Genomic DNA, 57671 nt, shown 5'->3' with positions numbered 1-57671 from the left:
TGCCATGAACTTTTGCACCGTAGCCGGAAACTGCATTGTCTGCGTTCTGAATGATCAGCTTGCCGCCGCTCTCGACCGTGGCACCCTCTCCGCTGACGCCATAGTTTACATCACGAATGGTCAGGATGCCCGAAACATCCACGCCGTAGGCGTATGTTCCGCAATTGAATCTTTCCAGTGTGATATCCGCCCCGGCGGCGATCTCTGCCTTGTCCGCTTGAGGGAAAATACCATACCCGGTCTTTTCTGTGCCGGTCAGAGTTCCCGTTCCGTCAATTGTGATTGAGCGAATCGGCATGATGCCAGCTTTGTTTTGCGGCACCGTGATCTCTCCGCTCAGGGTCAGCACAGACCCTTCATACTTCGCGGTTCCATCTCCCAGAATGTCTGTCGCATTGTCTGCAGTCACCGACGTTCCGGCAACGCTCAGATCACTGGTTATCCCGTCCGCCGCGAATGCAGCCGCAGGCAGCGTGGTCAGGGCCATGGCCGCTGCCAGAAAGGCACTGAGCAGCCGCAGCTTGGGGGTGTGCCGGAGTTCATTTGTCATAAAAACATCCTCCTTCCGCCGTTCCGCTGCCCTGTGCGCTGCTTTTTTCAGTCTGCATCCGGGCGCAGAAAAACCGGCCTGTTATTCCTCTAATAAAAGAGTACAACGGGCCGGTGAAAAAAGCTATTAACCTGAGGTTAGTATTTTTTGGCGAACAACTCTGCCAGCTGGGCACGCTTCGTGCGCACCCCGCCGCCAATACCCAGCTTGGAATAAAGCTGGTTTGTGTACTGCTTCACCGTTCCTTCCGAAAGGAACATCTTGGCGGCGATCTCTTTGTTGGTGCAGCGGTCTGCAATGAGCCTTGCCAGTGTAAGCTCCCGCTCTGTCAGCCGGGCGGCAGCTTCGGGCAGGGCCTCGCTGTGGTTCAATGCCCGGCAGCGTTCCTCCTGCGCCGCACCCAGAGCAAGGATGCGCCGGACAGCATCGGAATGGGACCCTTCCTGCGCTGCTTCCAGCAGAGGTTTCAGATCCCGGAAATTTTCTGCAAAGGGCATGATAAAGCCGTCCGGGGCGGCCTGCGCCAGAGCCTGCTGGAGCAGGCTGAGGCCTTCGTCCTGTCGGCCCAGCCGGGCACAGGCTGCCGCCATCTGGATCCGCAGATGCAGGGCCACAAGGTCATAGTGAAGGGCTTCGCACAGGGCCAGCAGCCCCGGGCTGCGGCCCAGCACCCGGGCCCATTCTCCCTGTGCCAGATACACCTGATTTTCGATCAGCCCGATCATGGGTTTGCCGGGAGCGAGGGTGTTTACGGTATTCATGCGGTGGGCGGCGTACACCTCCGGGATGCTGTCTGTCTGCCCCCGCAGGGCGTAGTAATAGGCGCAGATGGCGTTGAACAGATTGCGCCATGACATATTGTGCTGCCGGAGCATTTCTTCCCGCCGTACTTCCAGCGGGACCCGGGGCGTGTAGGGCCCGCAGAGGGACAGCCGCCACGCCAGAAAATCACAGCAGAGGGCCATGTTGGTCTGACCGTTGCCCTCGATCTGTGCATAGGCACGCTCCAACAGGATCTGCGCGTCGTCGAACCGCCCCTGCTGCAGATCTGCTTCTGCCCGCATGATGGTCTCCGCTCCCATGCCGTGCCCATTGGTGATCTTATAATAGTGGGGCATACATTCATCCATCTCCGCCAGCTCCCGGTCCAGCTGACCGGGCTGACGGTGGAACATCATCAGCACCGAGGGAGAGCCGAAGGTCCACCCACCGCTGTTCTGGATGCTGATAGCCGGGTGGGACATCTGCGCACTGGCGCTGCGGTGCAGGCGGCTCATGGCAGAGATATCGTTGTACATGAGAAAGCTCAGGATCAGGTCGCACTCTCCAAGAAGGCTGCCTTTTTCTTCCTGAGACCACTCCGGATGCTCTGCCACCGTGGTCAGCAGAAGCTGCTTCAGCTCCATCATTTTGGGGATCTGCCGCCAGTTGAACATACAGCGCATCAGTACCAGAATGGCAAAGGGGTGCCGCTTGAGCGTTTCCACCGGACAGCGCCCCAGCCGTTCCAGCAGCTCTGCCGGGTCAAGGGAGGACAGCAGGATCCCGGCATCCCGTTCAATGACCTGCAGCGCTGCATCGTAGTCTTTGCAAGCCTCGTAGGCGGTCAGGGCATGGAGATACTGCTGCTTTGCCTCATACCACGCCCCGTACCGTTCCCGGCAGGCATCCTGCTTTTCCGGAGCCAGGCGGGCAAACAGCCGCACGGCACACTCCTTGAGCATGTGATGGAATCGGAAGGTCTTTCCGTCCGGCAGGCGGGTCACAAAGGCGTTCTGCTCGGTCAGGGTCAGCAGGATCTCCTCTGCGTCCGGCATTTCGGTCACGACCCGTGCCATTTCCACCGTGAACTCATCCGCAAGCCCCATTATGGCAAGGAACTCCCGCTTTTGGGACGGCAGGTTTTCCAGCATCGCCGCCGTGAACATGGAGTAGATATCGGCATCCTCGCTCAGCAGGATTCCCCGCTCGGCTAAGGAGTGCAGATTCAGGTATATGGCAGAAAACCACCCCTCACAGGAGCGCAGAAGGCTTTCCACCTGTGCCTCGGTCAGGTCCATACCGCAGCGGTGGGCGTAGTGGGCAAGCTCGGTATGGTTGAGCCGCAGCTGCTCCCTGCCAATACGGTGCAGACGGTGCCCCAGCCGGAGGATCTCTTCCTTGGGCAGAAAGTTGTTCCGGCTTGCCACGATCAGGTGGATGTTCGCCGGCAGGCGGTTTGCCAGCCCGCACAGGAACTTTGCCGCTTTTTCGTCCTTTAACAGGTGGAAATCATCCAGAAACAGGTAGCAGGGCGTGTCTCCTGCCAGCACAGCGCACAGGTCATCCATCAACTGGGCGGCGCTGCTGGCATCTTCGGGGTATTCGCAGCCCGCCAGTGCTGTCAGCCCTGCTGCCGCAAAGGCGTTCTGAACACTTTTCCAGAAGATGAAGCGATTGTCGGAATAGATATTCACCCGCAGGATGACGGCCGCTTCTGTCTGCCTGCGCTGGTTCAAAAACCAGTTGACCGCCGTGGTCTTGCCGTAGCCCATAGGAGCCACCACCGCCGTCAGTGCGCTGACCGAAACAGGGCGCAGGGTCTTGCTGGGTATCCGTAAAACAGTTTTCGAAAAATGACACGGCAACTGCCTGTCAGGATTGGTTACGGAGTACCCGGCTAGGCCGAGGAAGCATCAAGTCCCATGTCCGCACCGTTAAGGTGTTGGGTATGGGGCTTTTTGCATTTCAGGAACGTATACACCTCTGGAAAGGTGTAACACACTAGACTTTGTACCAAAGTCGTGTGCCAAGGGTGCTGCGCCCCTTTGGAATCCCTGCTTACATCGCCTGTGGGCGATGTAGATTCGCCGCACAGAAAGCTCTCACAAAAGGCACACCCGGCTGTCTGCGGCGAGGAGAAGGCACTTCTGCGGAAGTGTAATAACCCACTATGACACTTTCATCCCTGTGGTCTGCAAAGTGTAGTGGGCTCTCCGAGGGGGAACGGCTGTATAGAGTGCGTTTCGGGCAAATCGCCGCATACGTGTATACGGAAGATGGGTACGCACGTACGCAGTAAATCGGCCAAGTTCTCCCATGTAGAGGGTGTAATTTCGATAAAGAACGTGGTATAATTGACTCAACAAATCGATTTGTGGAGGCGATTATTTATGAAAAAAGAAACCAAGAAATCTATCTTATTCTATGCAGCTTCTGCTCTGTTATATATGGCTTCACTTATTAGCTTCATAAGTGGAAATGATAATTCTATGGCTGTTGTATGGTTGTGTCTTGGTTCATCATTTCTTTGCCTTGGCTCGACGCATCTTTGTTTAGGTTTGTCTCGTAAGAAAAAGGGAAACGACAAAACCGATGCAAGCAATAAATAAATTCCTAGTATATCGCACTCACTCCTAAGCAGGGTTTGGGGCAGGCACGCCCCAACAAGAAGCTGTCCCAAAAGGGCAAGAATTTTCAAGAATTGAAAATTTGTGGCCACGGGACGATTCTTGCTCTCACGAAAACCCATACTTTTTGAAAATCCGCTTTTCGCAGCCAAAGGAGGATGCACCATGAAAAAAGAGATCGAAGCCTTCGTCAACGCAGCCAACGAGCAGGAGTTGGAAGCCGCATGGAATAACCTCTCGGCAGAGGAACAGCGAGTTTTCGAGCAGCTCATGGAGGAAGAACCACCCGAAGATGCACTGGCATTTTTCGCACAGCTGTATGATGATGCCCCGAAAGAGCAGACCAGCGAGACTGTGAACATCTCCGAAAATGAAATCTATTTCAAGCGAAAGCCCTTGACCGAAGAGCAGAAGAAACACAGCTCTTATGTGGACGAGAACGGCAACCTCCATGTCAAGAACCTGTCCGCTTTCTGGATTCCAGAACTGACCACCACGGAGAAAGTCGGTCACACCACCTACACCGTGACCGGCAGCTATGAGGGCAAGGAGTCCTTTTTGAAGAAGCTGGAGCGCATTGTTGCCAAGAACGCCCAGCAAAAATTTGAAGATGAGGGTGCAGACGAATGACAACTGCGTCCAATTCTGCTATACTTGACCCGGTAACCAATCCTGTACCGACAGTTGCTCCACAGAGTAAGGAGGACACAACAATGTCTGGAGCAACGAATAAAATCACCGCACTTTACTGCCGACTGTCGCAAGAGGACGCACGGCTCGGCGAAAGCCTGTCCATTGAGAACCAGAAGGTCATCCTTCTGGAATACGCCAAAAAGAACCACTTCCCGAACCCGGTGTTCTTTGTGGATGATGGCTACTCCGGCACGAACTATGACCGTCCCGGCTTTCAGAGTATGCTGGTCGAGATCGAAGCAGGGCGTGTAGGAATCGTTATCACGAAGGATTTGTCCCGACTGGGGCGCAATTCTGCCTTGACTGGTCTGTACACCAACTTCACCTTTCCCCAGTATGGCGTTCGCTACATCGCCATTAACGACAACTACGACACCATTGACCCGAACAGCGTAAACAACGATTTTGCGGGCATTAAGAACTGGTTCAACGAGTTTTACGCCCGCGATACCAGCCGCAAGATTCGGGCCGTTCAGAAGGCCAAGGGAGAGCGTGGAGTACCGCTGACGGTTAATGTTCCGTACGGCTATGTAAAAGACCCGGAGAACCCGAAGCATTGGCTTGTTGACCCGGAAGCGGCTGCGATTGTGAAGCGCATCTTCTCCATGTGCATGGAGGGACGTGGGCCGACCCAAATTGCGAACCAACTGTGGGCAGATAAAGTTCTGACTCCTACCGCCTACAAGTTGAGCCATGGCCGGAGCACAAACGCACCTGCCCCGGAAGACCCTTATCGCTGGGATAAAAGAGCAGTAAGTTTGATTCTGGAACGCCGGGAGTACACTGGCTGCACAGTCAACTTCAAGACCTATACTAACTCTATCTGGGATAAAAAGAGACATCTGAATCCTGTGGAAAATCAGGCTATCTTCCCGGATACACATGAGCGCATTATTGACGATGATGTGTTTGAAAAGGTTCAGGAGATTCGCAGCCAGCGTCACCGTATGACCCGAACAGGCAAGAGCAGCATTTTCTCCGGTATGGTCTACTGCGCTGACTGCGGTTCCAAGATGCAATATGGTTCGTCCAATAACAGGGACTTCAGTCAAGACTTCTTTGATTGCTCTCTGCACAAGAAGAACGGGAGCAAGTGCAAGGGACATTTCATCCGGGTAAAGGTTCTGGAAGGACGTGTGCTGAGTCATGTTCAGCGGGTGACGGACTACATTCTCCGTCATGAAAACTACTTCCGCAAGGTCATGGAGGAGCAGCTTCGTGTGGAAAGCAGCGAAAAGCTGACCGTCCTGAAGAAGCAGCTTGCCCGGAATGAGAAGCGGATTGTAGACCTCAAACGGCTGTTCATGAAAATCTACGAGGACAACGCCAATGGAAAGCTGAGCGATGACCGCTTCGACATGATGAGCCAGAGCTACGATGCCGAACAGAAGCAGCTGGAAGAGGAATCCCTCTCTATCCAACAGGAAATCGAAGTACAGGAACAGCAAATCGAGAATATTGAAAAATTCGTCCAGAAAGCGCACAAGTACGTTCATATTGAAGAACTCACTCCCTATGCTCTCCGTGAACTGGTGTCGGCTATCTATGTAGATGCCCCGGATAAGTCCAGCGGAAAGCGGGTGCAGCACATCCATATCAAGTACGACGGGCTGGGGTACATCCCTCTGGATGAACTGGAAGCAAAAGAAAAGGCGTGACCGAAGTCACGCCAAATCTTCCCCATTTAGGGAACTTTTGCAAATACTGTTTTATGGGAACTCTGCTCTCCTGCACCCGCTCCGAAATATAGATCGCGTTCAAGTCTGTTTTCCGCATCGTTTTTGCTCCTTCTCACCATCCGGAGGAACTGTGATTCACTGCATCAAGTATAACATAACTGCAGAAAAGCTGCATCCTGTTTTTCTTTGACGGATCATGCCGCATCCAGCAGCTCTTCGGGGTCTTCGATCGCTTCCTCGATCACCTCTTCCTCCGGCGTGGGCTCGTCCCCAGCGTCGAACCATCCGAGCAGGCTGCGGATCGTGTCACGGATAAAGAGCAGATCGTTGTCCAGATCGGCATCGGCATTCATCAGCTGCTGGACCATTTCGGGTTTATCTGTGATAATGTCGTCTACGCCAAGGCTCAGCAGATCGCTGGCGTCTTCCTGACGGTTGACCGTCCATGCAGAGATGGTTTTGCCGCGCAGGTGGATCTGCTGGACCATGCCGGGGGTGATGAAGGTGGACTCCACGCTGAAAAAGTCTGCGGCGGGCAGGTCATAATAGCTGCCCACGCCCAAAGCAAGGATATAGCCGGTCTGGATCTCCGGGGCAAGCTCCTTGACCTTGCAAAGGGTATCGTAGCTTTGCGAGGTGATCACGCAGTCATGCTCAAAGCCTTTTTCATAGATGATCCGGACGGTCTCTGCCTCCAGATCAGGTGTGGCCGCATTGGGCTTTATCTCGATGTTCAGCTGGATCCTGCCTTTGCACTGGTCCAGAACTTCTTCCAGCGTGGGGACCCGGGTGCCGGTGTACTTCTGGCCGAACCAGCGCCCGGCGTCCAGTCTCCGCACTTCATCATAAGTCAGGTCATAAATGTTTTCGTTCCGGCCGGCACAGCGGCGCAGGTTGGCGTCGTGCGTCACCATCACAATACCGTCCTTTGTCATCTGAACGTCCAGCTCGGCGCGCTCACAGCCGTGGTCAATGGCAAGCTGGAAGGCGGGCAGGGTGTTTTCCGGTGCGGCGGCGGAATAGCCGCGGTGTGCCGTAACGATCGGCACAGTGCCGCCCAGCATGGAGCGCAGCGCATCGTCCTCCGGCAGAACAAAGTAGCAGGCGGCAAGCACGAAGGTGAGCAAAGTGGCACCGGCAATGGCGGCGGTCAGAAGCAATCTGCCATTGGAGCGGCAGGGTCTGCGGTCCGGGTCTGTCTCCGCTTCAAACGATAAGCTGCCCCGCAGGCGGTCATAGAGCGCGGCAATAACGGTGCACTGTGCAAGGGTGATGGTGCAGTCGATGAGAAACTGGAAGAAGGGAAGCTCAATGGTCAGCGCAGCACGGGACAGTGCAAACATGGCCTGCGTGCTCTGCATCCCGATGCCGATGATAATGCCGTACAGCGGCAGCGCGATGGCGGCAGTCAGCAGCAGAGAACGCAGTAGGGCCGAAACATTCCACCGCAGCAGCAGAAGAAATGTGCGGAGAATGCGCGTGCGGACATAGCCGACGCTTTCACGAACCGATTGCCACAGGCTTTTGTGCTCCAGAAGGAACAGCGGCAGCACCAGGACCCAGCTGATCAGGAGAACCAGAAGTGCGGCGCAGAGGGCCAGATAAAGCAGGTGATACCGGCTGTTGGCACGAATGACGCCCATGATATATTCCGGCACTGCAAGCTGAGTGATATAATTCACGGCAAGGAAAAAATTGGTGAAAGGGATCAGCGTGGCGCTGTAGACCAGAATGAGCCAGTTCTGCGGTAGAAAGGCATGACAGGCGTCCAGCAGGGAGGCGCACAGCAGTGCAGGCAGGTGGATGCTTTCGCCCTTGCGGGCAAGGTTCAGTCCATGCAGCAGGACGGAACATTCAAACAGCGACCAGAAAGCTGTCAGAACGGCGATGAGAACGATGCAGCCGATAATAGCAGGGGAGGTAAAAATATCCGAAGCATTGCTGTTGCTCAAATAGTGCATGGGAGCGAACCGCAGCGTCAGGGACCAGACCTGCTGCATCAGGGAAACAAACAACAGGTTCGTGGCAAGCTTGCAGAGGATGAGAATGGAGAAAAGTGCAGCTTCGGCGCGGTGCATCAGGGAAAAGACAGAGCGCCGCAGGACAGAATAGGTCTGATTTGCAGTGCGGAACGAAATGAACAGATCTTTCAATTTGGCAGAACCTTCTTCTTATAATTTGCTGGACAGCCGGTCGCAGAGCGTTGGAACGGGCTGTCCTGTGAAAATTTTTTACATGATCGGCAGAAGCAGACCGGAAAACAGCAGACATCCTGCGCCGTGCAGCCGGGGGCTGCCGCCTGAGAAAACAAAGCATCCGGCTGAGCCAGCCGGAAAAACTCTGCAAATATAATATAAATATAGTGTAACATATCTTTCTTTAAAATAAAATGCGGCAAAGACAAACGAAATCAACAAAAATGCAGGAAAAAATTTGGTAGGCACCGTACATGGCCCGGAACTGTAGAAAAAGGGGACTCCGGCAGAGGAACGCAGAATCGTTAAAAAATTATAGAACGGAGTGTGACGGATGTTGAATTGCATGGACTTTTATAGAAGCTCTTGCATTTTTATGGAAAATTCAGTATAATAAAACCAATTTTGAAAGCTCACACAGACAACCAGGAGGTCTTACCATGGCTTCAAAGATCAATAAGGGAGAAATCCTCGCCAAGTTTTTCGATGACGGGGAATACACTGCGCTGTTTGCTGATGGTGCAGTGAGCGCTGCCTGCGGCTATGCTGCAGGTCAGCAGGCTTACGCTGTTTATCAGAATGGCGAAGCTGTTACCGTAAAGGATGTTGAAAAGAACATCAAGGTTCTGGAAATGGCAGCACAGACTGGCTGCCCGGTCGTCACCTTCTACAACTCCGTTGGCGCAAAGCTGGCTGAGGGTCTGGACGTGCTGACCGCCAGTGCAAAGCTGAATGCGCAGATCGCAAAGGTTTCCGGCGTGATCCCGCAGGTGGCTGTTGTTCTGGGTGTCTGCGGCGGCACCAGCGCACTGAGCGCAGCCAATGCAGATGTCTGCATCATGGCTGAGGGCGCAGAGCTGTTCTTCACCGCTCCGTTCACCTCTGCCGCCAAGGGCGACAAGGTGGCCGATGCCGGTACCGCAGCCGCCGCTGCAAAGGCTGGCGTGGCTGCTATCGTGGAGTCCACTGCTGCGGAAGCTGCCGAGAAGGCCGCTCACATCGTGGGCCTGCTGCCGGCCAACAACCTGACCGGCCCTGCGATCTTTGAGTTCGAGCAGCCCACTGCTGCTCTGGCTGCTGGTGCAGAGCCTGCAAAGGCTGCTGCCGCTGTGGTCGATAAGGACAGCGCTGTGGAGCTGTATGCAGGCTTTGGCAAGTCTGTCTACACCGCATTTGCAACCGTGGGCGGCAACGCTGTGGGCGTTGTGGCCACCGGCAAGAACCTGTGCCACAACTGCGTAGCCAAGGCTTCCCGCTTTGTGCGCCTGTGCGATGCTTTCAGCGTGCCGGTGATCACCATTGTGGATACCGAGGGCTTCGTGCCCAGCGCTACCGACGACATTGCAGGCGGCATCCGTGAGGCTGCCCGTCTGGCTGCCACCTATGCCGACGCTACCACTGCAAAGGTGGCTGTGCTGGCAGGCAAGGCTGTGGGCCCTGTCTACACCGCACTGGCCGCTGCTGATCTGCGCATTGCCGTGACCGGCTGCACTGTCAGCGCGCTGGAGCCCAGTGCTGCTGTCAGCGTACTGTATAAGGAAGAAATCGATGCTTCCGACAACATCATTGCAGCCACCAACGCAAAGGCTGCTGCCTACACCGCTGAGGTGTGCAGCGCAGCAAATGCGGTTGCCTGCGGTGCTGCTGACCTGACCTGCGATGCAGCGAATGTCCGTGCAAGCGTGGTTGCTGCACTGGAGCTGCTGAGCACCAAGCGTGCTGCCCGCCTGCCCAAGAAGCACGGCAACATGGCCCTGTAATCGTCTGTATAAATCTTTAGATACGATTTTGATTTGGAGGATCCTTCCATGAAGTACTACAATATTACCGTCAATGGCGTTGCTTACAGCGTCTCCGTGGAGGAGACTGCCGCTGGTGCTGCTCCCGTTGCTGCTGCAGCTCCTGCCGCACCCGCTGCTCCTAAGGCTGCTCCGGCTCCTGCCGCTGCACCCAAGGCTGCCGCAGGCGCTGCCGGTGCTGTTGCCGTCAAGGCTCCCATGCCCGGCAACATTCTGGATGTCAAGGTCAAGGCCGGTGCATCCGTCAAGGCCGGCGATGTGCTGGTGATCCTGGAGGCTATGAAGATGGAGAACGAGATCGTTGCTCCGCAGGACGGCACTGTGGCTTCCATCAACGTCAACAAGGGCGACACCGTCAACTCCGGTGACGTTCTGGTTTCCATGAACTAAGGGAGAGGTGACAATCATGGCCAAAAAGCCGATCAAGGTTACCGAGGTCGTCCTGCGCGATGCCCACCAGTCTCTGCTGGCAACCCGCATGACCATGGATGAGATGCGTCCCATCCTGCCGGAAATGGATAAGATCAACTACTTCTCCGTGGAGTGCTGGGGCGGCGCTACGTTCGACAGCTGCATCCGCTTCCTGGACGAAGATCCCTGGGACCGCCTGCGCATCCTGCGCAAGGAACTGCCTCACCAGAAGCTGCAGATGCTGTTCCGCGGCCAGAACATGCTGGGCTATCGTCCCTACGCAGATGACGCCGTTGAGTACTTTGTGCAGAAGTCTGTTGCAAACGGCATCGATGTCATCCGCATCTTTGATGCACTGAACGATCCGCGCAACCTGCAGACTGCTATCAAGGCAGCCAACAAGGAAGGCGCTCATGTGCAGGGCTGCATCAGCTACACCCTGAGCCCCGTGCACAACAACGAGTACTTTGCAGCCTACGCCAAGACTCTGGAGGAGATGGGTGCAAACTCCATCTGCATCAAGGATATGGCCGGTCTGCTGACTCCCTATACCTGCTACGATCTGGTCAAGAAGCTGAAGGAGACCGTCAGCATCCCTGTTGACATCCACAGCCACTACACCGCAGGTCTGGCTTCCATGTCCATCCTGAAGGGCATCGAGGCAGGTGCCGACATCATCGATACTGCCATGAGCCCCTTGAGTCTGGGCACCAGCCACATGCCCACCGAGAGTCTGGTCGCTGCCCTGCAGGGTACCGATTATGACACCGGTCTGGATCTGAAGCAGTTGAACGTTGTCCGCGCATACTTTGCAAAGCTGCGCGAAAAGTACATCGCCAACGGCCAGATCAGCCCCAAGAGTCTGGGCGTTGATGCCAACACCCTGCTGTATCAGGTGCCGGGCGGCATGTTCTCCAACATGCTCAAGCAGCTGAAGGATGCCGGCAAGGAAGACAAGCTGGATGAAGTGCTGGCTGAGATCCCCCGTGTCCGCGAGGATGCAGGCTATCCGCCGCTGGTCACTCCCACCAGCCAGATCGTTGGTACGCAGGCTGTGTTCAATGTTATCCTTGGTGAGCGCTACAAGATGGTCACCAAGGAGTTCAAGGGTCTGGTCCATGGCGACTACGGCAAGACTCCCGCTCCCATCAAGCCGGAGTTCACCAAGAAGATTTTGGGCGACGAGCAGCCCATCACCTGCCGCTTTGCCGATACGCTTGCTCCCGAGATGGACAAGCTGAAGGCGGAAGCTGCCAAGTGGGCAACGCAGGAAGAGGATGTGCTGACCTACGCAATGTTCCCGCAGGTGGCACCCAAGTTCTTCGACAAGCGCAATGCCAAGAAGCAGGGCGTTGATGGCGATCATGTGGACTACGCCAATCAGTCTCACCCCGTCTAAGTAACGGTACTTTAAGGGCTTCCCGCTGTGAGCGGGAGGCCCTTTTTGCATAGCAGGGTGGTGGGCAGGAGATGACATGGGTCGTATAAACCGGCAGAGAATGTTTTTGCAAAAATCTGCCCCAAAAGGCAATGAATGCATTGACTTGAAAACATCCCCACTCTATAATGGATAAAAATGGATGTGCGCGGCATTCGGGTATTGCCACAAAAGAAGGAGGGGACCCCTATGAGAAAAGTTACTGCCCAGCGCCTTGCGGAATTTACGGAGCGGGACTATGTGCTGACCTTTGGCGTTGGAAAAAGGGAGTTTGACCGGATGCTGGCAGCACTGGAAGACGCTTATCGTAGGGAGCATAAGCGTAAGCCGCGCTTTACCAAGATCACCATGCTGGATAAGCTGGTGCTGACCCTGATCTACCGTCATGAATACCGCAGCATGGACAGCATTGCTGCAGAATACGAGGTCTCCCGCGATACCATTGAAGTGAATGTTCATTGGGTGGAGCAGACCCTGCTGAACGCAGATCTGATCCAGAAAAGCGTTACCTGTGTGTACAAAACCAACTGAAACAGGCTCCGGCACAAAATCTTTGGATTCTGTGCCGGAGCTTTTTTACTTATTGGCGTTCATTGCGGGCATTTTGGCCGGAATGCACAACAGTGCACCTTGAATTTTGAGCCGAAGAATAGTAAAATGAAGCTATATGTATCGTAACATGGGCTTGTGCACCCAAAGGCGGATACATATACCGGAATCTGTATGCAAAAACATTGAAAAACAGAAAATAGGAGAACGTTATGATCTTAAGCATGACCGGCTTTGGCCGTGGGACTGCTGTGCGCAATGGCCGTGAGATCACGGTGGAACTGCGCAGCGTCAATTCTCGCTACTTTGAGTATTCTTCGCGCATCCCGCGCACCTGCAGCTATCTGGACAGCCGACTGAAAAAGCAGCTCAACGAACGCATCACCCGCGGCAAGGTGGAGCTGAGCATGACGGTACAGAATGTAGATGCCGCAGATACCGTGGTTGCGGTCAACATGGAACTGGCCCGCAGCTATCAGCAGGCCATGCGGGATATCTCCGAGCAGCTGGGCGTCAAAAATGATATCTCTGCCGGGGTGATCACCCGTTTCCCGGATGTGCTCACCACCCGCCATGCGGATGTGGACGAGGAACAGCTGTGGGAGGATGTGTCTGCCGTTACGGCACAGGCGCTGGATCGCTTTGTGGAAATGCGCGCCGCCGAGGGTGCCAAGATGAAGGCCGATGTGGAGAACCGCCTGAATTTTCTGGAGGAATGTGTCGGCAAAGTGGAGACTCTGAGCGCGGGCCGTGTGGAGGCTTACACCACCCGCCTGTATGAAAAGCTCAAGGTCATTCTGGAAGACCGCGATATCGATGATGCCCGCGTGCTGACCGAAGCCGCCATCTTTGGCGACAAGACTGCTGTGGACGAGGAGACCGTCCGCCTGCGCAGTCATATCGCACAGTACCGGGACATTCTGGCCCTGAACGAGCCGGTGGGCCGCAAGCTGGACTTCCTGACGCAGGAGCTGAACCGTGAGACCAATACCATTGGTTCCAAGTGTCAGGATCTGGACATCACCCGCATCGTGGTGGACATGAAGGCCGAGATCGAAAAGATCCGTGAACAGATCCAGAATCTGGAATGATGAAGTAAGATCCGGAGGAATTTATGAAGCTGATCAACATCGGGTTTGGCAATATGGTCAGTGCGGGCCGCGTGGTGGCTGTCGTCAGCCCGGACTCGGCCCCGGTCAAGCGTCTGATCAAGGAAGCGCGGGAGCGCGGGATGCTGATCGATGCATCCTATGGCCGCAGCACCCGTGCGGTGCTGATCATGGATTCCGATCACGTGGTGCTCTCGGCGCTCCAGCCGGAAACGGTGGCCAACCGCGCGGCAGGGCAGGAGAGCAGAGTGACAGCAGAGGAGGAACCGTCCCATGGCGAATGATAAATATCTGTTTGTAGTTTCCGGTGCAGCAGGCACCGGCAAGGACAGCGTGGTGAAGGCACTGCGCGAAGCACACCCGGAGATCGAAAAGACCATCTCCGCCACCACCCGCGCACCGCGTCCCGGTGAGCAGGAGGGCGTGGACTATTATTACCGCACCCGGGAGCAGTTCCAGCAGCTGATTGAAAACGATCAGGTGGTGGAGCACAACTTCTACAACGGCAACTACTACGGCACCCTGCGCGAAGAGGTGGACAAGCGTCTGGCAGCCCGGAAGGTGGTCGTTCTGGTCATCGATGTGCACGGCGCAGCGAATATCCGCCGCATGTTCCCCGGCGCGACCACCGTGTTCCTGCTGCCGCCCTCGGTGGAGGAGCTGGAACGCCGTCTGCGCGGCCGCGGCACCGAGACCGAGGACAGCATTCAGGAACGTCTTGCTACGGCCCGGCAGGAGCTGGCCCAGCAGGATAAATTTACCCTGAAGCTGGTCAACGACCGGGTCGATACCTGCGCCGATGCACTGTATGAGGCAATCTGCCGCCGCATCGAAAGCGCAGAATAACATTTGAAGGAGCTGGACGAATGCCCAAAACGGTAGGCGTTGCCGTCAGCAATGCGACCTTCCACTTTGATAAGCTGTATACCTACGCGGTCATGCCGGACCAGCAGGACACCGTAAAGCTGGGCAGCATGGTGCTGGTGCCCTTTGGCCGGGGCAGCCGCGCCCGCATGGGTGTGGTGCTGGCCTGTGATGCCGAGCCGGAAAGTGCAAAGCTGAAATATCTTTTCGACGTGGCCCCGGCTTCGGCCTGCCTGACGCCGGAGCTGCTGCGTCTGGTGCACTTTCTGAAGGAACGCACCTTCTGCACCTATTATGAAGCGGTCAAGGCGGTCATTCCCTATGGTGCGCAGTACAAGCCCGCTGTGGCGGCAGACGGTGTGACGCCGGTGCTGCAAAAGCAGCTCACCCGCCACACAGAGAACAGCTATAAGCTGGTGGGGGCTTTGCAGCAAAAGCCCAAGCCCACGGCCAAGCAGCTGGCGGCAGTGGCATTGCTGGGCGGCGGGCCCCGCACCCTGAACGAGCTGGAGGACAAGGGCATCAGCCGTGCTGTGCTGGATAATCTGTGCGCCAAAGGCGTGTTGGAATGCAGCAAGGTGAACAAGTCCATCGACCTGTATTCGTCCATTCCGCTCAAAAACGAGCCCATCTGCCTGACGGCAGAACAGCAGGCGGCTTACGATGCCCTGCTGCCAAAGCTGGAGGATGATGCGCCCCACTCGGCATTGCTGTACGGTGTGACCGGCAGCGGCAAAACGCTTGTATTTTTAAAGCTGATCGCACACTGTCTGGAACAGGGCCGGAAAGCGCTGGTGCTGGTGCCGGAGATCAGCCTGACGCCGCAGATGATCCTGCGGCTCAAGAGCCAGTTTGGCCGCCGGGTGGCGGTGCAGCACTCTGCCCTCAACCACACGGAACGTCTGCTGCAGTGGCAGATGATCCAGGACGGCGGTGCCGATATTGTGGTGGGCACCCGCAGTGCCATCTTTTCGCCGCTGGAAAACATCGGGCTCATCATCATCGATGAAGAGCAGGAGCACACCTACCGCTCGGAATCCGCGCCCCGCTATTCTGCCCACGAGGTGGCCCGGCAGCGCGCGGCGGAGAACGGTGCATTGCTGCTGCTGGCCAGCGCCACCCCCAGCACCGAGAGCTTTTATGCGGCCCAGCACGGCCGCACCCAGCTGGTGCGGCTCACTCAGCGCTACGGCGGTAACCCGCTGCCGAAGGTGCAGATCGTGGACATGCGCGCCGAGCTGGCATCGGGCAACCCCCGGGAGATCAGCCTTGCCATGGAGGACGCTATCCGCCGCAATCTGGACGCAGGCAAGCAGACTATTTTGCTGCTGAACCGCCGGGGCTACCAGACCATGGCCCAGTGCGAGGACTGCCGCGAGGTGCTCAAGTGCCAAAAGTGCAGCGTGCCCATGGTGTACCATAAATCGGCGCATAAGGTATTGTGCCACTACTGCGGCAGCCAGATGGAACCGCCCACCGTCTGCCCCACCTGCGGCGGCAAGCTGCAGTATCGGGGGTTCGGCACCCAGAAAGCGGAGGAAGAGCTTGCAAAGCTCTTCCCGGATGCACGGGTGCTGCGGATGGATCAGGATTCTACCGCGGCCAAGGACGCCCACGAAAAGCTGCTGGCAAAATTTGCAGATCACGAATACGACATCATGGTGGGCACCCAGATGGTGGCCAAGGGACTGGATTTTGAGGATGTGACTCTTGTGGGTGTGCTGGGCATCGATTCACTGCTGTTTGCGCAGGGCTTCCGTGCCTACGAAAACGTGTTCAGCCTCATCACGCAGGTGGTGGGGCGCAGCGGCCGGGCCAAAGACCCGGGCTTCGCCATCATCCAGACCACCGACCCCGACAACCCCGTCCTCAACCTCGCCGCCGCGCAGGACTACGACGCCTTCTTCGAGCAGGAAATTGCATATCGCAAGCTGGGCCTCTACCCGCCCTTCTGCGGGCTGTGCGTCATCGGCTTTGCAGGTGCAAAGGAGATCGAGACGGCAAGGGCCGCAGCGCGCTTTGCGGCTCTTCTGGGCCAGCAGGCAGCAAAACAGCCGGACCTGCCCCTGCGGGTGCTGGGGCCGACCCCTAGCAGCATCGAGAAGATCAACGACACCTATCGCTATAAGCTCACCATCAAGTGCCGCAACGACCGCCGCTTCCGCGACCTCGTGCGCAGCGCACTGGAATTGTATGAACAGGAAAAACTTCCGTCCAAGGCCACCGTTGCGGTGGATCTGCATTCGGACGGAGATATCTGATTAGGAGGTACCATAAATGGCAATCCGTAACATTGTAAAAGAGGGCGACCCCATCCTGAATAAGGTCTGCCGCCCGGTGACCAACTTTGACGACCGTCTGGCTACTCTGCTGGACGATATGCGCGAGACGATGATCGCCGCCGACGGCGTGGGTCTGGCCGGCCCGCAGGTGGGCATGCTGCGCCGCCTGTTCGTGGTGTGGGACACCACCGATGCCCCGGAGGAGATCCCGGAGGATTACGAGTATAAGTTTATCGACTTTGTGAACCCGGAGATCCTGGCCGTATCCGAGGAAGAGGAGACCGCCTATGAGGGCTGTCTGTCCTTCCCGGGCCATAACGGCGCCGTGACCCGCCCCGTCGCTGTCAAGGTGCGCGCACAGGACCGCCACGGTGAGTGGTTTGAGCTGGAAGCCGAGGATCTGCTGGGCCGCTGCATCCAGCATGAGAACGACCATCTGGACGGCATCACCATCATGCAGTCCAGCGAGTATTTCTATGAGGATACCGAAGAGGGCAAAAAAGCTGCCCGCGAAGCGAAAGGAAACAACTGATGCGCATTCTGTTCATGGGCACGCCGGATATTGCCGCCGAGTGCCTGAAAGCCCTGTATGCTGCCGGGCATGACATCTGTGCAGTGTATACCCGGCGGGATAAGCCGGTTGGCCGCAAGCAGGTGCTGACCGCACCGCCGGTGAAGGAAGTGGCGCTTGCCCACGGCACGCCGGTGTTCCAGCCCCGTACCCTGCGGGACGGCAGCGAAGATGAAAATATCCGCGCACTGGCCCCGGAGCTGATCGTGGTGGTGGCTTATGGCTGCATCCTGCCGAAGTCGGTGCTGGAAACGCCGAAATATGGCTGCATCAACCTGCACGTCTCCCTGCTGCCCAAGTATCGCGGCAGCGCTCCGGTGCAGTGGGCCGTGCTGAACGGCGACGCCGAGACCGGCGTTTCCATCATGCAGATGGACGAGGGGCTGGATACCGGCGACGTGCTCTGCTGTGAAAAGCTCGCCATTGACCCGGAGGAGACCAGCGGCGAGCTGTTTGACCGCGTGACCGCCGTGGGTGCCCGGGTGCTGTGCGAGGTGGTGCCCGCCATCGCTGCCGGCACGCTGATTGCACAGCCGCAGGACCATGAAAACGCCTGCCTTGCTCCCATGCTCAATAAAGAGATGGCGGAGTTCCGCCTTACCGAATCTGCCGCCCACATCCATAACTGGGTGCGCGGCATGAACCCGTGGCCCGGCGCATGGTTCATCACCTCCGGCGGTAAGAAGCTCAAGGTGATGGAGTGCCGTGCGGTGGAAGCTTCCGGCAAAGCGCCCGGCACGGTGCTGGCGACAAAGCCGCTGACCGTGGCCTGCGGAGAAGGTGCTGTCCAGCTTTTGAACGTGGTGCCGGAGGGCAAAAAGCCTATGGACGGCACCGCATTTGCCGCCGGTCAGCGCCTCAAGGCGGGGGATATCCTCTGATGGCGGCAAATCCGCGCGCGGCAGCTGTGGCGGCGCTGGTACGGCAGGAGCAGGCCGGTTTTTCCAATCTTGTTCTGGATGCCGAGCTTAAACGCCAGCAGCTGGAAGGCCGCGATAAAGCTTTTGCCAGCGCCATCTTTTACACGGTGCTGGAACACCGGGGCACGCTGGACTACATCCTGTGCCAGTTCCTGCCCAAAGGCCTTGCCAAGCTGGATGCACCGGTGCGCGAAATATTGCGCGCGGCGCTGGCGCAGGCCCGCTATATGCAGGTGCCGGTGTCCGCTGCGGTGAACGAAGCGGTCAAGCTGACCCGCACCTTCAAAAAATCCAGCGCATCCGGTCTGGTCAACGCGGTGCTGCGCAAGGCGTGCAGCTACGACCTGAGCACCGCAAGCTTCAAAAACGAAGTGGAGCGGCTCATGGTGCTGGGCTCTGCCGGGCGGGATGTGGCGGAATTTCTGCACAAAAACTACCCGGATGAAGCACTGGATATCCTCACCTACAAAGCCGATGGAGGCATGACCAGCCTGCGGGCAAACCCGCTGAAGACAAGCGCAGAAGAACTCTGCACAAAGCTGCTGGATTCCGGAGCAAAGGAAGCAAGGCCCGGCATTGTACCCGGCAGTGTGCTGGCCCGGTTCGAGGGAAGCCCGGCGGAAAACGAGCTGTTCCGGCAGGGATATTTCCATGTGGAAGGGCAGGCCAGCCAGCTGGCAGCGCTCTGCGTGGAAGCAAAGCCCGGTGAAACGGTCATCGATCTGTGTGCGGCCCCCGGCGGCAAGACCGTCCTGCTGGCCGAGCAGATGCACAGCACCGGCAGGCTCTACAGCTGCGATGCCGCCGAGAACCGCGTGGGCCTGATCCGCACGACGGTGCAGCGCATGGGACTGACCAATGTGGAGGTCCTGTGCAGTGATGCCACAAAAGTGAATCCAATTCTGCCGCAGGCCGACCGCATCCTTGCAGATGTGCCCTGCAGTGGTCTGGGCATTCTGGCTAAAAAGCCGGATCTGCGCTACAAAAAGCTGGAACCGGCCCGCGAAGCTGAATTATTGGCCACGCAGTCGGCCATCCTCGATACGGCGGCACAGCTGCTCAAACCGGGCGGCAGGCTGGTGTACTCCACCTGCACCATCGACCCGGCAGAGAACCAGCAGCAGATCGCGGCATTTCTGGGCCGTCACCCGGAGTTTACGGTGGTAAAGCCCGCCGTGGCGCTGCCCGCCGGGATGACGGCAGGGGAGCACGGTGCGCTTTCGGTGCCCACCCGTACCGGCATGGACGGATTTTTCCTGTGTGCCATGCAGAAAAACGGGTGAGAGCTGCAATGAAACAGGCAGCTTATTCGTAAAAACCAATAGGAGAACACAATGGAACAAAAACGCTGTATCTCTTCCCTGACGCTGGCAGAGCTGACCGCTGAACTGAAAGCGATGGGCCAGCCGGGCTTCCGGGCAAAGCAGATCTTCCACTGGGTGCACCAGAAGCTGGTCACCGAGTTTTCTGCTATGACCGACCAGCCCAAGACCCTGCTGGCAAAGCTGGAAGAAAGCTTCTATATCGCAGCACCCCAGATCGAGCGCCGGCAGGAAGCAAAGGACGGCACCGTAAAATATCTGCTGCGCATGGCAGACGGCAACTGCATCGAGACCGTTGTCATGCGCTACCACTACGGCAATACCGTGTGTGTGTCCACTCAGGTGGGCTGCCGCATGGGCTGCCGCTTCTGTGCCTCTACGCAGGCAGGCCGGGTGCGCAATCTGGAAGCCGGCGAGATCTGCTCCGAAATTTACACCGCACAGAAGGATATTGGCGAGCGCATTTCCCACATCGTGCTCATGGGCATCGGGGAACCGCTGGATAACTTTGACGAAGTGATGAAGTTTCTGGAAAATATCACTTCGCCCGAGGGCGTCAACATCGGGATGCGCAACATCAGTCTTTCCACCTGCGGCCTTGTGCCAAAGATCGATCTGCTGGCCGAGAAAAAATTGCAGCTCACCCTTTCGGTGTCCCTGCACGCGCCCAACAACGAGATCCGCAGCGGCATGATGCCGGTGAACGACGCCTACCCCGTGGAAGTGCTGATGCAGGCCGTGCGCCGCTATCAGGATACCACCGGACGCCGGGTGAGCTTTGAGTATTCCATGGTGCGCGGCGTCAACGATTCGGATGCCTGTGCAAAGCAGCTGGCAAACCTCATCCGGGGCATGGGGGCTCATGTGAACCTGATCCCCATCAACCCTGTGGACGGCAGTCCGTATTCGGCTACCGATGCCGCCAATGTGCGCCGCTTTCAGCAGAAGCTGGAAAGCCTTGGCGTCAATGCTACGGTGCGCCGACGTCTTGGCAGCGAGATCAGCGCCGCCTGCGGCCAGCTGCGCCGGGACGAAATGAACGGGAAAGCGTAAAATAGAGGGAGTATCCTATGAAACTTGCAGGAAAAACGGATGTCGGCCGGGTCCGGCAGGATAATCAGGACGATTATCGCGCAGGAGAACTGCCCGGCGATGCCGCATGGCTGCTGGTGTGTGACGGCATGGGCGGTGCACGCGGCGGCAGGGAAGCCAGTCAGAGCGCATGTGATGTCATTGAGCGCTGCTTTCAGGAGCAGTATGCTTCCAAGTGCCTGCCCGGCGAGGAAGAGACCTTCCTGAAAAAAACACTGCTCAGCGCCAACCGCTTTGTGTTCCAGAAGGCTCTGCGGGAGGAAGCACTGGCAGGCATGGGCACTACGGCGGTATGCGCACTGGTGCGCTCCGGCAGGGTGTATCTGTGCCATGCAGGTGACTCGCGGGCGTACCTGTACCGGGATGGGCAGCTTGCCCAGCTCACCCACGACCACTCCTACGTGCAGGAGCTGGTGGACTGCGGCACCATTACCGTGGAGGAAGCCGAGCATCACCCCCAGAAGAACATCATCACCCGTGCTCTGGGTGTGGACTACCGGCTGGAACCGGAGTTTGCCACCGCACAGCTGCACAGCGGAGATATTCTGCTGCTGTGCTCGGACGGCCTGACCAATGCGGTGCCCAAAGAACAGCTGGAACAGCTGCTGCGCACGGGAAAGTTCTATGATCTGCCGGATCTGCTGATCCGCACTGCCAACGAAAACGGCGGCCCGGATAACATCACCGCGCTGCTTCTGTGTGTGGAGGAGGTGCGCTGATGGACAACCTGATCGGCAAAAAGCTGGATGGTCTGTATGAGGTGAAGGAGCTGATCGGCTCCGGCGGCATGGCGAACGTCTACAAGGCGGTCATGCTTGGCCAGAACGGCCCTGTTCCCGCCGGGACAGTGGTGGCGGTCAAGGTGCTGCGGCAGGAGTATATGCATGACCCGGATCTTGTGCGCCGTTTTAAAAATGAATCCAAGGCCATCTCGCTGCTGAATCACCCGAACATCGTCAAGGTATATGATGTTTCGGTGAACGATGATCTGCAGTATATCGTGATGGAATATGTGGACGGCATGACCCTGCGCGAGTACCTCAACCAGCGCGGCGGCAGGCTGACCAACCGGGAGACTGTGCATTTCATCTCTCAGATCTTAAAGGCGCTGGAACATGCCCATGCCAACGGTGTGGTGCACCGGGACATCAAGCCCCAGAATATCATGCTTCTGGACAATGGTCAGCTGCGCATGATGGATTTTGGTATCGCACGCATCTCCCGGGCCGAGAATCAGCTGCTCAGCGGCAAGGCCATGGGCAGCGTGCATTATATCAGCCCGGAGCAGGCCAAAGGTGATGAGACTGACTGCACCAGCGATATCTACTCGGTGGGCGTGATGATGTACGAGATGCTCAGCGGTCATCTGCCCTTTGACGCAGACGACATGGTGGAGGTCGCCATCAAGCAGATCTCGGATAAGCCGAAGTCTCTGCACGAGATCGCGCCGGAGGTACCGAACGCCCTGGTGGAGATCACCGAAAAAGCCATGGCAAAGCTGCCGCAGAACCGCTATGCTTCTGCCCGCGAGATGATGGATGCACTGGACGCCTACGTGCAGAATCCCTCCGTGATGTTCGAGTACAAATATATTACAGAAGATGCACCCGAAAAGGTGGTGAAACGTACCATGAGCCAGAACCGCACAAATCGACCTGCCGAAAAACCTGCGCCCCGCAGCAAAAAGACTGCATCCCGCAAAAAGAAGCGCCGTACCATTTATCTTCCGGCGCTGCTGGGCATCACCATTGCATTTGCCCTTGCCTGCCTTGCACTGTGCTGGATGATCCTGAACGATTCCTCCAACCTGATGAACAACAAAGCAGATATCACGCTGGGCGATTATATCGGCATGACGCAGGACGAGGCTGCCGCCACCGAGCAGGTTGTCTCCGGTCAGATCAGTGTTACCTGGGAGCAGGAGTACAACAGTGACTATGCGGCGGGCTATATCTACAAGCAGTCGCCGGTCTCCGGCCGCACGGTGCGTGAGGGCCAGAATGTGACCCTTACTGTCAGTCTGGGCACCCAGTATGTCACGGTGCCCGATCTGACCAACTATGTGCAGGCAGATGCAGAGCAGCAGCTCAAAGATCTGGGAGTCTCGGTGCTGGTGACGCAGGCTGTGGATACCACAGTGGCATCCGGTGCGGTCATCCGCACCGACCCGGCAGCAGGCAGTCAGGTGGCAGCAGGCAGCACGGTAGTGATCTATATCAGCCGCCCGCAGGTGGCCACCACCACCAAGGTGCCCTCGCTCATTGGCATGAGCGCCGGGGATGCCCGCACCCTGCTGGTGCAGAATCATCTGGGTCTGGGCAGCCAGTCTGAGCAGTACAGCGACCAGCCGGTGGGCACCGTCATCAGTCAGGACCCGGCGGCAGGCGCTACCGCAAAGCTGAATGGCCGGGTGAACATCGTGGTCAGTGCCGGGCCGGAGCCTGCACCGGAACCGGAAGCACCCAGCGACAGCACGACAGGCGGCGACTGGTGGAGCGGCCTGTTCGGCGGTGGTTCGTCCTCCTCTTCCTCCAGCACAACAGCGAGTGGTGAGCAGGGCACAGCGGGCAGCGGGGAGCCTTCCCAGACTCCGCTGACCGACTGGTGGTCCTCGCTGCTGAGCTGACGGAGGCGCACATGAAAGGATATATCACAAAGGGCATCGGCGGCTTTTACTACGTAAAAACGCCGGAAGGCATTGTGGAGTGCAAGCCCCGCGGCATCTTCCGCAAACAGAAGATCACGCCGGTTGCAGGCGACGAAGTGACGCTGGAAACCGAGAACGGTGTTTCGGTCATTGCGGAGATCGCACCGCGAAAGAACGTTTTTGTGCGCCCCCCGATGGCAAACCTTGATCTGCTGTTTCTGGTGGCAAGCACCACCCAGCCCACCCCCAGCACGCTGGTGCTGGATAAGCTTTCTGCCATTGCGGTGGACAAGGGCGTGCAGCCGGTGATCGTGTGCACCAAGGGCGATCTGGCAGAGGCAGAGTTCCTGCGCTCTGCCTACGAAAGATCCACCCTGCCGTTCATCCGCATCGACTATGAGACCGGTGCAGGACTGGACGAGGTGAAGCAGTGGATCAATGGCCGGCTGTGCGCCTTCTGCGGCAACTCCGGCGTGGGAAAGTCCACCCTGCTGAACCATCTGCTGCCGGAAGCCGAGCGGGAGACCAGCGCCATCAGCCAGAAGCTGGGCCGCGGCCGCCACACCACCCGTGAGGTGACCATCTTTGAAGCCTTTGGCGGGCGCATTGCGGATACGCCGGGCTTTGCCAGCCTGGAAGCGAACCGCGCCGGTTTTATCTCCAAGGAAAATCTGGAGCATGCGTTCCCGGAGTTCGGGCCTTATCTGGGACAGTGTCAGTTCACCGGCTGCTCCCACCGCAGCGAAAAAGGCTGCGCCGTGCGCGCGGCACTGGCAGAGGGCAGGCTCTCTCAGACCCGGTACGACAGCTACTGCACCATGTACGAGGAAGTCAAGGACGTGAAGGATTGGCAGCGCCCGAAAGTATAAAGGATAAGGAAGAGATTCATGTCACGCTGTGTGATCATTTCGGCCTGCCCGGTCTCACCGGAGCTGGCAAAGGCCCTGCGGCCGGACGATTTTATCATTGCCTGCGATGCAGGCTATCGCAACTGTGTTCCGCTGGGCTGTAAGCCCGATATCATCCTGGGCGATTTTGACACCGCCCCCTGCCCGGAAAAGCAGGATGATGTCATCGTTCTGCCCCACGTCAAGGATGATACCGACACTGAGTATGCCGCAAAGCTGGCCTCAGAAAAAGGTTTTGATGAGGTGCTGCTGCTGGGCGGTCTTGGTGGCAGACGGGTAGAGCATACGCTCGCAAACCTGTGCACCGGCCTTGGGTTGGAGCGGCGCGGCGTGCGCACCACTCTGCTGGACGAGCGCAGCCGCATCACCTACGTGATGCCCGGCGAGACCCGCCGCTACCCGAAGGAGAATTATTTCTTTTTCTCGGCCTTTCCGATGGAGGGCAGGGCAGAGGGCGTGTGCGAACATGGCTCTTATTATGAGTTGGATAACGCAGAGCTGACCGCCGCGTATCCGCTGGGGGTCAGCAACGAGTACGCCGAAGGTTCGGACTGCATCACCATCAGCACCCGCAGCGGTGCGCTGGTGGCGGTGGAGACCATCCCGGACTGATGCCAGCTGCTTCTGCCGGAACGTTTTGTCTGCTGCCCGCATAGGATGGAGCAGAAAACGGAAAGGCAGGGGAGAGCATATGCAGGTAATTGTGATCCAGAGCCCCAAGGCCTTGCGCGGGATCCTGCGCAGGCTGTTCGGTATCAAAAAGGAAAACTGAAAGATCCCCTCTCTGTTATGGGCGTACCGTCAGAGAGGGGATCTTGTTGTTGGTGCTTTTTCTGCTCCCGCAAAATCAGGCAGTATTTGACCGCTGCCAAAAACGAAAAACCCGCGAAGCTACAAATTTTTAACGTAACTTCGCGGGTTCTCTATGGTGCGAGGGAGGGGACTCGAACCCCCAAGGATAAACCACACGCACCTCAAACGTGCGCGTCTGCCAGTTCCGCCACCCTCGCATATTCTGTTGGTGCTGTCCATCCAACTTCTGAGGTTTGAAGCTGTGCTTGCGGACTGCTTGAATATATTACCACGTTCCTGTCGGATAGTCAAGCTCTTTTTTCCCTTTTTGAAAAAAATCCGGCGTAAGCATAGATACAGCGGCTGTATGAGGGGAGATCGCCGGAAAACTCATGCCCAGAAAAAACGCACAAGTTGAAATGCATCGGAACATGTGATATTATAAATATAACTATGGAAAAGCAACGGTGCGGTTGAAGCATCGGGGGAGATAAAAATGAACGATGATGTAGTGGTGTCCGTTCTTTGTATCGCATATAACCATGAAAAATACATCCGTAGCGCATTGGACGGATTCGTGAATCAAAAGACGAACTTCCGGTATGAAGTTCTTATAAATGATGATGCGTCCACAGATCACACGGCTGCGATCATCGCAGAATATGAGGCAAAGTATCCGGACATCATTAAACCGGTCTACCAGACTGAAAATCAGTATTCTAAGGGAGTATTCATCACGAAAAGCATTCTTTTCCCTCGGTCGAAGGGAAAGTATACGGCGATCTGTGAAGGCGATGACTATTGGTGTGATGAAAACAAACTGCAAAAGCAGGTGGATTTCCTGGAATCGCATGAGGAGTATGCGGCCTGTGTGCACAATACCCGGCTGTTGGACTGCCGCACGGGCGGTTCGTGGCCGATGTATAAAGGAGAACAGGATCGTGATCTCACATTCAAGGAGGTCGTCAATTACAGTGCAGCCTGTTTCCATACGTCCTCGATTTTATGCAGGAGAGAGTGGTTCTGCATACCGGATGAACTCAGAGCAAATGGATTCGGTGATTATCCGCGTGCAGTTTATATGCGGCTGAACGGGAAGATCCACTATTTAAAGGATATCATGTCTGTCTACCGGATGTTTACCGCCGGTTCGTGGACTGCCCGGAACCAGAACAACGCATCTAAGCAACAGCGCATTTGCAGCCAGAAAGCGAGAACAGACTTTACAGAAAAGCTCCGTCGTTACTGTCGCGAACAGGGGGTTACGCCTGAATACCAGAAGGCGGTAAATGATGTGGCGAACCGTGACCAGCTGCAGCTGGCAGTTCTCCAGAAAGGCGGCAGATGCCTTTTGCATGGTCCGCAGCTGGGCATTTTTATGGGACTGTCGCTGGAAAAGAAAATACATGTGCTGGATACGGTACGGACGGAGTTTAAGACAGAACGAAATGAAAAAAGATAAGAACATTATTCTTGACAACTTTATCTGGCGCTTTGCAGAGCGCTGCGGTGCCCAGCTTGTGACAGCCGTTGTAACGCTGCTGCTGGCCCGTATTCTGATGCCGGAAGATTATGGCAAGACGGCGCTGGTGGCGGTGTTCATCAACATTTTGCAGGTGTTCATCGACAGCGGTCTTGGTACAGCACTGATCCAGAAAAAAGATGCAGACGATCTGGATTTTTCATCGGTATTCTATTTCAATTTTGCGGTGTGTCTGGTGCTGTATGCCGGAATGTTCATTGCGGCACCTTATATTGCGGCATTCTATAAAGATCCTTCGCTGACGCCCGTGGTTCGCGTTGCCAGCCTGACGCTGGTGTTTTCCGGTGTCAAAGGCATCCAGCAGGCCTATGTGTCCCGCAATATGCTGTTCAAACGCTTTTTCTTTGCAACGCTGGGCGGTACGCTGTTCTCCGCATTTCTGGGGCTTGGCATGGCTTATGCCGGGTTTGGCGTCTGGGCGTTGGTGGCACAGCAGCTTTCCAACACGGCCATTGATACGCTGATCCTTTGGCTCACGGTGCATTGGAGACCGAAGGCGGTCTTTTCATGGCAGCGGCTGAAAGGGCTGCTATCCTATGGCTGGAGACTGCTGGCTTCCTCCCTGTTGGATACCGTATACAATAATCTGCGCAGCCTTGTGATCGGCCGCGTTTACACATCGGCTGATCTTGCCTTTTATAATGAGGGTATGCTTGCACCGGATACGATCGCGGTCAACGTGGATTCTTCCATTGACAGCGTTCTGCTCCCGGCAATGTCTGCCGTGCAGGACGAGCCTGCGCGGGTGAAAAACATGACCCGCCGTGCCATCAAGACCTGCGTTTACGTCATTGCGCCGCTGATGATGGCGATGTTCTTCTGCGCAAAGCCGCTCGTCCGGCTGGTGCTGACTGAGAAGTGGCTGCCCTGCGTGCCGTATCTGCGGATTTTCTGCATCACCTACATGTTCTATCCGATCCACACGGCAAACCTGAATGCGATCAAGGCAATGGGCCGCAGCGGAGTGTATCTGAAGTTGGAGATCATCAAGAAGATCATGGGCCTGACCCTGCTCCTGCTGACCTACCACATCAGCGTGATGGCAATGGCCTACAGCCTGATCCTGAGCAGCCTGCTGAGCCAGCTCATCAATACATGGCCGAACAGAAAACTGCTGGATTACCGTTATCTGGAACAGCTGAAAGACATCCTGCCCAGCATTCTACTGGCTGTTTTCATGGGCTGCTGCATGTGGCTGGTCAATCTTGCACATCTGCCGGACATCGTAACGCTGGTCATTCAGATCCTGATCGGTGCATCGGTGTATCTGGGCGGTTCTGCACTGCTGAAGCTTGACACATTTGAGTATCTCTGGAATGTGGTGAAGCCCAAAATTCAGAGAAAACCGTGGGCTGATAATGAAGAGTGAACGAGCGGAAAATGACGGAAAGGAAAACAGAAGTCATGACGAAAAAACTTCTTCTTCTGGGTGGTTCGGCACAGCAGGTTGTCGCGATCAAAACAGCAAAACGGCTGGGCTGTGAAACGATACTGTGCGATTTTTTGCCGGATAATCCGGGTCAATATGCTGCAGATAAGTTTTATCTTGTCAGCACCACAGATAAGGAAGCTGTTCTGGATGTGGCCAGGAAGGAACAGGTGGACGGTGTTCTGGCATACGCATCTGACCCGGCGGCCCCCACGGCAGCCTACGTGGCAGAAAAGCTTGGTTTGCCGGGTAACCCGTATAAGTCGGTGGAGATACTTTGCAATAAAGACAAGTTCCGCAGATTCCTTGCTCAAAACGACTTTGCTGCGCCCACAGCACATAGTTATGTGACCAGAGAAGAAGCATTGACAGACAGGGCAAGGCTGAATTATCCGCTTATTATTAAGCCTGTAGATTCGTCCGGAAGCAAGGGCGCAACTGTACTGAGAACAGGGGAAGGACTTGCAGAAGCAATCGAATTTGCATTTTCTTTTTCCCGGTGCCACAGGATCGTGATAGAAGATTTTATTGAAAAGAAGCACCCTTATCTGATTGGAGGGGATGTATTCATTTCAAACGGAAAAGTGGTTCTTTGGGGATTGATGAACTGTCACCGTGACAGCAGAGTGAATCCGCTGGTTCCGGTAGGCAAGAGCTATCCGCTCCAATTGGAAGCGCCGGATACGGCGAATGTAAAAGCAACCGTCGAGAGACTGGTCAATTTGCTGAAAATCGCAAATGGTTCTATGAATGTGGAACTGGTCGTAGATAAAAGCGGCCGGGTGTGGCCCATTGACATCGGCCCACGGGCAGGCGGCAATATGATACCGGACCTTCTGGGGGATATCTTTGGTGTGGATGTTGCACAGATGTCGGTGGAAGCGGCGATGGGCAGAGAAGTTCGTGAATGCCCCCATGAGCCAAAGGGCTGCTATGCTACCTGCAATCTCCATAGTGCAAAGAATGGAATTTATAAAGGTATCTCGTTTGCGCCGGAACTGGAACAGTATATTTACCGGAAGTGTATTTATAAAAAAGAAGGCGACAAGATAGAGTTTTTTGACAATGCAGCCAAATGTCTGGGAATCATCTTTATGAAGTTCCCGGATGAAAAGCAGATGTTTGATATGATGAACAGGATGGATGAACTGGTTTATATCGATCTCTTGGAAAAAGATTGAACTCTGCAGAAACGACTCCACGAAAGGAAAAACCAATGAGAGAAATCGGTGGATATATTGAACTGGAAACTTTTCGCGGCAGGATGCTTCATGAAGAAGCAACTAAGCTGAATTGCGGCAGAAATGCACTGGCATATCTGTGTGAAGCAAAGAAAATCGAAAAACTTTATCTGCCATATTTTCTCTGCTCTTCAGTTTTGGATGTGTGCGAAAAGCTCGGTGTTCCGTTCGAGTTTTACCATGTAGACGAAACGTTTATGCCGCAGTTCCCACAAGAGCTCGGCGAGAACGAGTGGCTGTACATCGTCAATTATTACGGGCAGTTGAGCAACGAAATGTTGAAGCGCTGGAAAGACCAGTATGGCCGCATCATCGTAGACAACGCGCAGAGCTATTTCCAGCTTCCCGTGGAAGGTGTGGATACGCTTTATACCTGCCGCAAGTTTTTTGGCGTGGCAGATGGTGCATTCCTTTATACAGACGTCCGACTGGAACGGGAACTGCAGCAGGATGAATCTTTTGAACGGATGCACTTTCTGCTGGGCCGCTATGAACGCAGTGCGAACGAGTTCTACGCCGAGTATGCAGCAAACAACAAATTGTTTGCCGGGGAACCGGTCAAAATGATGTCGAAGCTGACCCAAAATCTGCTGCATGGTGTGGATTATGAGTTTGTCCGCGCACGAAGGAGTCAGAATTTTGCCGTTCTGCATGAGCAGTTTGGCAGCGCCAACCAGCTGACTCTGGCTATTCCAGAGGGCGCTTTCATGTATCCACTCTGGATCAAAAATGGTGCCGCGGTGCGCAAAAAGCTGCAGGCAGAAAAAATTTATATCCCGACGCTCTGGCCCAATGTTTTGCGGCAACTGCCGGAAAATGCAATTGAATATCAGCTTGCAGCAAATATTTTGCCGCTGCCTATAGATCAACGGTACGGTGTCAAAACAATGCAGTATATTGTGGAGAAAATAAAAAATGAAATGTAAAAAGTTGTTGATACTCGGCGCTACGGCAGGGGAAATTGCTTTGATAAGGCGTGCACAAGCGCAGGGAATCTATGTCATAGCAACAGATAACCACATGGATTATAGTTTGGTTCCGGCAAAACGGATTGCAAACGAAGCGTGGGATATCAGCTGGTCCGATTTGGATGAACTGGAAAAACGCTGCCGCGCAGAGAGAATCAATGGCGTCCTTGCGGGCTACAGCGAATTCAGAGTGGACAACATGATGCAGCTGTGCAAACGGCTTGGATTGCCCTGCTATATCAATCAGGAACAGCTTGATATCACAAGAGATAAGATCAAATTTAAGGAGTGCTGCCGCAAATATGGCGTGCCTGTCGTAAAAGAATATGAGTCTGTGGACGATGTGGATGAATATCCTGTCATCGTCAAGCCAACGGATCGGGCTGGTTCGATCGGAATCAGTATTGCAAAGAACAAAGAGGAACTGCTAAAGGCCTGCCAGTATGCGTACGACCTTTCGGTTGGAAAGCATGTGATTATTGAAAAGTATATTTCAGATACGGACGCCGATAAGGTGGACTTCTACTATCTGGCAGAAGCAGGAAAATTGACCTTGCTTTCCTCGTGTGATACGATCAATGCCAAGAATAACGGAATGTCAAAAGTTGTCCAGAGCGCATGGCTATATCCGGAACGACACATAGAAGCATATAATCGAAAGGTTCGCAGCAGGATCGAAGCAATGATCCAGGGAATGGGCATCCAGTATGGATGTATCTTTTTCTCGGGATTTATTGATAAGAATCAGGAGTTCGTCTTTTTTGAGTGCGGTTTCCGGCTGGAAGGTGCACATCAGGCCTACTATGTGCAGAAAAAAGGACCGGTAAACTTTTTGGATACCTTTATTCAGCACGCGCTATATGGCAGTACGGATGGCGTGGAGCGAACTCCGGTCAACGAAAAGATGAAATGTGTGACAGTTAATGTTTTTGCAAAGACCGGAACGATTGCAGAAATAGAAGGACCGAGTGAGATCGCGCAGATGCAAGACTGCACGTTGTCATTGCTGCATGGGCGTATTGGTCAAAAATGTACAGATGACAGCGCGATCCTCAGCAAAATCTATGTGTTTGCATTCAGCAGCGAATCAGTGGAAGAGCTGAAGCTAGATGTTGAAAAAGCCTATGCGAAGCTGAAAATCACGGATGAGCACGGAAAGGATATGATCTATGACCGGATGAATCCGGAAGAGATTCTGACATGGTGGAATGCATAAAACGTTGAGTGCAGATGATGCAGAGGAAATTGTATGACAGATAGCAAAATCCTTGTTACCCGTTCCTCCATGCCCAGCATGGAAGAATACATTGAAGAGATCCGCTCCATCTGGGACAGCCACTGGCTGACCAACATGGGCGAAAAACACAAAGCCCTGCAGGCTGAACTGCAAAAGTACATGGGCGTGCCTGCTGTGGAGCTGCTCACCAACGGCCACATGGCGCTGGAGCTTTCTCTGCAGGCCATGAATCTGCAGGGCGAGGTCATCACCACGCCGTTCACTTTTGCGTCCACCACCCACGCCATCGTGCGCAATGGACTGGAACCGGTGTTCTGTGATATCGACCCCGAGACCTACACCATGGATGTGACCCAGATCGAGCGGCTCATCACCGACCGAACCTGTGCCATCCTGCCGGTACATGTCTACGGCAATATATGCAACATCGAAGAGATCGAGCGCATCGCCCACAAGTATGGTCTGAAGGTGCTGTACGATGCGGCTCACACCTTTGGCGAGACCTATAAGGGGCAGGGCATCGGTAATTTTGGCGATGCCTCCTGCTTCAGCTTCCATGCCACCAAGGTGTTCAACACCATTGAGGGCGGTGCGGTCTGCTATCGGGACCCGGATATGGGCCGCAGGCTGTACGAGCTGAAAAACTTTGGCATCCATGGCCCGGAAGAGGTGGATGCCGTGGGCGCCAACGCCAAGATGAACGAGTTCTGTGCCGCTATGGGTCTGTGCAACCTGCGCCATGTGGATGAGGAGATCGCCAAGCGCAGGGCTGTGGTGGAGCGCTACCGTGAGCATCTGGAAGGCGTGGACGGTCTGCGCCTGAATGTGCAGCAGCCGGAGGTCAGGTCCAACTACGCCTACTTCCCGGTGGTGTTCGACGAAAATCTCTTTGGTGCCAGCCGCAATGAGGTAATGGATGCACTGGCCCAAAACGGAATAGGCGCGCGCAAGTATTTTTATCCGCTCACCAACACCTTCGAGTGCTTCCACGGTAAATACGATGTGGACGCAACGCCGGTGGCTCTGCATGTGGCAAAACGGGTGCTGACCCTGCCGCTGTATGCCGACCTTTCCATGGAGGATGTGGACCGCATCTGCAAGATCGTCTTAGAGCAGAAACTGTAATATCAATATAGGAAAAACTGTCCGCCGGGTGTCTGTGCCCGGCGGATTTTTTGTGGGGCAGGGGAGAAATACCTTGCAGAAGGGGAGCTGTTTGTCCCGCCGCGAGGGCATAAAGATCGTGAATTTCTAAACGAACTTTCGGCTTTTTGCCTGTGTGAGAACAGATTTTTGTTCTTTTTGTCTAAAGTATACAAGAATAAACACTGAAATCCGGCAAAGCGTCCATTGAAAAAAATGAACTGATATACTAGAATATAAGTACAAGAGCGCGGCACACGGCTGCGCGGAAAATGCAAAGCAAAAAATATAAAACAGGAGGATTTTCCTATGCCTATGAAAATGGGTTGGCGCTGGTATGGCGAGGGCAACGATCCCGTCAGCCTGAGCGACATCAAGCAGATCCCCGGTGTGACCAGCATTGTCTGGGCGCTGCACGACAAAATGCCCGGTGAGATCTGGGAAGTGGACGAGATCCAGAAGGTAGCCGATCAGATCCACGCTTACGGCTTTGATATGGACGTGGTTGAGTCGGTCAATGTTCACGATGACATCAAGATCGGCCTGCCCACCCGCGACAAGTACATCGAGAACTATAAGCAGTGCATCCGCAATCTGTCCAAGTTTGGCGTCAAGGTCATCTGCTACAACTTCATGCCTGTTTTCGACTGGACCCGTACCGATCTGTTCCACCCCGTGGGCGACGGCTCCACTGCACTGTTCTATGAGAAGGATAAGATCAAGGATGATTACAAGGCTATGGCCGAGTACATCATGTCCTTCACTGAGAAGTATAACATGACCTTCCCCGGCTGGGAGCCGGAGCGTATGGCAAAGCTGGACGAGCTGTTCAAGGCCTATGCTCCTGTCACCAAGGAAAAGCTCTGGGAAAACCTGAAGTACTTCCTGGAAGCACTGATGCCCACCTGCCATGAGTGCGGCATCAAAATGGCCATCCATCAGGACGATCCCCCTTGGGATATCTTCGGCCTGCCCCGTCTGCTGGTGGATGCTGAGAGCATCGACCGCTTCCTGAGCATGGTGGATGATCCGTACAACTGCCTGACCCTGTGCACCGGCAGCCTGAACGCAAACCCCAACAACAACTGTGCCGAGATCGTGCGCAAGCACTGCGACCGCATTGCCTTTGGTCACATCCGCAACATCCACCACTTCCCCAACGGCGACTTCTCCGAGGCTGCTCACCGCGACTGCTGCGGCGAGACCGGCATCATCGAGGTGCTGCGTGCTTACCATGACTGCGGCTTTGAGGGTTACATCCGTCCCGACCATGGCCGTCAGCTGTGGGAGGAAGGCCCCGGCAACTGCCGTCCCGGTTACGGCAAGTATGACCGTGCTCTGGGCGTCCAGTATATGCTGGGTGTCTGGGATCTGCTGGATCGTCTGGATGAAGAGAAAAAGAAGGGCTGATAAATTATGAAGCTGTCTGAGATCAAAAATGGCAATCTGTCTGCCGAATGGGCAGAAAAGGGCTATGAGCTGCCCAAATTCGATATCGAGGCTGTCAAGGCCAAGACCCACGCCGAACCTACCTGGGTGCACTTTGGTGCAGGCAACATCTTCCGCGCTTTCCCGGCTGCCATCCTGAACGATGCGCTGAACACCGGCAAGTATGACCGCGGTGTCATCGTGGCCGAGAGCTTCGACTACGAGATCGTCGACAAGGCTTACCGTCCCTACGACAATATGAGCCTGCTGGTCTGCCTGAAGTCCACCGGCGAGATCGAGAAGAAGGTCGTGGCTTCCGTCACCGAGAGCCTGAAGGCTGACTACTCCTTCGGCGAGGACTGGGCACGTCTGGTGGAGATCTTCCAGAACCCCAGCCTGCAGATGATCTCCTTCACCATCACCGAGAAGGGCTACGGCGTTGCTCCTGCTGATCTGGAGCGCGGCCTGACCCCCGTGCTGGCCATGGGCAAGGTCACTGCTCTGCTGTACGAGCGCTTCAAGGCCGGCAAGCTGCCCCTGACCGTTCAGAGCATGGACAACTGCTCTCACAATGGCGATAAGGTCAAGAATGCTGTCCACGCCTACGCCGCAAAGTGGGTGGAGCAGGGTCTGGTGCCCGCCGAGTTCCTGGCCTATGTGCAGGACGAGACCAAGATCACCTTCCCCTGGAGCATGATCGACAAGATCACCCCGCGCCCGGACGCCAAGGTGCAGAAGATGCTGGCTGACGACGGCTTTGAGGACAACTACACCATCGTCACCGAGAAGCACACCTTCACTGCACCCTTCGTTAACGCCGAGGAGACCCAGTACCTGTGCATCGAGGATCACTACACCAATGGCCGTCCTCCGCTGGAGCTGGGCGGTGTGCTGTACTGCGACCGCGAGACCGTTGACAAGATCGAGAAGATGAAGGTCTGCACCTGCCTGAACCCCCTGCACACTGCCATGTCCATCTATGGCTGCATGCTGGGCTACACCCTCATCTCTGCCGAGATGGCAGACGAGGATCTGCGTGCTTTCATCCAGAAGATCGGCTACATCGAGGCCATGCCTGTGGTCGTTGATCCCGGCGTGCTGAACCCCTATGAGTTCATCGGCGCTGTCATCAATCGCCGTCTGCCCAACCCCTTCATGCCCGATGCTCCCCAGCGTATCGCAACCGATACCTCTCAGAAGCTGGCCATCCGCTTTGGTGAGACGATCAAGGCATACGAGGCACGTGGTCTGGACAAGAGCAACCTGATCCTGATCCCGCTGGTGCTGGCAGGCTATGCCCGCTACCTGAAGGGCATCGATGACAATGGTCAGGCCTTTGAGCCTTCCACCGATCCGCTGCTGGCTGAACTGCAGGCCATCGTTGCTCCGCTGGAGGTCAAGGAAGGTGAGCAGGACTTCAGCTGCCTGAAGAAGCTGTACAGCCGTGTTGACGTGTTCGGTGTGGATCTGTATGCCGTTGGTCTGGGCGAGAAGATCGAGTCCATGGCCAAGGAGCTGTTTGCAGGTCCCGGCGCTGTGCGCAAGACTCTGCACAAGTATACGCTGGCCCGTTGATCTGCTGACGCAATAATTTAAGATATCTTCGCACCCGCGCTGCGCTTTGCTTTGCCGCAGCGTGGGTTTTTTATACACAAAAAAGAACTGCTGACATCTCATCAGCAGTTCTTTTTGCTTGTATGTATGCAAGATCTTATGCTTTTCGGCAGTCATGCAGCTTTTCCTTTGGCAGGATGCCGGTCAAAAACTGCCATACCGCTTCCATGCGGTCATTCAGTAAGTAGGCCTTTTCTTTTTCCACGTAGAGATACACAGCGTTGTCTGTGCGGTAGGCACAGTAAAAATTGTCCCATGCGTGGCGGTTGGTGGGTTCGGGCTTGTCCTGCTGACCGTACATCCACACGGCGATGCCGGTGTCGGCCAGTTCCACGCGGTAGAAGGCCCGCGGCAGATGCATCTGCCGGATCTGTTTGGAAACGCTGTGAAAAAAGGAGTAAAAATAGCTTGCCGGCAGGCCGATGCCCACAATGGCCAGCACAGCGGCCAGCAGCCCGGCGCCCGGGCGCTTGCCCAGCTGCGAAAGGCAGACGGCGGCAAAAGCCAGCATGATGGCGGCAAAAATGGCGGGACGCAGCCATGCTTTGCGGTGATGGAATGCGTCAAACACGGCAAAATCATGGAAGCCGGGTCCATCCATGGTGGTGGAAACGGAAATGGTATGGGACATAGAGTCGCCTCCTATTTGTATTTATAGGCATCGTACCACAATTGCGCGGTTTAGGCAAGAGAAACCCGCACAAACCTTGCCAATCCGGCCCGATGCGTGGTAGAATAAGCTATTATAAAACAAAGGGAGGCGGCAGGCATTGCAGCACCGCAAATGGCGTTTTACCCTCAAGCAGCGCATGGGCCTGTGTCTGGCAGCATTTTTTGCGGCCTTTGCCATGCAGCTCGCGCTCAATGGCTACCAGTCCAGAGCAGTGCAGGCGGTACAGGACGCGCAGATGGGCAGCTTCAATGCCATCAGCCGCTTTCAGGGCGGTGTGGAAAGCTCTATTTCCGTGCTGGAAAACTACCGCTGGGAGAACAGCGAAACGGACGAGCTCATGGAACGGCTTCAGTCTGCGTCCTCGACCTGCAATGCGTGGTTGTGGCGTATCGGCACCAGTCTGGAAGAGCTGGAGAATGTCAGTGATGAGCAGCGGGTGCTGTACGGCGCGGTGGATACCGTCTACCAGACCTATACCGGCCTGCTGGAAGAGCTGCAGAGCGACCTGCGCAGCGGGGATGACGCTGCAGCCTCGCAGCTTTACTATGCAAAGATCCTGCCCTGCGGGGATTATCTGAGCCAGTACACCCTGCAATTGCTGGAAACGGCCATTCTGGATGCACAGGGTTCCTACACCGTCATCTCGGCTCTGAACGAGCGCATTGTTTTGCTGCAGACGGTCGTGGTGGCCCTGTGCGTGGCTCTGGGCTGCGTCAGTGGCCTGATGGTCATGCGGCTGCTCACGCCGGTGCAGCAGATGATCGCAGCATCCCGCGCCATTGGCCGGAGCAAATTCGATATCCCGGATATCCCGCTGCCCAAGCAGCCGGAGATCGCCCAGCTGGCGGAGTCCTTCAACATTATGAAGCACTCCATGGCTCAGCAGATGACGACCCTGCAGGAGAAAAACGAGATCGAGCGGGAGCTGCACCGCCAGAAGACCGAAGCACTGGAACTGCAGAACCGCATGGAGCGCAGCAGGCTGCAGCAGCTGCGCAGCCAGATCGACCCGCACTTTCTGTTCAACACCCTGAACGTGATCCAGCAGACTGCCGGCACCGAGACGGCCTACCGTACCCAGGCGCTCATCATGGCGCTTTCGCATCTGCTACGCTACAGTCTGATGAGCAACGACGAACAGGTGCCGCTTTCCCGCGAGGTGCGCATTGTGGATGAATACTATTCCATCTACCACGTCCGCTTTGGCGAGCGTGTGCGCATGGAGTGGCGCATTTCCGATTTGCTGGATCTAACCGAGACCATGGTGCCGTCCTTTATTTTGCAGCCTGTCGTGGAAAATGCCTTCAAGCACGGCATCTGTCCCAAAGAGGAGGGCGGTGTGGTGCGCATCCGGGTCAACCCGCTGCGGGAGAAACACCTGTTGTGCATCCGTGTAGTGGATAACGGCGTGGGCATCCAGCCGGAACAATTACAGCAGCTGCGCGGGGCGCTCAGTCAGCCCGGTGAGCGCTGGGAACATATTGGAATCTATAATGTGGCGGCCCGTCTGCGTCTGCTGGACCGGAACAGCCGCCTTGTGATACGGTCCCATCCGGGACGTGGTACGGCGGTGGTGCTGTACTTGCCATTGGTGGAAAATGAGGAGGAGTTTGAGGAATGATTCGCCTGTTGATCGCGGATGACGAAGTACTGGAAAGAGAGGCTCTGGCGGATATCGTTGCCCGCCGCTTTGAGCACGAGATCACCATTGAGACAGCTGAAAATGGCCGCAAGGCGGCAGATACGGCGGTGCTGTGGGGCGCAGACCTGATCCTGATGGATATTGAAATGCCCGGCATGAACGGTTTGGATGCGGCCCGTGCGGTGCTGGAACAGCGCCCGGAGTGCAAGGTGATCTTCGTCACGGCTTACAGCCTGTTCCAGTATGCCCACGAGGCCATGCATCTGGGTGCCTGTGATTACCTGCTCAAGCCGGTGAACCCGGACGAGGTGGAGGCATCGATCCGCAAAGCCATGCGCCAGATCGAAGCGGGCCGCCGCCTTGCCGAGCTGGCTCCGGTGGAGCCGGAGCCGGAAGCTGATTCGGAGGGCGATGCTGCCGAAGCAGGGGAGAATGACCGCAACGCACTGGTCATGGCCCATGTGCGCAAGTACATGGAGGATAACTACATGTTCGACCTCTCGTTGGACAGCGTGAGCGAGATCCTGCATATCAGCCCGGCGTATCTTTCCGCACAGTTCAAAAAATACCAGAAGACCAACTTTCTGGACTGCCTGACCGAACTGCGCATCAACGCCGCCAAGGAGCTGCTCACCGACCCGTTCCGCTCGGCAGCGGAGGTGGCTTCCATGGTGGGCTACGAGGATTCCAGCTATTTTGCCCGTACTTTTAAAAAGCGCACCGGCATGACGCCTACCCAGTACCGCAAAGAGGCGGCAAAGACGATTCGGGAGGCCCGCCTGTGACCCGCCGTCAGATGCTCACCGCCCTGTTCGGCGCGGCGGTGCTGACCCTGCCGATGGCCGGCTGCGGCCACCAGCCGGTACAGGACGAGCCGGGGGCAGAGCTGATCCTGCGCTATGCAGAGAACCAGCCGGAGGATTATCCTACTACGCAGGCAGCGCTGGCCTTTGCAGACCTTGTAGCCCAGCGCACCAATGGACGGGTCAAAGTGCTGGTGTACAGCGGGGGAGAGCTGGGCGCGGAGCAGAGCGTGATCCAGCAGATGCAGTTTGGCGGCATTGACTTCTCCCGCGTGTCCCTCAGCCAGCTGGCAGAGTACGAGCCGGCGCTGAGCGTATTGCAGCTGCCGTACCTTTACACCGACGCTGACCAGATGTGGCGCGTGCTGGATGGGACCATCGGCGACGAGTTCCTCTCCATGCTGGAGTCGCTGGAGCTGACGGGACTGTCATGGTTTGATGCCGGTGTGCGCAGCATCTACACCCGGCAGAAGGTGACAGGCCTTGCGGATCTGCAGGGCCTGACCATCCGCGTGCAGGAATCGGACATGATGAGCGAAATGATCACCGACCTCGGCGCAAAGCCGGTAAAGGTGGTGTACAGCAAGGTGTATGCCGCTCTGCACAACGGCGAGATCGATGGCGCGGAGAACAACTGGCCCAGCTACGAGGCTATGGGTCACTACGAGGTGGCACCGTATTTTCTGAAGGACGAGCACACCCGCGTGCCGGAAGTGCAGCTGGCAAGCCCCATGGTGATGGAAAAGCTGGCCGAACTGGGTGAGAGCTATCCGGAGATCATCCGCATGTGCGCCCGGGAGAGCGCCAAGGTGGAGCGGAAGCTCTGGGCGCAGCAGGAAGCGGAATCCGAAGAGAATATGCGTGCGGCCGGTATTGAGGTGACCGAGCTGGATGAGGCGGAAAAAGAAAAGTTCCGTGCGGCGGTTCAGCCCATGTACGACCTGTTTGCAGAGCAGAGCGGGCTTATCGCCCGCATCCAGCGGGCATAAAAGCCTCACAGCAAAGCCCGGAGAAGATGGGCAAAGAAATCAGGAAAACAGAATAAAGAACCGGCAAAGTGCTGTGTGCTCTGGACCCAAAAGGGGAGGGCATCCAGCACTTTGTTTTTCTATTGAATACAGGAATGTATCCATCTATTAGGAGAAGGTGCACAAATAAAAAGTAAAGCGTTTGGCGTTTTTCACAAAAGAAATTCTGACATTTTTTCAAAAAACAGGACATTTTTTGAAAACCCTTGTTTCAGTTAAAAAAATTTGCTAAAGTGTGTACAGTAAATGAACAGCATCCGGGCCCTGTGCAGGCCGTGCTGTTCGGGAGATTTAAGGAGGACTTACTTATGAAAAAGATTTCTCGTCGTAGCTTTCTGGCAGTTGCAGGTGCAGCTGCCGCTGCTGCCGCTCTGACCGCATGCGGCGGTTCCAGCAGCTCTACTGCTGCATCCACCGCTTCTTCTGTAGCTGCTTCCGCTGCCGGTGATGCTACTGCTGCTGCAAACGATCCCAAGGTGACTCTGGTTTACGCCGAGGTCAACCCGCTGGATACCATCGTTGGTCAGACCGCTACCCACTTCAAGGAGAAGGTAGAAGAGCTGACCGGCGGTTCCGTCGTCATCGATGTGCAGGCTTCCGGTGTTCTGGGCTCTGAGAACGACGTTCTGGACGCAATCCTGGGCGGCTCTACCTCCATCGATATGAGCCGTATCTCCGCATTTGCACTGACCAGCTACGGCTGCAACAAGTCCAAGCTGCTGTCCATCCCCTTCACCTTCGAGAACCGCGCACACTTCTGGAACTTCGCCAACAGCGATCTGGCACCTGAGTTCCTGAACGAGCCCCAGGAGCTGGGCCTGCCCGTTCGTGGTGTCTTCTACGGCGAAGAGGGCTTCCGTCACTTCTTCACGGTCAACCCTGTTTCCGGCATTGATGATTTCAAGGGCCTGAAGCTGCGCGTGTCCAACGACCCCGTCATGAACGGCCTGGTCGAGGGTCTGGGCGCTAACCCCACCGTCGTTTCCTTCGGTGAGCTGTACAGCGCACTGCAGACCGGCGTTGTGGATGGTGCTGAGCAGCCCATCGCAAACTACAAGTCCAATGCATTCCCCGAGGTTGCTAACAACCTGATCCTGGACGGCCACACTCTGGGTGCTGTTCAGGCTGTTATCACCGATAACGCATGGGGCAAGCTGACCGAGAACCAGCAGGCTGCCATCATGGAGGCTGGTGCTGATACGCAGGCCTTCAATGCAGACCTGTCCGAGACCGCTGAGAACAAGGTTCTGGATGAGCTGAAGAGCTCCGGCTGCAATGTTGTGGATGTTGACGACAAGGCACCCTGGCAGGAGGCCTGCGCTAAGGTCATCAGCGAGAACACCTCCGATCAGGCTGAGCTGTATCAGCAGCTGCTGGACATGAAGGCATAATTGAAAAAGCCTTTCCTGTTCTGAGATAGTACATAGCCCGGCGGGGGACTACGGGATACGCCCGCAGACCTGCCGGGTTTTTTATATGGAGGAATTCATATGCCGAAAATCTTTACCACTCTGGATAAGATCAAGCCGGCGTACGACATCACCTACAAAGTGGTTCTGTTTATCTGCAAGCTGCTGCTGATCGCAGATATCCTCATCACTACCATGTCGGTCATCGGTCGTTACGTCTCGTTCATCCCGGACCCGGCATGGTCGGAAGAAGTTGTGCTGACCTGCATGAGCTACATGGCCGTGCTGAGTGCTGCTCTGGCCATCCGCCGCGGCGCCCATATCCGCATGACTGCGTTTGACGTGTATCTGCCCAAGATCGCCGTCAAGGTGCTGGATATTCTGGCCGACCTTGCCGTGTGCATTCTGGGCGTCATCATGATGGTGGTCGGCTGGAACTATGCCACCACTCTGGGCGGCCGTGGCTTCTACGTGTCCATGCCTTGGCTGAGCCGCTTCTGGATGTACTTCCCGGTGCCTCTGGCCGGTGTTGCAATGATCATCTTCGAGATCGAGGCACTGTACAACCACATCAAGAGCATTTTTGTAAAGGAGGAAGTGTAATATGACAGTTCAGACACTGGCAATCATTGTCCTTCTTGTCAGCTTCTTTGTAATGATCTTCCTGCGTTTCCCCATTGCATACGCCGTTGGCCTTTCCAGCGTGCTGTGCCTGATGGTGCAGGGACAGGCACTGACCGATGTCTGCCGTCTGATGGTCAAGGGCATCTCTTCCTTCAGCCTGATGGCCGTGCCGTTCTTCATCACCATGGGTGTGCTCATGGGCTCCGGCGGCATTTCTGAAAAGCTGATCGCTCTGGCTGACGCCTGCGTGGGCTGGATGCGTGGCGGCATGGCAATGGTCAACATCGTTGCCTCCTACTTCTTCGGCGGCATTTCCGGTTCTGCATCTGCAGATACCGCTTCCATCGGTTCCATCATGATCCCCATGATGGTCGATCAGGGCTACGACGCCGATTTCTCCACCGCTGTTACCATCACCTCCTCCTGCGAGGGCCTGCTGGTTCCTCCGAGCCACAACATGGTCATTTATGCCACCACTGCCGGCGGCATCTCGGTCGGCAGCCTGTTCCTGGCAGGTTATCTGCCCGGCGCTCTGCTGGCCATCGTCCTGATGATCGGTTCCTACATCATCTCGGTCAAGGAGAATTACCCCAAGGGCTCTCCGTTCAGCATCAAGGGCTTCGTTAAGCAGCTGGGCACTTCCATCTGGGCACTGGCCGCTGTTGTCATCGTTGTGTTCGGCGTTGTTGGCGGTGTGTTCACCGCTACCGAATCTGCAGCTATTGCAGTTATCTACTCTCTGTTCGTGTCGGTGTTCATCTACAAGGGTCTGGACTGGAAGGGCGTCTGGTATGCATTGGATGAGTGCGTGAACACTCTGTCCATCGTGCTGATCCTGATCGCTACCTCTGCGGTCTTCGGCAACTGCCTGACCATGCTGCATGTGCCGGATCTGGCTGCAAATGCCATCACCAGCGTCACTGATAACCCCTACATCATTGCTCTGCTGATCGACCTGATCATTCTGGTTCTGGGCTGCATCATGGATATGGCTCCCATCATCCTGATCGCTACCCCCATCCTGCTGCCCATCGCAACCTCCATCGGCATCGATCCCATCCAGTTCGGTATCATCGTGGTCCTGAACTGCGGCATCGGCCTGCTGACTCCTCCTGTCGGCGCTGTGCTGTTCATCGGCTCTGCCGTTGCAAAGCGCCCGATGGAAAAGGTCGTCAAGGCGACCCTGCCGTTCTACCTGTGCATGTTCGTTGCACTGCTGCTGCTGACCTTCGTGCCCGATATCAGCCTGGCAATCCCCAAGCTGCTGGGCGGCTACGTCAGCCCCATCACCAACCCGCTGGGCCCGGTGTTCATCCACTGATGGCCTGACGGTGTAAGGCAAACCTGCAAAAGTCCTCTGCATGAAAGTGCAGGGGGCTTTTTGTATGCAAAAAACTTTATTTTCCCTCTTGCATTCTGTCGGAATCGTGCTATAATAGTAAGGCAATCGTTTCCAAGGCCGCTCGACGGGGTAGCCGATATTGAAGGTTGTGATGGGCACATACATTTACAATATGGCCCCGATAAGTCAGAACCAGAAATGAGGTGAAAAGAATGAAACAGGGTATCCATCCGAACTACGTTGACTGCACCATCACCTGCGCATGCGGCAACGTCATTAAGACTCGTTCCACCAAGCCTGAGATCCACGTCGAAGTTTGCTCCAAGTGCCATCCTTTCTACACTGGCAAGCAGAAGCTGGTTGACACCGGCGGACGTGTTGAGCGCTTCAACAAGCGTTTCGGCCGTAAGTAATTATGGTTTTCTGAGCACCGTTTCCTTCGGGAGACGGTGCTTTTTGTTTTATTTTGTATACAAAAATGCAGATTTAATGATTCTTAAGAATTCTTTTGGCCTCTCACCACAGGATTGTCTCAATTTTTACACATTTTCCGTCTAAAATATACCAGCATTGAATTAGACGAATAAAGGAGCGTTTGCTGTGATCGAAGTATCTCATCTGAGCAAAAAATACGGCACACACCCTGCCATTGAGGATCTGTCCTTTACGGTGGGGGACGGTCAGATCTTCGGCTTGCTGGGGCCCAATGGCGCCGGAAAATCTACGATTATGAATATCCTCACCGGCTACCTTGCACCCACCAGCGGCGAAGTTAAGGTGGCGGGCTTTAGTCTGCCGGAACAGACGCAGCAGGCCAAGGCCTGTGTGGGCTACCTGCCCGAGCAGCCGCCGCTCTATCCGGAAATGACCGTGCAGGAGTATCTGGACTTTGCGGCAGAGCTCAAGGGCATCAAAAAGAAAGCAGAGCGCAAAGAACAGGTGCTGCGCGCCGCCCGCCGCACCGGGCTGGAGGATGTTCTGCCCCGGCTCATCCGCAGCCTGTCCAAGGGCTACCGCCAGCGTGTGGGCATTGCGCAGGCACTGCTGGGTGCACCGCAGCTCATCATTCTGGATGAGCCCACCGTGGGCCTTGACCCTGCGCAGGTCATTGAGATCCGCAGGCTCATTCAGGAACTGGGCAAGACCCATACGGTCATTCTGTCCAGCCACATCCTCAGCGAGGTGCAGGCGGTGTGCAGTCAGGTACTGATCCTGTCCAAGGGGCATCTGGTGGCGGTGGGCGCACCGGAACAGCTGGCCGGTATGCTGGATTCCGGCAGCCGGCTGCACGCTACCGTGCTGGGCGAAGGCAAGGCCGTGCTCAAAGCGGTGGGGGAGATCCCGGGCATCCGCAGGGTAGCGCTGGAAAGTGAAGCTGACGGTCAGGTGACCTTTACCGCAGAAAGCGTGGATGCTGCCGATCGCCGTGCTGAGGTATCCCGGGCTCTTTCGCGGGCCGGATGCACGGTGCTGGCCCTTGCCGCCGAGAGCAGGACGCTGGAAGAGATCTTCCTTGCCCTGACCGAGGGCGAGTCCGATCAAAACGATGAAGAAGAGGAGGGAAAGGCTGAATGATCGCCATTTTCAAACGCGAGGTCCGCAGCAGCTTTCATGGCATGATCGGCTATGTGCTCACAGCCTTTATGCTGGCGGCAACGGCCATCTATTTTATAGCCCTGAATCTGGGCTATGGCCTGACGGATTTTGGTTACTATACGCTGAACCGCACGGTTTTTGTGCTGCTTTTGTATATCCCGGTGCTGACCATGCGCTGCTTTGCGGAGGAACGCCGCACCCGCACCGACCAATTGCTGCTCACAAGTCCGGTATCCGTGTGGGGCATCGTGCTGGGCAAGTTTCTGGCACTGTGTGTCATTTTTGCGCTGCCGTGCCTTGTGGATGCAGTCATGATCCTGGTACTGGCTGCACTGGGTGCATCCGGCACTGCTACAGCGGCAAATTTTGCTGCACTGCTTTGCTATTTTCTTATGGGCTGTGCGGCCATTGCCATCGGCGTGTTTCTTTCCAGCCTGACCGAGAACCAGATCATTGCCGCCGTGGCAGGTGTGGCTGCGCTGCTTCTGGCCTATATGATGCCCAGCCTGCGCAACCTGTTTACTGCCGGCAGCGCGGTGGCGTTGGCCCTGTTTACCGCGGTCGCGGCAGTGCTCAGTGTGGTGGCTGGTCTGCGCACCCGCAGCTTCACGCTGGGCTGTCTGACCTTTGCAGGCTGCTGTGTGGTGCTGACGGCACTGTTCCTGCTGCAAAGCAGCTGGCTGACCGAAGCCTTCAGCGCAGTGCTCAGCGCGCTATGTCTGTTCACTCCCTTTGAAGAGTTCGTCAACAACAGCTTTTCCATTCCGACACTGGTGTATTACCTCACCGTGATCGTACTATTTCTGTTTTTTACGGCGCAGGGACTGGAAAAACGCCGCTGGAACTGAGAGGAGGACAATGATATGAAAAAATTCAAGCTCACTTCCTCCGCAAACGGCAAAGTGTTCCGCAGCGGGCTGTATTCCACGGCCATTCTGGCGGCAGCGATCGTGCTGGCGGTACTGGTCAACCTGCTGGCAGGTGCGATCCCGTCCAAGTACACCGAGTTCGATCTCTCTGCCGCCAAGATGTACACTTTGGGCGACAGCTCCAGACAGCTGATGCAGAGCCTTGATCAGGATGTGACGGTCTACTACCTCTGCGAGACCGGCAGCGAAGACGCCATTGTGAGCAAGCTGCTGGATCACTATGCCGATGAGAGCAGCCGTTTCCACTGGGAACAGAAAGACCCCACCCTCTATCCGGCCTTTGCGTCTCAGTACGGTGCAGAGAATGTATCCACCGGCAGCCTGATCGTGGTCAGCGGCGAGAACAGCGTGGTGCTGGACGCCGCTGAGCTCTACGAATACGACTACTCCGATTACTACACCACCGGCTCTGCAAATGTGACGTTTGCAGGCGAAAAGCAGATCAGTTCGGCCATCTACAAGCTGACCTCTGGGGCAGAAAGCCATGCCTTCTACACCACCAACCACGGTGAGCAGGCCCCTACTTCCTCGCTGACCGAAGCGCTGGAAGCCCAGAACATCGACCTGCAGCCGTTGGATCTGCTCACAGGCACCATCCCGGAGGACTGCGGACTGCTGATCATCAATGCGCCCGCTTCGGATTTTGCCTCCGACGGTCTTGTGGACGAGATCGCGCAGCTGCAGGCCTATCTGGAAAACGGCGGCAAAGTGCTGCTGATGACCAGTGCCTTTGTCGATACGCCGAATCTGGACGCCGTAATGGCGCAGTTCGGCCTTGCCCGTGAGCCGGGCATCGTGGTGGAGGGCGATGCAGGCCATGCACTGTACGGCTACCCGTATTCGCTGTTTCCGGATCACGCCTCCGACGATGACGAAAGCACCGTTCTGGACGGTGTGAGCCAGAATACCCATGTGATGCTTTCGGTGGCACAGGGCATCACCATTGCCGAAACGGACGGCGTTACGGCAGAACCCCTGCTGAACACCACCGGGGACGCCTACAGCAAGCTGAACTATAATGAGGCGGCCACCACTGCCAAGGAATCCGGCGATACGGATGGCCCCTTTGCGCTGGCCGCGTGGGCACGCAATGAGTCTGCCGGTTCGGAGGTGATCTGGGTGGGCTGCCCCAATGTGGACAGTGAGCAGGTATACCAGTCCATCCCGGGCAACCTGACCTTCCTGCAGAGCTGTGCCGCTGCGCTGGTGGGACAGAGCATGCTCATCGATACAAAAGCACTGGAAGCAGCCCCCATCACAGTGGCAGCTTCCACTTCCATGGCGCTGGCCATGGTGTTCGTGTTCGTGCTGCCTGCAGCGGTGCTCATTGCGGGTGCCGTGTTCGTGCTGCTGCGCCGCCGCAGATAAGGGGACCGCAGCATGAAAACGAAACAGCGCTCTTTGGCCGTTCTTCTGGCAATGGTGCTTGTGCTGGGCGGGCTGCTGTGGCTCATCACCCGCAGCAATGCTGCAGAAGAAGCAGCGTCCAGCGCTGCAGCAGAAGGCAGCATTGTGCTTTCTTCTTTTGCGGCGGGTGATGCAGAGCAGATCCGGTACACTTATCAGAATGAGACGATTACCCTGAATTGTGATTCCGGCAGCTGGACGCTGGCGGATGACCCTGGCTATCATCTGGATGCATCTGCCTGCAACACCATGGTCACAGCGCTGGCATCTCTGAATGCCAAGCGTCAGCTCGCCGCTCAGCCCGGTGAGGACTACGGCCTTGCCGATCCGGCTGTTACGGTCACGGTGACGGCGGCAGGCGAGACGAACACCTTCGCCTTTGGCACCGAGAACCCGGTCACAGGAGATCTGTATGTGCAGAAGGCAGGGGACGATGCCGTGTACACCGTTTCTGGCAACAAGGCGGCCTGCTTTGAGCTGACCAAAGCGGACCTTTTTGGCGCGTTCAACCCGGCAGGACTCACAGCTTCTGTGCTGGAGAGCGTCTCCATCGCAACAGATGCAGGAACACTCTCGCTGACAGCCGTATCGGAAACGGCGGAAACGGACAGCAATTCAGCAGATGCTTCTTCCGAAAGCGCCGCTGCTTCCACTGCCTACCAGACGGTCTGGCGGCTGACCGATGACCCGACGGCTGAATTGGACGAAGCCAAGCTGCAGAGCATCCTGTCGGCCCTTGGCGGATACGTCTCGGCGCAGGTGACGAATGCTGACCCTGCCGCTTACGGCTTTGATGCATCCCTTGCAACGGTGCGGGCCGCCTCTGCCGATGGGAGCGTGACCCTCCACTACGCCGAAAATGCAGACGGCTGCTGGATGATGGTGGATGGGGACAGCTCCGTCTATGCGGTTGACCTTGACACTGTGCAGGCCCTTCTGATAACAGCTGCCGAGCTGAAAACAGAATGAAAAATCCATGTACGCCGTATGCGGAAACTCCGCTGCGGCGTATGTTTTTTTGTTGCAGCGTGTAAAGTTTCGGCAAACAGCGGCAGAGTGATTGACTTTTCAGCAAAGATTGATTAAGATAGACGGGACAGGGTAGAATAACTGCGCAATGTTTTTGTATTTTTAAGGTTCGTCATGGAGGTTGTGCGGGGTCGAGTCTGCTTTTACCGCCAAAGTGCGATGGTTGGGCAAGCAGACTCCCAGTCGCCCTGGTACGAGGGATGGGGCAGAGCCCTGTCTTTTTTCGTATCTGAGTTACAAGGAGGATGTAGTAAAATATGGACAACTCGGTGATCGTTTCACTGCGTGATATCGTAGTGGAATTTGATGGTCAGCGCATTCTGGATGGGCTGAATCTGGACATCCATGACAAAGAGTTCGTGACTCTGCTGGGTCCCTCTGGCTGCGGCAAAACCACCACTCTGCGCCTGATTGCGGGTTTTCTGGAGCCGAATGCCGGCAAAGTGCTGCTGAAAGGCGAGGACATCACCGGCGTGCCGCCCTATAAGCGCCCTGTGAACACCGTTTTCCAGAAGTATGCACTGTTCCCGCACCTGAATGTGTTCGAGAACGTGGCCTTTGGTCTGCGTCTGAAAAAGCTGGACGAAGAGACCATCCGCCGCAAGGTGCGCAATATGCTGGAAGTCGTGGGCCTGAAAGGCTTCGAGCGCCGCAGCATCAGCCAGATGTCCGGTGGTCAGCAGCAGCGCGTTGCCATTGCCCGCAGTCTGGTGAACGAGCCGGAGATCCTGCTGCTGGACGAACCCCTTGGTGCGCTGGATCTCAAGCTGCGCAAGGAAATGCAGCTGGAGCTCAAGCGCCTGCAGCGTGAAATGAACATTACCTTTGTTTATGTCACCCACGATCAGGAAGAAGCCCTGACCATGTCTGACACCGTTGTGGTCATGAACGGCGGCAAGGTGCAGCAGATCGGCACGCCTGAGGATATTTATAATGAACCGAAGAACGCCTTTGTGGCAGACTTTATCGGTGATTCCAACATTGTGGACGGCGTGATGCACCGGGATTTTCTGGTGTCCTTCTCCGGCGTGGACTTCCCCTGTGTGGACCGCGGCTTTGCCCGCGAGCAGAGCGTGCAGGTAGTAGTGCGCCCCGAGGATATCGAGGTGGTATCGCCTGTGGAAGGCCAGCTGGTGGGCGTTGTGAACGACGTCATTTTCAAGGGTGTCCACTTTGAAATGCATGTGGAATGCGAGGGCCGTGAATGGCTCATCCACTCCACCCGCGCCTGCACACCCGGTGAGACCATTGGTATGCGCATCGGCCCCAACGAGATCCATATCATGGCGCGTTCGGAGGGGTGAGCCGCGATGATGAAGATTTACGATAAAAAACTGGCCTATCCCTACTTTGTATGGATGGTGCTGTTCACGGTGGTGCCGCTGATTATCGTTGTGTACTATGCGTTCACCGATGCAAACGGTGCCTTTACGCTGGATAACCTCACCTCCATCAGCGGCTACGGTTCGGTGTTTGCCCGCAGCCTGCTGCTGGCCCTCATTGCCACGGTCATCTGTCTGGTCATTGCGTTCCCGGTGGGCTATTTCCTTTCCCGCCTGCGGGTGAACAAACAGCACATCATGCTCATGCTGGTCATGCTGCCCATGTGGATGAACTTCCTGCTGCGGACCTATGCATGGATGGGCCTGCTCAGTGTCAACGGCCCCGTGAATGCTGTGCTGGGCGTGTTCGGCCTTGGCCCCTTCAATATGCTCAACACTTCCGGCGCGGTGGTGCTTGGCATGGTGTATAACTATGTGCCCTATATGATCCTGCCGCTGTACACCAGCATGACCAAGATCGACCAGAGCCTTGTGGAAGCTGCGCAGGATCTGGGCGCTTCTACCACCAAGACCCTTGTGCGGGTACTCATCCCCATGAGCGTGCCCGGCATCAGCACCGGCATCACCATGGTGTTTGTCCCGGCGGTGTCCACCTTTGTCATCAGCCGTATGCTGGGCGGCGGTTCCAATCTGCTGATTGGTGATCTGATCGAAATGCAGTTTCTGGGCAACAGCTACAACTTGAACGTAGGCTCTGCCATGAGCCTGGTGCTGATGATCATTGTGCTGCTGTGCATGAGCTTTACCTCCAGCTTTGATGAAGATGAAATGGAGGGCGTGTCCTGATGAAAACGAAACATCTGCGCCTGATGCAGCGCGTCTATATCATTCTGTTTTTCTGCTTCATGTATCTGCCCATCGCATACATGATCGTATTCAGCTTCAACCAGTCCAAGGGCTATTCGCTCTTTACCGGCTTTACCCTCAAGTGGTACTCCAGCCTGCTGCACAACTCCGCTATCCTGCATGCGCTGCTGGTCTCGCTGGAAGTGGCTCTGATCTCCGCGGTCATTGCCACTGTGCTGGGTACAGCGGCAAGTCTGGGCATTGCGTCCATGGGCCGCAAGAGCCGCCTTGTCGTCACCAACATCACCTATATCCCGGTGGTCAACCCGGAGATCATCACCGGCATTTCGCTCATGCTGCTGTTCGTGGCCTACCAGCGCTTCGCCGGCGGTGTCTCATGGCTACCGGATACCATCATGGGCTTCCCGACATTGCTCATTGCACATATCGCGTTCAATGTGCCATATGTTATCTTCAACGTGACGCCCAAGCTCAAGCAGCTGGACATCAAGCTGTACGAGGCTGCGCTGGATCTTGGCTGTGACCCCAGACAGGCCTTCTTCAAGGTCATTCTGCCGGAGATCAGCCCGGCCATCCTGTCCGCTTTCCTGATCTGCCTGACCTACTCCATCGACGATTTTATGATCTCCTACTTCAACTGCGGCACGGTGGAGACCCTGCCCATCGCCATCTATTCCATGACCCGTAAAAAGGTCAGCCCGGAGATCTATGCGCTGTCCACCATTATGTTCGTGGTCATTCTGTGCATCATCCTGTTCTCCAATGCGATGGAAAGCCGCAATTACCGCCGCGATCAGAAGGCGCTGAGAGGGGAGGGCGTGTGATGAAACGTTTTGCTGTTTTGCTGCTGGCGCTGGCAATGACGGTCTGCTGTGCACTGCCTGCCTTTGCTGCCGGCACCATCGAAGTTGCCGAGGACGTCTCAGTATCGGATGATTACGATTGGACCCGCTTCAAGGGCCAGAATGTCGCCATCAACGTTTACAACTGGGGCGAGTATATCTCCAACGGTTCGGACGACAGCGTGGATGTGGTGTCTGCGTTTGAGCAGCTCACTGGCATCAAGGTGAACTATACCACCTTTGACTCCAACGAATCCATGTACGCCAAGCTCAAGTCCGGTGCAGCCGACTACGATGTGGTCATTCCGTCGGATTACATGGTGGCGAAAATGATCTCCGAGGGGATGCTCAAGCCTCTGAACTACGACAATATCCCGAACTTCAAAAAGATCGATCAGGAATATGTGGATCCGGATTACGATCCGCAGAATGCCTACACTGTGCCCTACATGCTCTGTACCACCGGCATCATATATAACACCACCATGGTGGACGAAGCACCCACCAGCTGGGCTGATCTGTGGGACGAGCAGTACGCAGGCAATATCCTGATGTTCAACAACAGCCGCGATGCCTACGCCATTGCTGCGTTTAAGAGCGGCCACAACATCAACCCGCAGTCCACCGAAGAAGTGGACGAGGTGGTGGAGGAACTCAAGGCGCAGAAGCCGCTGGTGCAGGCATACGTCATGGACGAGATCTTCGATAAGATGATCGGCGGCGAGGCAGCCATTGGCGTGTACTACTCCGGCGATGCCATCACCATGATCGATGACAACCCCGACCTTGCATGGGTGTTCCCGGAGGAGGGCAGCGTGCTGTCTGTGGACTGCATGGCCATTCCTGCTGCCAGTGAGCATCAGGAAGCTGCAGAGATGTTCATCAACTTCATGTGCGAGACAGATATCGGCAAGGCAAACGCCGAGTACATCGGCTACACCACCCCCATGCATGATGTGTGGGAGGTGCTGGACGAGGATCTGAAGGAGAGCGAGATCGCTTATCCGCCGGAGGAAGCTGCCGCTAAGGAAAAGGTGTTCACCGCCCTGAGCGACGATGTGAACAGCGAACTGGATGTAAAGTGGAGCGAAATGAAGAGCTACGACGAAGGCGGCAGCAGTCTGCTGTTCCTTGCGCTGCTGGCAGCTATGGTGGCGCTGGCCTGCTTCAACATCTGGCGCAAGGTGCGCAAGCGTGCCCGCAATCAGTATTGAGGAATCGTTTTCATAAGTATTGCCCACTGCATGAAGGGCCTTTTGAGCCAATACTGCTTACGAAAACAGGTTCTGAACGCAAAGGAGGCTGCTGCACAGAACAAGGTGCGGCAGCCTTTTTTATAGAAAGAGGGAAAACCATGGAACAATATTTTTACACGGAAACGATGACCGTTATGAATGCAGACGCAGACTTCCGCAGCCTACTCAAGCCCAGCGCTCTGCTGCGCTATGTGGAGCAGATTTCGACAGACCACGCCCGCGCCTTTGGGATGGATGACCAGTTCTTCAAAGATCGCGGTGTGACCTTTCTGGTGGGCAAGCAGGCCCTGAAATTTGACCGCGTGCCCCAGCGTGCCGAAACGCTGACCCTTACCTCCCGGGCGCAGGTCAGCAAACACGGTTCGGTCAAACGCATCACCACCCTGACCGATGCCGAGGGCAAAGAGGTGGCTATGGTGGACTGCCGCTGGATCGTGGCAAGCCTTGCCGAGGGCCGCATCCTGCGGGAGCCGGGCTGGACGGTGGAGAATTTCTGGAACGATACGGTGGAGGGCGAGCTGCCTTTGCAGCTGCACAAGTGCAAGGATGGTCTGACCAGCGCAGGGGAGTGGACGGCGCATTATTCCCAATGCGATCTGAACGGCCATTTGAACAACGCATTCTATCTGGACCTTGTCTGCGATGCGCTGCCGCTGGAAGTGATGCGCAAAGGCCCCGTGACCTTTGCTTCTATCAACTACCACCGCGAGATCCCGATGGGAGAAACGGCAGAGGTGTTTTATGCTCCTTCGGCGGATGGCTGGTATGTGGTCGGAAAGCACAACGGCCAGACCAGCTTTGAATGCTATCTGGAACTGGGAAAGTAAAAAAATACTGCCGGCGAACGCGCAGCGCCAGCTGCTCCCAAAGGGAGATCTGAGAAAGGGATTTTTTCTGTCCACAAAAAGTTCAAAAATTATTACAAAGAAATTACAGAAAAGCTATTGCAAATTGGTTTCAAAAGAGTTACAATATGGTTACAGCAAGGGCACAAGCCCAGCTGAGTGTGAAATCTTTTTCTTCTTGTTTTAGGGATATCGGGCACAGGTTCTCCTCCTCCGACTGTTCTCCTTCACAGTTCGTGATCCATGTGCCGCACAGGCGGTATCCCGCTTCGTGTGCAAAAAAGCTCGTCCAGAACGGACGAGCTTTTTTGCATCCTCTGCACCCTCAAAATGACTTCCCGCGCGGGAAAGTATGACCTTACCTCGTTTTGGTGGTCAATTTGTCTGTTTTTCCGCAAAGGACATTTACAAAGTTTGGCGCGGCAGGGGTTTGTATTCTGGCTGTCTTTGTGGTAAAGTATATTCAATCAATTTATACACTGCAAACATGAAATTCGTTTTATGCTTTTGCTGTCTTCCGTTTTTGATGCGTTGAGAGAAAAGGAGTTTGAACATGGCTTATTTCTATGAAGAACCTTCCCGCACTTTCGGTGAATACCTGCTGATCCCCGGCTATTCCTCCGCTGAAAACGTTCCCACTGCTGTCAGCCTCAAGACCCCGCTGGTCAAGTACCGCAAGGGTCAGGAAGAGTGCCCTCTGCAGATGAATATCCCCATGATCAGCGCCATCATGCAGTCGGTCTCTGGCGATAAGCTGGCCATTGCACTGGCTCGTCAGGGCGGTGTGTCCTTCATCTACGGTTCTCAGAGCATTGAAAACGAAGCCGCTATGGTGCGCCGCGTCAAGAGCTTCAAGGCTGGTTATGTTGTGTCCGACTCCAATCTGGCCCCCACGGCCACCCTGCACGATGTGCTGGAGCTGAAGGCACGCACCGGCCACTCCACCATTGCCATTACCGCCGACGGCACCCCGGGCGGCAAGCTGCTGGGTATTGTGGCATCTCGTGACTACCGCATCAACCACACCCCGGATGATGCCCCTGTCACCACCTTCATGACCCCGCTTGAAAAGCTGGTCACCGCCCCGGAGAATACCTCTCTGCACGATTGCAACAACATCATCTGGGACAACAAGATCAACACGCTGCCTCTGGTGGATGCTGAGGGCAACCTGAAATATATGGTGTTCCGCAAGGACTACGATTCCCACAAGAAGAACGCCAACGAGCTGCTGGACGCCAACAAGAGCTATGTGGTGGGTGCCGGCATCAACACCCGCGACTATGCCGAGCGCGTGCCTGCACTGGTGGAAGCCGGTGTGGATGTGCTGTGCATCGACTCTTCTGAGGGCTATTCCGAGTGGCAGAGCCGCACCATTGGCTGGATCCGTGAGCATTACGGCGATACCGTCAAGGTGGGCGCAGGCAATGTTGTGGATGCCGAGGGCTTCCGCTTCCTGGCCGAGGCAGGCGCAGACTTTGTAAAGATCGGCATTGGCGGCGGCTCCATCTGCATCACCCGCGAGACCAAGGGCATTGGCCGCGGTCAGGCTACCGCTGTCATCGAGGTAGCAAAGGCTCGTGACGAGTACTTCAAGGAGACCGGTATCTATGTGCCGATCTGCTCCGATGGCGGCATCGTTCACGATTATCACATCACGCTGGCTTTGGCTATGGGTGCCGACTTCGTCATGCTGGGCCGTTACTTCGCCCGCTTTGACGAGAGCCCCACGAACAAGGTTCGCATCAATGGCCAGTATATGAAGGAGTACTGGGGCGAAGGCTCCAACCGTGCCCGCAACTGGCAGCGCTACGATCTGGGCGGCTCCACCAAGCTGAGCTTTGAGGAAGGCGTGGACAGCTACGTGCCCTATGCCGGCCCTCTGGCTGATGGCGTGCAGACCACTCTGTACAAGGTCAAGAGCACCATGTGCAACTGCGGTGCACTGTCCATTCCCGAGCTGCAGCAGAAGGCCAAGCTGACGGTTGTTTCTTCCACCTCCATTGTGGAGGGCGGCAGCCACGATGTCGTGCTCAAGAATGCTACCCCCAACATCATCAATGGCTAAGCTTTTTTGATTGCAAAGCCGCCTGTGCCGTCTGGCATGGGCGGTTTTTTGCATAAAAACTCTTGAACAAGCCCGCATTTGGTGATATCATGATAGAAACGCACTGTCAAGACAGGCAGGCATGCAAACCTTCCCACAAGGAAGAGGAACGGCAAAGGCCGGAGGAAGCCTTTGTCAGGTGCAAAGAAGAGAGGATACTATTCATGGACGAAATCAAGGTTGTGCCTTATATCCCGGATGAGGACTACGACAACCCCGCAATGGTCGTGGATTTTTACGAATTTACTATGGCCAACTGCCTTTTCCTGCACGGATTCAAGGATACTACACTGGTGTTTGATATGTTCTTCCGCAAGAACCCGGACAATCAGGGTTACTCCATCAGTGCCGGCCAGCGCAAGCTGACCCGTTTTCTGCTGAATTATCATTTCAATGCACAGGATATCTGGTGGCTGCGCACCAAAGGCATGAGCGAGGAATTCTGTGAGTATCTGCGCACGTATCAGTGGAAGGGCGATATGTATGCACTGCCCGAGGGCACGGTGGCCTACCCGCATGTACAGATGGTACGCATTGAGTGCGACCTTGTGGGTGCGATCCTGATCGAGACCTACCTGCTGCAGACCATGAACTTCCACAGCCTGATCGCGACCAAGGCCACCCGTGTCACCGGCCTGAACACCCATACGCCCCGCAGCGTCATGGAGTTCGGCACCCGCCGCGCACAGGGTAAGAGCGCTGGCAACGATGGCGCATACGCTGCTGTTCTGGGCGGCTGTGTCGGCACGGCAAACTGTCTGGCGGAGATGAAGTTCGGCGCAGATGTCAAGGCCGTTGGCACTGTGGCGCACAGCTTTATTGAGTTCTTCCCGACCGAGTTCGACGCTTTCAAAGCATTTGCAGATACCTATCCGGATTCGGTCAGCCTGCTGCTGGATACCTACAATATTATGGAGAGTGGTCTGCCCAACCTCATTAAGCTGGACGATTACCTCATCGAAAAATATCCCAACGACCCGAACCGTCGTGTCAAGAGCGCCCGCATCGACTCCGGTGACCTTGCCCGCGGCTCCAAGCGCCTGCGCAAGGCGCTGGATGCAGCAGGCAAGCCCTACATCAAGCTGGTGGCGTCCAACGGTCTGGATGAGAAGAAGATCGCCAACATGGAGCTGTACGAACACGCTCATTTTGACTCTTACGGCGTGGGCGAAAACCTGATCACTTCCGCTTCCGACCCCGTGTTCGGTGGTGTGTACAAGCTGGTGGCAGTCAAGAAGCCGGATGGCAGCTATACCCCCAAAATGAAGTGCTCGGATTCTGCCAGCAAGGCTATCATCCCGGGCAAGAAGATGCCGTGGCGTCTCTACGATGAGAACGGTCAGGCGCAGTGCGACCTGATCGCTATGGATGATGAGGTCATCGAGGCCGGCAAACCCATCACCATGGTCAATCTGGACTCGGATGCCATCGAGCGCACCGTGACCATCACACCCACCAAGGTCAAAAAGCTGCTGGTGCCCCACATCCTGAACGGCCAGCTGGCCATTGAGCTGCCCTCTATTGCAGAAAAGAAGGCCTACATTGCAAAGCAGCTCACCGAGGAGACTTGGGAAAGCGAACTGCGTCTGGAATGCCCGCATAAGCACTATGTGAATATGACGCCGGCTGTGGCCGAGTGCCGTTCCAAAATGTATGCAGAGCTGCATGGCGGTAAGGTATAAAAGCTTTTCTTGACAAAAAAGCAAGCCTGTTGTATTATAAGAGCTGCCGTTTGAAAAAACGGTGGCTCTTCTTATGCCGCTGTGGTGAAATTGGCAGACACGAGGGACTTAAAATCCCTTTCTGGAGACAGAGTACGGGTTCGACCCCCGTCGGCGGCATGGACAAAAAGCACCTGAAATCGCTTGATTTCGGGTGCTTTTTGTTTGCCCAAAACCCGCCGGATAACCCACTTGCAGGAAATGAAATACTAAAGCAGCCCCGAGGGACCGTCAGGCTCCCCCGGGGCTGCTGCGATGTATGGCTTTTTCGGCCGGGGATTTTACTTTTCCTGCGTTTTCCGCTCTGAAGGGGTGAGGGGGCTTTTTGTAAGCCACAGTTCTATCTGCCCGGGACAGGCATATACTCATAGCAAGCTGGCAACCCCAAAAAGGAGGAAGAAATTGTGGACGAGTATTACCGTGCAGTACGGCAGCTGCCTTCGTGGCTGGCACAG

At 55.9% G+C, this 57671-nt stretch carries 50 protein-coding genes and 2 tRNA genes (2 of these 52 only partly in view); 47 read left to right on the top strand and 5 right to left on the bottom strand.

Annotated elements, in window-relative coordinates; all coding sequences use genetic code 11:
* Together ACNSPV_RS10675 and ACNSPV_RS10670 are read right to left on the bottom strand one after the other, a co-directional pair.
* Positions 1-550, bottom strand: the 5' portion of a protein-coding gene (locus ACNSPV_RS10675) for an InlB B-repeat-containing protein (protein ID WP_348583451.1). Its footprint begins 1133 nt before the window's first position; the window shows 550 of its 1683 coding nt (coding positions 1-550); the start codon lies at positions 548-550; its stop codon lies beyond the left edge, outside the window.
* Positions 551-687: 137 nt separating this feature from the next.
* Entirely contained in the window at positions 688-3084 is a 2397-nt protein-coding gene (locus ACNSPV_RS10670) for a LuxR C-terminal-related transcriptional regulator (protein WP_348583452.1), read from the bottom strand.
* Positions 3085-3702: 618 nt separating this feature from the next.
* Between ACNSPV_RS10670 and ACNSPV_RS10665 the strand changes: the two genes are divergently transcribed.
* From ACNSPV_RS10665 to ACNSPV_RS10655, 3 genes are all read left to right on the top strand, one after another.
* On the top strand, positions 3703-3921 hold the full coding sequence (locus ACNSPV_RS10665; RefSeq protein WP_080545308.1) for a hypothetical protein: 219 nt from the start codon (positions 3703-3705) through the stop codon (positions 3919-3921).
* Positions 3922-4104: 183 nt separating this feature from the next.
* Complete coding sequence (locus tag ACNSPV_RS10660) at positions 4105-4569, top strand: hypothetical protein (protein ID WP_112120869.1); 465 nt, start codon at positions 4105-4107, stop codon at positions 4567-4569.
* Positions 4566-6290, top strand: a complete 1725-nt coding sequence (locus tag ACNSPV_RS10655; RefSeq protein WP_418268275.1) for a recombinase family protein — start codon at positions 4566-4568, stop codon at positions 6288-6290. The genes ACNSPV_RS10660 and ACNSPV_RS10655 overlap by 4 nt, the downstream gene beginning before the upstream one ends.
* Before the next feature lie 215 nt (positions 6291-6505).
* On the opposite strand, the gene ACNSPV_RS10650 is transcribed toward ACNSPV_RS10655, so the two are convergent.
* Positions 6506-8464, bottom strand: a complete 1959-nt coding sequence (locus tag ACNSPV_RS10650; RefSeq protein WP_348583453.1) for a glycerophosphodiester phosphodiesterase — start codon at positions 8462-8464, stop codon at positions 6506-6508.
* 482 nt (positions 8465-8946) lie between these two features.
* Between ACNSPV_RS10650 and ACNSPV_RS10645 the strand changes: the two genes are divergently transcribed.
* From ACNSPV_RS10645 to ACNSPV_RS10570, 16 genes are all read left to right on the top strand, one after another.
* Positions 8947-10266: a carboxyl transferase domain-containing protein gene (locus ACNSPV_RS10645; RefSeq protein WP_348583454.1), complete on the top strand. Its 1320-nt coding sequence runs from the start codon at positions 8947-8949 to the stop codon at positions 10264-10266.
* A gap of 48 nt (positions 10267-10314) precedes the next feature.
* Positions 10315-10695 carry a biotin/lipoyl-containing protein gene (locus ACNSPV_RS10640; RefSeq protein WP_005940233.1) on the top strand — a complete coding sequence of 127 codons (381 nt, stop codon included), beginning with the start codon at positions 10315-10317 and terminating at the stop codon, positions 10693-10695.
* Between the two features lie 16 nt (positions 10696-10711).
* Positions 10712-12115: an oxaloacetate decarboxylase subunit alpha gene (locus ACNSPV_RS10635; RefSeq protein WP_249236700.1), complete on the top strand. Its 1404-nt coding sequence runs from the start codon at positions 10712-10714 to the stop codon at positions 12113-12115.
* Positions 12116-12343: 228 nt separating this feature from the next.
* Positions 12344-12685, top strand: coding sequence for a transposase family protein (locus ACNSPV_RS10630; RefSeq protein ID WP_249236699.1), 342 nt, complete (start codon positions 12344-12346; stop codon positions 12683-12685).
* Positions 12686-12915: 230 nt separating this feature from the next.
* The gene (locus ACNSPV_RS10625) at positions 12916-13794 is read left to right on the top strand and encodes a YicC/YloC family endoribonuclease (protein ID WP_249236698.1); all 879 of its coding nucleotides are present in this window, start codon (positions 12916-12918) and stop codon (positions 13792-13794) included.
* Between the two features lie 23 nt (positions 13795-13817).
* The gene (gene remA, locus ACNSPV_RS10620; protein WP_249236697.1) at positions 13818-14096 is read left to right on the top strand and encodes an extracellular matrix/biofilm regulator RemA; all 279 of its coding nucleotides are present in this window, start codon (positions 13818-13820) and stop codon (positions 14094-14096) included.
* Positions 14086-14658 carry a guanylate kinase gene (gene gmk / locus ACNSPV_RS10615; protein WP_348583455.1) on the top strand — a complete coding sequence of 191 codons (573 nt, stop codon included), beginning with the start codon at positions 14086-14088 and terminating at the stop codon, positions 14656-14658. Before remA ends, gmk begins: the two co-directional genes overlap by 11 nt.
* A gap of 20 nt (positions 14659-14678) precedes the next feature.
* The gene (gene priA / locus ACNSPV_RS10610) at positions 14679-16937 is read left to right on the top strand and encodes a replication restart helicase PriA (protein ID WP_348583456.1); all 2259 of its coding nucleotides are present in this window, start codon (positions 14679-14681) and stop codon (positions 16935-16937) included.
* Positions 16938-16953: 16 nt separating this feature from the next.
* On the top strand, positions 16954-17490 hold the full coding sequence (def, locus tag ACNSPV_RS10605; protein ID WP_348583457.1) for a peptide deformylase: 537 nt from the start codon (positions 16954-16956) through the stop codon (positions 17488-17490).
* Entirely contained in the window at positions 17490-18410 is a 921-nt protein-coding gene (gene fmt / locus ACNSPV_RS10600) for a methionyl-tRNA formyltransferase (RefSeq protein ID WP_348583458.1), read from the top strand. The genes def and fmt overlap by 1 nt, the downstream gene beginning before the upstream one ends.
* Positions 18410-19732, top strand: coding sequence for a 16S rRNA (cytosine(967)-C(5))-methyltransferase RsmB (gene rsmB, locus ACNSPV_RS10595; RefSeq protein ID WP_348583459.1), 1323 nt, complete (start codon positions 18410-18412; stop codon positions 19730-19732). The genes fmt and rsmB overlap by 1 nt, the downstream gene beginning before the upstream one ends.
* A gap of 51 nt (positions 19733-19783) precedes the next feature.
* Positions 19784-20824 carry a 23S rRNA (adenine(2503)-C(2))-methyltransferase RlmN gene (gene rlmN, locus ACNSPV_RS10590; protein ID WP_339395713.1) on the top strand — a complete coding sequence of 347 codons (1041 nt, stop codon included), beginning with the start codon at positions 19784-19786 and terminating at the stop codon, positions 20822-20824.
* Positions 20825-20841: 17 nt separating this feature from the next.
* Positions 20842-21582 carry a Stp1/IreP family PP2C-type Ser/Thr phosphatase gene (locus ACNSPV_RS10585; RefSeq protein ID WP_339395714.1) on the top strand — a complete coding sequence of 247 codons (741 nt, stop codon included), beginning with the start codon at positions 20842-20844 and terminating at the stop codon, positions 21580-21582.
* On the top strand, positions 21582-23489 hold the full coding sequence (pknB, locus tag ACNSPV_RS10580) for a Stk1 family PASTA domain-containing Ser/Thr kinase (RefSeq protein ID WP_348583460.1): 1908 nt from the start codon (positions 21582-21584) through the stop codon (positions 23487-23489). The genes ACNSPV_RS10585 and pknB overlap by 1 nt, the downstream gene beginning before the upstream one ends.
* Positions 23490-23500: 11 nt before the next feature.
* Positions 23501-24379 (top strand): ribosome small subunit-dependent GTPase A, encoded by an 879-nt coding sequence (rsgA, locus tag ACNSPV_RS10575; RefSeq protein ID WP_348583461.1) that lies wholly within the window; start codon positions 23501-23503, stop codon positions 24377-24379.
* A gap of 18 nt (positions 24380-24397) precedes the next feature.
* Positions 24398-25030, top strand: coding sequence for a thiamine diphosphokinase (locus ACNSPV_RS10570; protein ID WP_348583462.1), 633 nt, complete (start codon positions 24398-24400; stop codon positions 25028-25030).
* 314 nt (positions 25031-25344) lie between these two features.
* On the opposite strand, the gene ACNSPV_RS10565 is transcribed toward ACNSPV_RS10570, so the two are convergent.
* A tRNA-Leu gene (locus ACNSPV_RS10565) sits at positions 25345-25428 on the bottom strand.
* Positions 25429-25706: 278 nt separating this feature from the next.
* Here ACNSPV_RS10565 and ACNSPV_RS10560 point away from each other — a divergent pair.
* The 8 genes from ACNSPV_RS10560 to ACNSPV_RS10525 all read left to right on the top strand — a co-directional run bounded on the left by ACNSPV_RS10560 (position 25707) and on the right by ACNSPV_RS10525 (position 35774).
* Positions 25707-26672 carry a glycosyltransferase family A protein gene (locus tag ACNSPV_RS10560; protein ID WP_339394917.1) on the top strand — a complete coding sequence of 322 codons (966 nt, stop codon included), beginning with the start codon at positions 25707-25709 and terminating at the stop codon, positions 26670-26672.
* The gene (locus ACNSPV_RS10555; protein ID WP_348583464.1) at positions 26659-28122 is read left to right on the top strand and encodes a lipopolysaccharide biosynthesis protein; all 1464 of its coding nucleotides are present in this window, start codon (positions 26659-26661) and stop codon (positions 28120-28122) included. The genes ACNSPV_RS10560 and ACNSPV_RS10555 overlap by 14 nt, the downstream gene beginning before the upstream one ends.
* Before the next feature lie 35 nt (positions 28123-28157).
* Positions 28158-29363 (top strand): ATP-grasp domain-containing protein, encoded by a 1206-nt coding sequence (locus tag ACNSPV_RS10550; RefSeq protein ID WP_348583465.1) that lies wholly within the window; start codon positions 28158-28160, stop codon positions 29361-29363.
* 35 nt (positions 29364-29398) lie between these two features.
* Positions 29399-30349 (top strand): hypothetical protein, encoded by a 951-nt coding sequence (locus ACNSPV_RS10545; RefSeq protein WP_348583466.1) that lies wholly within the window; start codon positions 29399-29401, stop codon positions 30347-30349.
* On the top strand, positions 30339-31607 hold the full coding sequence (locus tag ACNSPV_RS10540; protein ID WP_348583467.1) for an ATP-grasp domain-containing protein: 1269 nt from the start codon (positions 30339-30341) through the stop codon (positions 31605-31607). Before ACNSPV_RS10545 ends, ACNSPV_RS10540 begins: the two co-directional genes overlap by 11 nt.
* Before the next feature lie 33 nt (positions 31608-31640).
* Positions 31641-32753: a DegT/DnrJ/EryC1/StrS family aminotransferase gene (locus ACNSPV_RS10535; protein ID WP_348583468.1), complete on the top strand. Its 1113-nt coding sequence runs from the start codon at positions 31641-31643 to the stop codon at positions 32751-32753.
* 327 nt (positions 32754-33080) lie between these two features.
* Positions 33081-34181 (top strand): mannonate dehydratase, encoded by a 1101-nt coding sequence (gene uxuA / locus ACNSPV_RS10530; protein ID WP_339394911.1) that lies wholly within the window; start codon positions 33081-33083, stop codon positions 34179-34181.
* Between the two features lie 6 nt (positions 34182-34187).
* Complete coding sequence (locus ACNSPV_RS10525; protein ID WP_348583469.1) at positions 34188-35774, top strand: mannitol dehydrogenase family protein; 1587 nt, start codon at positions 34188-34190, stop codon at positions 35772-35774.
* A gap of 136 nt (positions 35775-35910) precedes the next feature.
* On the opposite strand, the gene ACNSPV_RS10520 is transcribed toward ACNSPV_RS10525, so the two are convergent.
* Positions 35911-36444: a YcxB family protein gene (locus ACNSPV_RS10520; RefSeq protein ID WP_249236678.1), complete on the bottom strand. Its 534-nt coding sequence runs from the start codon at positions 36442-36444 to the stop codon at positions 35911-35913.
* A 139-nt stretch (positions 36445-36583) separates the two neighbouring features.
* Between ACNSPV_RS10520 and ACNSPV_RS10515 the strand changes: the two genes are divergently transcribed.
* From ACNSPV_RS10515 to ACNSPV_RS10420, 20 genes are all read left to right on the top strand, one after another.
* Positions 36584-38107 (top strand): sensor histidine kinase, encoded by a 1524-nt coding sequence (locus tag ACNSPV_RS10515; protein ID WP_348583470.1) that lies wholly within the window; start codon positions 36584-36586, stop codon positions 38105-38107.
* The gene (locus tag ACNSPV_RS10510; RefSeq protein WP_348583471.1) at positions 38104-38913 is read left to right on the top strand and encodes a response regulator transcription factor; all 810 of its coding nucleotides are present in this window, start codon (positions 38104-38106) and stop codon (positions 38911-38913) included. The genes ACNSPV_RS10515 and ACNSPV_RS10510 overlap by 4 nt, the downstream gene beginning before the upstream one ends.
* Positions 38910-39920, top strand: coding sequence for a TRAP transporter substrate-binding protein (locus ACNSPV_RS10505; protein WP_348583472.1), 1011 nt, complete (start codon positions 38910-38912; stop codon positions 39918-39920). The genes ACNSPV_RS10510 and ACNSPV_RS10505 overlap by 4 nt, the downstream gene beginning before the upstream one ends.
* Before the next feature lie 347 nt (positions 39921-40267).
* Complete coding sequence (locus ACNSPV_RS10500; RefSeq protein ID WP_348583473.1) at positions 40268-41350, top strand: TRAP transporter substrate-binding protein; 1083 nt, start codon at positions 40268-40270, stop codon at positions 41348-41350.
* A gap of 99 nt (positions 41351-41449) precedes the next feature.
* Positions 41450-41971 carry a TRAP transporter small permease gene (locus tag ACNSPV_RS10495; RefSeq protein ID WP_097774911.1) on the top strand — a complete coding sequence of 174 codons (522 nt, stop codon included), beginning with the start codon at positions 41450-41452 and terminating at the stop codon, positions 41969-41971.
* A 1-nt stretch (position 41972) separates the two neighbouring features.
* A complete protein-coding gene (locus ACNSPV_RS10490) occupies positions 41973-43313 on the top strand; it encodes a TRAP transporter large permease (RefSeq protein WP_348583474.1) in 1341 nt (446 codons plus the stop codon).
* Positions 43314-43546: 233 nt separating this feature from the next.
* Positions 43547-43747 carry a 50S ribosomal protein L31 gene (gene rpmE, locus ACNSPV_RS10485; protein ID WP_005926533.1) on the top strand — a complete coding sequence of 67 codons (201 nt, stop codon included), beginning with the start codon at positions 43547-43549 and terminating at the stop codon, positions 43745-43747.
* A 187-nt stretch (positions 43748-43934) separates the two neighbouring features.
* Positions 43935-44909, top strand: coding sequence for an ABC transporter ATP-binding protein (locus ACNSPV_RS10480; RefSeq protein WP_249236672.1), 975 nt, complete (start codon positions 43935-43937; stop codon positions 44907-44909).
* On the top strand, positions 44906-45778 hold the full coding sequence (locus ACNSPV_RS10475; protein WP_348583475.1) for an ABC transporter permease: 873 nt from the start codon (positions 44906-44908) through the stop codon (positions 45776-45778). Before ACNSPV_RS10480 ends, ACNSPV_RS10475 begins: the two co-directional genes overlap by 4 nt.
* Before the next feature lie 15 nt (positions 45779-45793).
* Positions 45794-47227: a Gldg family protein gene (locus ACNSPV_RS10470; RefSeq protein ID WP_348583476.1), complete on the top strand. Its 1434-nt coding sequence runs from the start codon at positions 45794-45796 to the stop codon at positions 47225-47227.
* Between the two features lie 12 nt (positions 47228-47239).
* The gene (locus ACNSPV_RS10465) at positions 47240-48235 is read left to right on the top strand and encodes a DUF4340 domain-containing protein (RefSeq protein WP_348583477.1); all 996 of its coding nucleotides are present in this window, start codon (positions 47240-47242) and stop codon (positions 48233-48235) included.
* A gap of 317 nt (positions 48236-48552) precedes the next feature.
* A complete protein-coding gene (potA, locus tag ACNSPV_RS10460) occupies positions 48553-49599 on the top strand; it encodes a spermidine/putrescine ABC transporter ATP-binding protein (protein WP_249236668.1) in 1047 nt (348 codons plus the stop codon).
* Between the two features lie 9 nt (positions 49600-49608).
* The gene (locus ACNSPV_RS10455; protein WP_249238708.1) at positions 49609-50424 is read left to right on the top strand and encodes an ABC transporter permease; all 816 of its coding nucleotides are present in this window, start codon (positions 49609-49611) and stop codon (positions 50422-50424) included.
* Complete coding sequence (locus ACNSPV_RS10450; RefSeq protein ID WP_249236667.1) at positions 50424-51269, top strand: ABC transporter permease; 846 nt, start codon at positions 50424-50426, stop codon at positions 51267-51269. Before ACNSPV_RS10455 ends, ACNSPV_RS10450 begins: the two co-directional genes overlap by 1 nt.
* Positions 51269-52501 (top strand): spermidine/putrescine ABC transporter substrate-binding protein, encoded by a 1233-nt coding sequence (locus ACNSPV_RS10445; RefSeq protein ID WP_348583478.1) that lies wholly within the window; start codon positions 51269-51271, stop codon positions 52499-52501. The genes ACNSPV_RS10450 and ACNSPV_RS10445 overlap by 1 nt, the downstream gene beginning before the upstream one ends.
* Before the next feature lie 140 nt (positions 52502-52641).
* Positions 52642-53370 carry an acyl-[acyl-carrier-protein] thioesterase gene (locus ACNSPV_RS10440; RefSeq protein ID WP_348583479.1) on the top strand — a complete coding sequence of 243 codons (729 nt, stop codon included), beginning with the start codon at positions 52642-52644 and terminating at the stop codon, positions 53368-53370.
* 571 nt (positions 53371-53941) lie between these two features.
* Positions 53942-55456, top strand: coding sequence for an IMP dehydrogenase (locus ACNSPV_RS10435; RefSeq protein WP_348583480.1), 1515 nt, complete (start codon positions 53942-53944; stop codon positions 55454-55456).
* 203 nt (positions 55457-55659) lie between these two features.
* Positions 55660-57177 carry a nicotinate phosphoribosyltransferase gene (locus ACNSPV_RS10430; protein ID WP_339394896.1) on the top strand — a complete coding sequence of 506 codons (1518 nt, stop codon included), beginning with the start codon at positions 55660-55662 and terminating at the stop codon, positions 57175-57177.
* A 75-nt stretch (positions 57178-57252) separates the two neighbouring features.
* Positions 57253-57336 (top strand) — tRNA-Leu (locus tag ACNSPV_RS10425).
* Positions 57337-57620: 284 nt separating this feature from the next.
* Positions 57621-57671 carry the 5' portion of an ATPase, T2SS/T4P/T4SS family gene (locus ACNSPV_RS10420; protein ID WP_348583481.1) on the top strand. 852 nt of this gene lie beyond the right edge of the window, so only the first 51 of its 903 coding nucleotides appear in the window; the start codon lies at positions 57621-57623; its stop codon lies beyond the right edge, outside the window.

The organism is Faecalibacterium sp. 3, assembly GCF_048323735.1.
Classification (GTDB): Bacteria; Bacillota; Clostridia; order Oscillospirales; family Ruminococcaceae; genus Faecalibacterium; species Faecalibacterium wellingii.
The sequence above is the reverse complement of the archived record's forward strand: the minus strand, read 5'-3'. Positions and strand labels throughout refer to the sequence as shown.

What these genes read in the sequence shown, in the direction of transcription:
- def (WP_348583457.1), top strand. Translation starts at nt 16,954, where the DNA reads ATGGCAATCCGTAACATTGTAAAAGAGGGCGACCCCATCCTGAATAAG.
- ACNSPV_RS10645 (WP_348583454.1), top strand. Translation starts at nt 8,947, where the DNA reads ATGGCTTCAAAGATCAATAAGGGAGAAATCCTCGCCAAGTTTTTCGAT.
- potA (WP_249236668.1), top strand. Translation starts at nt 48,553, where the DNA reads ATGGACAACTCGGTGATCGTTTCACTGCGTGATATCGTAGTGGAATTT.
- ACNSPV_RS10545 (WP_348583466.1), top strand. Translation starts at nt 29,399, where the DNA reads ATGAGAGAAATCGGTGGATATATTGAACTGGAAACTTTTCGCGGCAGG.
- ACNSPV_RS10520 (WP_249236678.1), bottom strand. Translation starts at nt 36,444, where the DNA reads ATGTCCCATACCATTTCCGTTTCCACCACCATGGATGGACCCGGCTTC.
- ACNSPV_RS10465 (WP_348583477.1), top strand. Translation starts at nt 47,240, where the DNA reads ATGAAAACGAAACAGCGCTCTTTGGCCGTTCTTCTGGCAATGGTGCTT.
- ACNSPV_RS10445 (WP_348583478.1), top strand. Translation starts at nt 51,269, where the DNA reads ATGAAACGTTTTGCTGTTTTGCTGCTGGCGCTGGCAATGACGGTCTGC.
- ACNSPV_RS10510 (WP_348583471.1), top strand. Translation starts at nt 38,104, where the DNA reads ATGATTCGCCTGTTGATCGCGGATGACGAAGTACTGGAAAGAGAGGCT.
- ACNSPV_RS10655 (WP_418268275.1), top strand. Translation starts at nt 4,566, where the DNA reads ATGACAACTGCGTCCAATTCTGCTATACTTGACCCGGTAACCAATCCT.
- uxuA (WP_339394911.1), top strand. Translation starts at nt 33,081, where the DNA reads ATGCCTATGAAAATGGGTTGGCGCTGGTATGGCGAGGGCAACGATCCC.
- ACNSPV_RS10535 (WP_348583468.1), top strand. Translation starts at nt 31,641, where the DNA reads ATGACAGATAGCAAAATCCTTGTTACCCGTTCCTCCATGCCCAGCATG.
- ACNSPV_RS10490 (WP_348583474.1), top strand. Translation starts at nt 41,973, where the DNA reads ATGACAGTTCAGACACTGGCAATCATTGTCCTTCTTGTCAGCTTCTTT.
- ACNSPV_RS10430 (WP_339394896.1), top strand. Translation starts at nt 55,660, where the DNA reads ATGGACGAAATCAAGGTTGTGCCTTATATCCCGGATGAGGACTACGAC.
- ACNSPV_RS10625 (WP_249236698.1), top strand. Translation starts at nt 12,916, where the DNA reads ATGATCTTAAGCATGACCGGCTTTGGCCGTGGGACTGCTGTGCGCAAT.
- ACNSPV_RS10495 (WP_097774911.1), top strand. Translation starts at nt 41,450, where the DNA reads ATGCCGAAAATCTTTACCACTCTGGATAAGATCAAGCCGGCGTACGAC.
- ACNSPV_RS10635 (WP_249236700.1), top strand. Translation starts at nt 10,712, where the DNA reads ATGGCCAAAAAGCCGATCAAGGTTACCGAGGTCGTCCTGCGCGATGCC.
- gmk (WP_348583455.1), top strand. Translation starts at nt 14,086, where the DNA reads ATGGCGAATGATAAATATCTGTTTGTAGTTTCCGGTGCAGCAGGCACC.
- ACNSPV_RS10525 (WP_348583469.1), top strand. Translation starts at nt 34,188, where the DNA reads ATGAAGCTGTCTGAGATCAAAAATGGCAATCTGTCTGCCGAATGGGCA.
- ACNSPV_RS10640 (WP_005940233.1), top strand. Translation starts at nt 10,315, where the DNA reads ATGAAGTACTACAATATTACCGTCAATGGCGTTGCTTACAGCGTCTCC.
- ACNSPV_RS10570 (WP_348583462.1), top strand. Translation starts at nt 24,398, where the DNA reads ATGTCACGCTGTGTGATCATTTCGGCCTGCCCGGTCTCACCGGAGCTG.
- pknB (WP_348583460.1), top strand. Translation starts at nt 21,582, where the DNA reads ATGGACAACCTGATCGGCAAAAAGCTGGATGGTCTGTATGAGGTGAAG.
- ACNSPV_RS10455 (WP_249238708.1), top strand. Translation starts at nt 49,609, where the DNA reads ATGAAGATTTACGATAAAAAACTGGCCTATCCCTACTTTGTATGGATG.
- rsmB (WP_348583459.1), top strand. Translation starts at nt 18,410, where the DNA reads ATGGCGGCAAATCCGCGCGCGGCAGCTGTGGCGGCGCTGGTACGGCAG.
- remA (WP_249236697.1), top strand. Translation starts at nt 13,818, where the DNA reads ATGAAGCTGATCAACATCGGGTTTGGCAATATGGTCAGTGCGGGCCGC.
- rlmN (WP_339395713.1), top strand. Translation starts at nt 19,784, where the DNA reads ATGGAACAAAAACGCTGTATCTCTTCCCTGACGCTGGCAGAGCTGACC.
- ACNSPV_RS10500 (WP_348583473.1), top strand. Translation starts at nt 40,268, where the DNA reads ATGAAAAAGATTTCTCGTCGTAGCTTTCTGGCAGTTGCAGGTGCAGCT.
- ACNSPV_RS10550 (WP_348583465.1), top strand. Translation starts at nt 28,158, where the DNA reads ATGACGAAAAAACTTCTTCTTCTGGGTGGTTCGGCACAGCAGGTTGTC.
- ACNSPV_RS10450 (WP_249236667.1), top strand. Translation starts at nt 50,424, where the DNA reads ATGAAAACGAAACATCTGCGCCTGATGCAGCGCGTCTATATCATTCTG.
- fmt (WP_348583458.1), top strand. Translation starts at nt 17,490, where the DNA reads ATGCGCATTCTGTTCATGGGCACGCCGGATATTGCCGCCGAGTGCCTG.
- rsgA (WP_348583461.1), top strand. Translation starts at nt 23,501, where the DNA reads ATGAAAGGATATATCACAAAGGGCATCGGCGGCTTTTACTACGTAAAA.
- ACNSPV_RS10660 (WP_112120869.1), top strand. Translation starts at nt 4,105, where the DNA reads ATGAAAAAAGAGATCGAAGCCTTCGTCAACGCAGCCAACGAGCAGGAG.
- rpmE (WP_005926533.1), top strand. Translation starts at nt 43,547, where the DNA reads ATGAAACAGGGTATCCATCCGAACTACGTTGACTGCACCATCACCTGC.
- ACNSPV_RS10435 (WP_348583480.1), top strand. Translation starts at nt 53,942, where the DNA reads ATGGCTTATTTCTATGAAGAACCTTCCCGCACTTTCGGTGAATACCTG.
- priA (WP_348583456.1), top strand. Translation starts at nt 14,679, where the DNA reads ATGCCCAAAACGGTAGGCGTTGCCGTCAGCAATGCGACCTTCCACTTT.
- ACNSPV_RS10555 (WP_348583464.1), top strand. Translation starts at nt 26,659, where the DNA reads ATGAAAAAAGATAAGAACATTATTCTTGACAACTTTATCTGGCGCTTT.
- ACNSPV_RS10440 (WP_348583479.1), top strand. Translation starts at nt 52,642, where the DNA reads ATGGAACAATATTTTTACACGGAAACGATGACCGTTATGAATGCAGAC.
- ACNSPV_RS10585 (WP_339395714.1), top strand. Translation starts at nt 20,842, where the DNA reads ATGAAACTTGCAGGAAAAACGGATGTCGGCCGGGTCCGGCAGGATAAT.
- ACNSPV_RS10560 (WP_339394917.1), top strand. Translation starts at nt 25,707, where the DNA reads ATGAACGATGATGTAGTGGTGTCCGTTCTTTGTATCGCATATAACCAT.
- ACNSPV_RS10470 (WP_348583476.1), top strand. Translation starts at nt 45,794, where the DNA reads ATGAAAAAATTCAAGCTCACTTCCTCCGCAAACGGCAAAGTGTTCCGC.
- ACNSPV_RS10540 (WP_348583467.1), top strand. Translation starts at nt 30,339, where the DNA reads ATGAAATGTAAAAAGTTGTTGATACTCGGCGCTACGGCAGGGGAAATT.
- ACNSPV_RS10630 (WP_249236699.1), top strand. Translation starts at nt 12,344, where the DNA reads ATGAGAAAAGTTACTGCCCAGCGCCTTGCGGAATTTACGGAGCGGGAC.
- ACNSPV_RS10475 (WP_348583475.1), top strand. Translation starts at nt 44,906, where the DNA reads ATGATCGCCATTTTCAAACGCGAGGTCCGCAGCAGCTTTCATGGCATG.
- ACNSPV_RS10670 (WP_348583452.1), bottom strand. Translation starts at nt 3,084, where the DNA reads ATGGGCTACGGCAAGACCACGGCGGTCAACTGGTTTTTGAACCAGCGC.
- ACNSPV_RS10665 (WP_080545308.1), top strand. Translation starts at nt 3,703, where the DNA reads ATGAAAAAAGAAACCAAGAAATCTATCTTATTCTATGCAGCTTCTGCT.